Source organism: Cupriavidus sp. NPDC089707, assembly GCF_044748965.1.
In the GTDB taxonomy this organism is placed as follows: Bacteria; Pseudomonadota; Gammaproteobacteria; order Burkholderiales; family Burkholderiaceae; genus Cupriavidus.
On the sequence record NZ_JBIVHB010000003.1, the window covers coordinates 419,649 to 476,116 of the forward strand.

The following is a 56,468-nucleotide window of genomic DNA, read 5'->3' on the forward strand; positions in this document are numbered from 1 at the left end:
GGCAGCTGGCCAACCGTGGCGGCCAGGGGCTTCTGGAAATACTCGCCGAAGATCGGCGCGAACACGAGCAAGCCCCACATGCCGTACACGATCGACGGCACCGCGGCCAGCAGCTCGATCGCGGTGCCGAGCGGGCGGCGCAGCCAGGCGGGCGACAGCTCGGTCAGGAACAGGGCGATGCCGAAGCTCACCGGCACCGCGATGATCAGCGCGATCAGCGAGGTCACGATGGTGCCGTAGATGGGCACCAGCGCGCCGTAGACATCGGCGGGAGGATCCCACTCCGCGGACCACAGGAAGCGCGCGCCGAAGGCCTCGATCGAGGGCCAGGCGCTGATCGCCAGCGAGACGATAATGCCGCCCATCAGCAGCAGCGTCACGATGGCGGCGCCGCGCGTCAGGCCGCCGAACAAAATGTCGCCGAGCCGGCTCGGAGGCTGGACGCCGCGGGTGTCGGAAGGGATAGTCGCCATGTCGGAGAATTCAGGGTGGATCGCCACTCCCGCCCGGGCGGGCGGGGAGCACGATGTCCGGGCGAGAGTCAGGCTGCCTGGACATCGGCCCCGCGCGAGCGCGGGGCCGGCGATGCCGTCAGATCAGTACAGCGCCTTGCCCGAGGCGTCCTTGACGCTGGACTTCCAGGTCGAGCGGATCTGGTTCACCACGTTTTCCGGCAGCGGCACGTAGTCCAGGTCGGCGGCCATGCCGGCGCCGCTCTTGTAGGCCCAGTCGAAGAACTTCAGCACTTCGGCGCCCTGCGCCGGCTTTTCCTGGTTCTTGTGGACCAGGATAAAGGTGGCGCCGGCGATCGGCCAGGCGTCCTTGCCCGGCTGGTTGGTCAGGATCTGGTAGTAGGTCTTGGTCCAGTCCGCGCCGGCGGCGGCGGCCTTGAAGGCATCGTCGCCCGGCTTGACCACCGCACCCGACGCATTCTTCATGTTCACGTGGGTCATCTTGTTCTGCTTGGCGTAGGCGTACTCGACGTAGCCAATGGCGCCGTTCAGGCGCTGCACGAAGGCGGCCACGCCTTCGTTGCCCTTGCCACCGGTGCCGCCGCCCGGCCAGTTGACCGTGGTGCCCTCGCCCACCGCGCCCTTCCAGTCAGCGCTGACCTTGGACAGGTAGTTGGTGAAGATGAAAGTGGTGCCCGAACCGTCGGCGCGGCGCACCGGCAGGATGTCCTGGCTCGGCAGCTTGGCTTGCGGGTTCAGCGCCTTGATGGCGGGGTCGTCCCACTTCTTGATCTTGCCCAGGTAGATATTGGCCAGCACCTCGCCGGTGATGGTCAGTTCGCCCGGCTTCACGCCTTGCAGGTTGATCACCGGCACCACGCCGCCGATCACCGTCGGGAACTGGACCAGGCCCTGCTTGTTCAGTTCCTCGTCCTTCAGCGGCGCGTCCGAGGCGCCAAAATCGACCGTCTTGGCGCCAATCTGCTTGATGCCGCCCGACGAGCCGATGGATTGATAGTTGACCTTGTTGCCCGTTGCTTTGTTGTATGCGTCGGCCCACTTGGAATACACGGGCGCCGGGAAGGAAGCGCCTGCACCGGTAATTTCCGCCGCGAACGCAGTACCCGCTACGACCATCGAAACGATGCCTGCCACGGCAGTCTTGACCAGCTTCATATGTCCTCCAGAGAACATTGGTTGGGAATGACAAATTTTTGACAAGACGAACTGTATGCTCCCTGTATGACAATTCCGTGACATCTTTAAATCTTCTTGAAAGCCGCTGCCAGCTTGGGTTTCAAGACGCCATCGCGCTGTCATGTCGATGCAATATGACGGCGGTTAATTGCAAAATTACCTAAAAAAGCGCCGGGATCAGCCCCGGCGTTTACGTCACAGTGCGACGGATCAAGCGCTCAGCGCGTCGGCCAGCGTCTTTGCGGCATGTTCGGCCATTTCGGCCTGTTCGGCCTCCACCATCACCCGTACCACCGGCTCTGTACCGGAGGCGCGGATCAGCACCCGGCCACGACCTTCAAGTGCCGGCTCGACCGCGGCACGCGCGGCTTGCAGCCCGGCATGCGACTGCCAGTCGAAGCCCTTCTGCACGCGCACGTTGATCAGGGTCTGCGGGAACAGCGAGACACCCTCCAGCAACTGCGCCAGCATTTTGCCGCTACGGCGCAGTGCCGCCAGCACCTGCAGCGCCGAGACGATGCCATCGCCAGTGCTGTGGCGATCGAGGCACAGCAGGTGGCCGGAGCCCTCGCCACCCAGCGTCCACTTGCGCTTGTTCAGTTCTTCCAGCACATAGCGGTCGCCGACCTTGGCGCGCACGAATTCCACGCCCTGGCGCTGCAGCGCCAGTTCCACGGCCATATTGGTCATCAGCGTGCCCACCGCGCCCGGCACCAACTGTCCGGTGGCCTGGCGGTCGCGCACGATCAGGTACAGCAGTTCGTCGCCGTTATAGAGACGGCCATCGGCGTCCACCACCTGCAGCCGGTCAGCGTCGCCGTCGAAGGCCAGGCCCAGGTCGGCGCCGTTGGCCTTGACCGCTTCAATCAGCCTGGCAGGCGCGGTGGCGCCATAGCCTGCGTTGATATTGCGGCCGTCCGGCTGGTTGCCGATCGAGATCACGTCGGCGCCAAGTTCATGGAAGACGTGCGGCGCGATGTGGTAGGCGGCGCCATGCGCGCAGTCGACCACCAGCCTCAGGCCGTGCAGGTCCTGCTCATGCGGGAAGGTGCTCTTGCAGAACTCGATGTAGCGGCCCGGGGCGTCGTTAATGCGGCGGGCGCGGCCCAGGTCGTCGGAGGGCGCGCACAACATCGGCTCGTCGATGGCGGCCTCGATCTCGGCCTCGACCGCGTCGGGCAGCTTGTCGCCGTCGGCGGAGAAGAACTTGATGCCGTTGTCGTAGTACGGGTTGTGGCTGGCCGAGATCACCACGCCGGCAGACAGGCGCAAAGCGCGCGTCAGGTAGGCAATGCCCGGCGTCGGCAGCGGCCCGGTCAGCAGCACGTGCACGCCGGCCGAAGTGAAGCCAGCTTCCAGCGCCGCTTCGAGCATATAGCCCGAAATGCGGGTGTCCTTGCCGATCAGCACGGTCGGGCGCCCTTGCCCGGTCTTGGCGCCGTGCGCCAGCACCTTGCCGGCTGCATGGCCCAGGCGCATCACGAAGTCGGGGGTGATCGGCGCCTCGCCAACGCGCCCCCGGATGCCATCGGTCCCGAAATACTTGCGTGTCATTCGCTGTTCCCTTTCTGTTCTGTCTTGCGTTGCTCTGCCTGGCGCTCTGCGGCGCCTGCCTTGCGTGGACAGCGGCGGTTCAGGCTGCCGTGACGGACTCGTTGCGCACGGCCCACCAGGTCTTGACCGCGTCCACCGTCTGCTCCACATCATGCACGCGTACGATAAACGCACCGCGCTCTACCGCACACACTGCGGCAGCAATGCTGGCAGCAATTCGTTGCTGTGGCGGACGGCCACCCAGGATCGCGCCCAGCGTAGATTTGCGCGAGATCCCCGCCAGTACCGGCAGCCCTTCCAGCGCCACCCGCGGCAACTGGCCCAGCAGGCGCAGATTATGATCCGGCGTCTTGCCAAAGCCAAACCCCGGATCGAGGGATAGGCGAGCGTCGTCGATGCCGGCAGCGCGCAGCACGGCAATCCGTTCGGCCAGAAAATCCGCCACCTCACTGACCACATCCTCGTAGTGCGGGTCTTCCTGCATGGTTTGAGGGTCGCGCTGCATGTGCATCACGCACAGCCCGGCCTGTCCCGCCTCCGGCGCCGCCAGTGCCTCCACCGCGCCCGGCATGCGAAAGCCCCAGATATCGTTGATGAGATCCGCACCGGCCGCAAGCGCAGCGCGCATGACCTCGGGCTTGTAAGTGTCGATCGACAGCGGCTTACCGCAGCCGCGCAGGGCCTCGACCACAGGGATCACGCGTGCCAGTTCATCCTCGAGCGGCAGCGCGGCCGAGCCCGGCCGGCTGGATTCGCCGCCGATATCGATAATGTCCACGCCCTCCGCGATCATCTGCTCGGCATGGCGCACGGCGGCATCGCGGCTGGCGTGCTGGCCGCCGTCCGAGAAGGAATCGGGCGTCACGTTGAGGATGCCCATCACAAGCGGGCGCTGGTCTAGCGCAAAGCGGAAACGTCCGCACTGGAAATACCGGGTCTGTGGAGTCTGCTGCAAGGTCGGAATACTCAATCAGGCGGTGCGCGAACCCGGTCGCGCAAAAGGAAAAGCCGGTGCACCAGGCACCGGCTTCAGGGTCATGCATTACACAGCCAGCATGCAGGCGTTTTCAGGCCGACGAACGGATGCGATCAGGCCGTGGCAGGCGCGTTGGTCGGCGCCACCGGCGAACCGCCCGAAGGCGTGCTACCGCCACCGTTCGGACCCGACGCACTGCGCGGCGGGCGCGGCGGCTTGCCAGCCATGATGTCGTTGACCTGGTCGGCGTCGATGGTTTCCCACTCCATCAGCGCGTTGGTCATGGCCTCGACCTTGTCGCGGTTATCTTCGAGCAGGCGCTTGGCCAGCGCGTATTGCTCGTCGATGATGCGGCGGATCTCGGCGTCGACCTTCTGCTGCGTGGCTTCCGACACGGTCTTCGAAGACAGCTTGCCGAACATGCCGTCCTGCTCGGTATCCACGTAGACCATGGCGCCGAGCGAATCACTCATGCCGAAGCGGGTCACCATGTCGCGGGCGATCTTGGTAGCGCGCTCGAAGTCGTTGGATGCGCCGGTGCTCATGGCGTTGAGGAAGACCTCTTCCGCCGCCCGGCCGCCGAAGAGGATTGCGACCTCTTCCAGCATGCTGTCCTTGTACTTCGAATACTTGTCATGCTCGGGCAGCTGCCAGGTCACGCCCAGCGCCCAGCCACGCGGCATGATGGTGACCTTGTGCACCGGGTCGGCCTTGGGCAGCAGCTTAGCAACCACCGCATGGCCCGACTCGTGGTAAGCCGTGGCACGACGCTCTTCCTCGCGCATGACCGTCGACTTCCGCTCCGGACCCATGTAGATCTTGTCCTTGGCGTCCTCGAAGTCCTGCATGTCGACCACGCGCTTGTTGCGGCGGGCAGCAAACAGCGCAGCTTCGTTGACCAGGTTGGCCAGGTCGGCGCCCGAAAAGCCCGGGGTACCACGCGCGATCACGGAGGCATCGACGTCGTTGCCGATCGGCACCTTGCGCATATGGACCTTCAGGATCTGCTCGCGGCCGCGGATATCCGGCAGCCCCACGTAGACCTGGCGGTCGAAACGGCCCGGACGCAGCAGCGCCTTGTCCAGTACGTCGGCACGGTTAGTCGCGGCGATCACGATCACGCCCGAGTTCGCCTCGAAGCCGTCCATCTCGACCAGCATCTGGTTCAGCGTCTGCTCGCGCTCGTCGTTGCCGCCGCCCATGCCGGCACCACGATGGCGGCCGACCGCGTCGATTTCATCGATGAACACGATGCAGGGAGCCTGCTTCTTGGCGTTCTCGAACATGTCGCGAACACGCGCCGCGCCCACGCCGACGAACATTTCAACGAAGTCCGAACCCGAGATGCTGAAGAATGGCACCTTGGCCTCGCCGGCGATGGCACGCGCCAGCAGCGTCTTGCCGGTACCCGGAGGGCCGACCAGCAGCACGCCGCGCGGGATGCGCCCGCCCAGCTTCTGGAATTTCTGCGGATCCTTCAGGAAGTCGACCAGTTCGACCACTTCTTCCTTGGACTCGTCGCAGCCAGCCACGTCCTGGAATGTGACAGCGTTCTGGTTCTCGTCGATCAGGCGCGCACGCGACTTGCCGAATGAGAACGCGCCGCCTTTCCCGCCGCCTTGCATCTGGCGCATCATGTAGAACCAGAACACGATGATCAGCAGGGTCGGCCCGAGGTAATACAGCGCCTGGACCAGCACGTTGGGTTCGTCATCCGCCTTGCCGGTCACCTGGACGCCATACTTCATCAGGTCGCCGACCATCCAGATGTCGCCCGGCGAAATGATGGTGTACTTGGCGCCTTCCTTGGGCGAGACCACCAGGTTGCGGCCCTGCACGTCGACACGCGACACCTTGCCGTTCTTGGCGTCATCCATGAACTGCGAATAGGTGACGCTGTCCTGCGCACGGGGCTTGTCGAACTGCTTGAAGACGGTAAACAAAACCAGCGCGATCACGAGCCAGATTGCCGCCTTTTGAAACAGGTTGTTATTCAAGGCCGAACTCCTTTGCAATTGCCTTGCCAACGGATAGCTGCATTGTAATGCAGCGCCCGCCCTCGGGGGGAAACAGCGAAACTATGACGCCGATAGCTGCGGGTGGGGCACTTTCGCCCTCTTATTTCACCCTGTCCTTGATCGGGATCGGTCAATCCACCGCCTTCAGGTAGCGCCCAAGGATAAAGGTTTCGGAAGATTTGTCGCGTGACGCCTTGGGCTTGCGCTTCGCGACCACTTTGAACTGCCGTTTGAACTTCTCCACGATCTGGCTGTAGCCGCTCCCGTGGAAACACTTTACCAGCAATGCGCCTTCCGGCTTCAGGTGGGCCTGCGCAAACTCAAGGGCCAGATCGCACAAGTACTCGATCCGGGCCGAATCGGCAGAGGCCACACCAGACAAATTGGGGGCCATGTCTGAGATAACAAGGTCGATCTTGTCGCCGCCGGAGGCCTCCAGCACGACATCTTCGAGCTGGCGGAAGACTTCTTCCTCGCGGAAATCACCCTGGATAAAAGTGACGTCCGCGACAGCCTCCATCGGCAGGATATCGATGGCCACCACCGCTCCGTCGATCTTTCCGTCCTTGGCCCGCGGTGAAGCCGCCAGCTTGTTGCGGGCGTACTGGCTCCAGCTGCCTGGCGCCGCCCCCAGGTCGACGATCACCTGGCCCGGATGGATCAGCTTGTCCTGCTCGTCAATTTCCTTGAGCTTGTATGCCGCGCGGGCACGATAGCCCTCCCGCTGCGCCATCTTCACGTAGGGGTCGTTGATGTGGTCGTGCAGCCACGAATGGTTAAACTTGTTCTTTGCCATGCCAGTTCCAGCCTGTTGCCTGCCCCGGCACGCGGCCAATGCCACATGCGCAAGGTTTTTGTACTGTTTTGATGATTTTGCCGCCCGACAGTGCCGGATTGACGGATAATACGCGCCAATTCGCGCTCCGCCCGCCTGCCTTGCCGGCACCCGCCGGGCCTGCAGCGCACAAAACTCCAGCGCCAGTGGCGCCTACCTATGCCCGCACTACAACTGATTCCTGCCCAGCGCTCCGAACTGCGCTCCCGTGCCCATGCCCTGAACCCGGTCGTCATGGTTGGGGCCGAAGGCCTTACCGGTGCCGTGCTCGCCGAGATCGACCGCAGCCTGGCTGCGCACGACCTGATCAAGATCCGCGTATTCGGCGATGACCGCGACGCTCGCATTGCCATCTACGAAGAAATCTGTGACGCGCTGCACGCCGCGCCGATCCAGCATATCGGCAAGCTGCTGGTGGTCTGGCGCCCGGGCGAGGCGCGCCTGAAGGAAAACCAGCCGGATGGCCTGGGTCGCCTTGCCCCGGCCCGCCGCGGCGGCGCCGCGCCGCGCACGGTGACGGTCAAGAAACCCAGCGCCGCACCGAATCGGCGCCCGACCCGCAAGGAAGTGACCGTACTCGGCAACGAGCGCGTCACGGCGGGCGGCAACGTCAAGCGCGCGCGCGCGCGGCCGACCAGCCAGAAGAAGAAAGCCCTGGGCTGACCGGCCCGCTGCCCCACTGCTTTTATGCGCGGCCACCACCCGGTGGCCGCAGCACTCACTCCCCGGCCGAACGCGGCGCCGAAGCGCGCCACACCAGCACCAGTGCGAGCAGGCTTTGCAGCAGGTAGAAAGCACTCGACACGCCGTGCAGCATGCCGAACTGCGCCTGGTAAGGCGATTCCGAAACCCCCAGCCCCAGCGCCTGCGCCTTTTCCTTCAGGCTGCCCATGAACGGCTGGATGCCGAAGTAGCCAACCAGCACGCAGCACAGCATGCCGAGCACCAGCCAGCGCAGGCTGCGATAGCGGCTGGCGCCGCGGCGGATCATCACGTTGCACAGCACCAACTGCAACACGCCGATGGTCACGCCGACGATGGCTTCGATATGGAACAAGTGACCCGCGATCATACCGGCCATCTCGCGGCTGGGCAGTACCGAGAACAGCGTTGGCGCCACCATGTAGCCAACCGTCCACAAGCTGCCTGCCCACACCACCGTCAGCAGCAGGAATAGCCGGTGCGGCAGCGGCGGCAGGCTGTTATAGGAAGAAGAGAACACTTGCCGGTCTTTCCGGTGGCCGGATGGCGGGCAACTGCCCCACCCGGCCCGACCGGCCTCAGATATAGCGGACGGTAATGACTTCGTACTCGCGCTCGCCGCCAGGGGCCAGCACGGTGGCGACGTCGCCTTCGAACTTGCCGATCAGCGCACGCGCGATCGGCGAACTGACCGAGATCTTGCCGGTGTCGAGGTCGGCCTCGTCATCGCCCACGATCTGGTAGCTGACCGGCCTGCCGGACTCCAGGTCTTCCAGGTCGACGGTCGCGCCGAAGACGATGCGGCCGTCGGTATCCAGCTGGGTCGGATCGATGACCTGCGCAGTCGACAGCTTGGACTCCACTTCGAGGATGCGGCCTTCGATAAAGGCCTGCTTTTCCTTGGCGGCGTCGTACTCGGCGTTTTCAGAAAGGTCGCCTTGAGCGCGTGCTTCGGAGATGGCATTGATCACCGCCGGACGCTCGACAGCCTTGAGGCGCTGCAGCTCTTCCTTGAGCAGCTCGGCGCCACGCTTGGTAATCGGAATGGTGCTCATGTCTTCGTTCAACAAAAAAATGAGCCGCAGCGGAGCTGGAGCCATCCTGGCAATACCTGCCAGGGCACTTCCGCTCAACCGCGGCTTTCAGACAGGACCGAAGGGCCGCACACTGCTTATGCGGTGTGCCAGGCCGATTCGATCGACGAATTTGACGTAGTTTAGGCCAAGAAGCCCGCCGGCATCAACACCGGCGGGCTTCCGGGCGCTGCAACCCCTTGACCGGGCGCAAGCGCCCGGCGGGATGGCAATGTGCAGCTTGGCTTACGCCAGCGTGCCATGCAGGCCTTGCAGGTCATAGACCTCCAGGCTCTGCATGTGCTTCAGCCCTTCCACCGCGGCGCTGGCGCCGGCGATGGTGGTGTAGTAAGGCACGCGGTTAGCCAGCGCCGAGGTACGGATCGAACGCGAATCCGCGATCGCGCCGCGGGTCTCGTCGACGGTGGTGAACACCAGCGCCAGTTCGCCGTTCTTGATCATGTCGACGATGTGCGGACGCCCGTCCTTGACCTTGTTCACCACCTTGACCGGGATGCCGGCGGCTTCGATGGCCGAAGCGGTGCCGCGGGTGGCGACGATCGGGTAACCCAGGTCGTGCAGCATACGGGCGACGGCAACCGCGCGCGGCTTGTCGCTGTCCTTCACGGTGATCAGCACGGTGCCCTTTTCCGGCAGGCGCGAACCCGCGGCCAGCTGGCTCTTGAACAGTGCTTCGCCGAAAGTCTTGCCCACGCCCATCACTTCGCCGGTGGAGCGCATTTCAGGTCCGAGGACCGGATCGACGCCCGGGAACTTGTTGAACGGGAACACGGCTTCCTTGACGCTGTAGTACGGCGGCACCACCTCGTCGGTAACGCCCTGCTCGTCCAGCGACTGGCCAGCCATGCAGCGCGCGGCGATCTTGGCCAGCTGCATGCCGGTGGCCTTCGACACGTACGGCACGGTACGCGAGGCGCGCGGGTTCACTTCCAGCACGTACACGGTATCGACACCGTTGTTCTGCTGGATGGCGAACTGCACGTTCATCAGGCCGACCACGTTCAGCGCCTTGGCCATAGCGGCGGTCTGGCGCTTCAGCTCGGCCACGGTCTCGGCCGACAGCGAGTACGGCGGCAGCGAGCAGGCGGAGTCGCCCGAGTGCACGCCGGCCTGCTCGATGTGCTCCATCACGCCGCCGATGAACACGCGCTTGCCGTCGCTCAGGGCGTCGACATCGCACTCGATGGCGTCATTCAGGAAACGGTCCAGCAGCACCGGGGAATCGTTCGACACCTTGACGGCCTCGCGCATGTAGCGCTCGAGGTCGCGCGGCTCGTGCACGATTTCCATCGCGCGGCCGCCCAGCACATACGATGGGCGCACCACCAGCGGGTAGCCGATTTCCTCGGCCAGGCGCAGCGCTTCGTCCTCGGCACGCGCGGTGCGGTTGGGCGGCTGGCGCAGGCCCAGTTCCTGCAACAGCTTCTGGAAGCGCTCGCGGTCTTCCGCGGCGTCGATCATGTCGGGGCTGGTACCGATGATGGGCACGCCATTGCGCTCCAGGTCGAGCGCCAGCTTCAGCGGAGTCTGGCCGCCGTACTGCACGATCACGCCGACCGGCTTCTCGATCGCGACGATCTCCAGCACATCTTCCAGCGTCACCGGCTCGAAATACAGGCGGTCCGAAGTGTCATAGTCGGTCGACACGGTTTCCGGGTTGCAGTTGACCATGATGGTCTCGTACCCGTCTTCGCGCAGCGCCAGCGCGGCGTGCACGCAGCAGTAGTCGAACTCGATGCCCTGGCCGATCCGGTTCGGGCCGCCCCCCAGCACCATGATCTTCTTCTTGTCGGTCGGATTGGCTTCGCACTCGCCATGCTCGGCCTCATAGGTCGAGTACATGTAGGCGGTGTTGGTCGCGAATTCGGCCGCGCAGGTGTCCACGCGCTTGTAGACCGGGCGCACGTTCTGGGCGATGCGCGCCTCGCGCACGGCGCGGGCGTCGGTCTTCAGCAGCCGGGCCAGGCGGCGGTCGGAGAAGCCCTTCTGCTTCAGGAAGCGCAACTCGGCGGCCGACAGGCTGTCCAGCGTGCGCGTCTTGACCAGGTTTTCGGTCTTGACGATGTCTTCGATCTGGGCCAGGAACCAGGGATCGATGTCGGTCTCGGCATAGACTTCTTCCAGCGACATGCCCAGGCGGAACGCATCGCCCACATACCAGATGCGGTCCGGGCCGGCTTCGCCGATTTCCTCGACCACTTCATCACGGTTCGACGACTTCTCGTCCAGGCCGTCCACGCCGACTTCCAGGCCGCGCAGCGCCTTCTGGAACGATTCCTGGAAGGTGCGGCCCATGGCCATCACCTCGCCCACCGACTTCATCTGGGTGGTCAGGTGGCTGTCGGCCTGCGGGAATTTCTCGAAGGCGAAACGCGGCACCTTGGTGACCACGTAGTCGATCGACGGCTCGAACGAGGCCGGGGTCGCGCCGCCGGTGATTTCGTTCTTCAGCTCGTCCAGCGTGTAGCCCACGGCCAGCTTGGCCGCGACCTTGGCGATCGGGAAGCCGGTGGCCTTGGAGGCCAGCGCCGACGAACGCGACACACGCGGGTTCATCTCGATGACGATCATGCGACCGTCCTTCGGGTTGATCGAGAACTGCACGTTGGAGCCGCCGGTATCGACGCCGATCTCGCGCAGCACGGCCAGCGAGGCGTTGCGCAGGATCTGGTATTCCTTGTCGGTCAGGGTCTGGGCCGGGGCGACGGTGATCGAGTCGCCGGTGTGGATGCCCATCGGGTCCAGGTTCTCGATCGAGCAGATGATGATGCAGTTGTCCTGCTTGTCGCGGACCACTTCCATCTCATACTCTTTCCAGCCCAGCAGCGATTCTTCGATCAGCAGCTCGCGCGTCGGCGACAGGTCCAGGCCGCGCTTGCAGATCTCTTCGAATTCTTCGCGGTTGTAGGCAATGCCGCCGCCGGTGCCGCCCAGCGTGAACGACGGGCGGATCACGATCGGGTAGCCGCCGCTGCCGGTTTCCTGGGCGATGCGCGACTGCACGGCCATGGCTTCGTCCATCGAGTGGGCGATGCCCGACTTGGCCGAGCCCAGACCGATCTTGGTCATGGCATCCTTGAACTTCTGGCGGTCCTCGGCCTTGTCGATGGCTTCGGGCGACGCGCCGATCAGTTCGACCTTGTACTTGTCCAGCACGCCGTGGCGGTGCAGGTCCAGCGCGCAGTTCAGCGCAGTCTGGCCGCCCATGGTCGGCAGGATCGCGTCAGGACGCTCCTTCTCGATGATGCGCTCGACCACTTCCCAGGTAATCGGCTCGATGTAGGTCACATCGGCCGTGTTGGGGTCGGTCATGATGGTCGCCGGGTTCGAGTTGACCAGGATGACCTTGAAGCCTTCTTCGCGCAGGGCCTTGCAGGCCTGGGCGCCGGAGTAGTCGAACTCGCACGCCTGGCCAATGATGATGGGGCCCGCGCCGATGATCAGGATGCTCTTGATGTCTGTGCGTTTTGGCATTGCACGCTCTCTTTATGGGCCGGCCCGCTTGCATGCGGGCCGCGCCGGTAATCAGGGAATCCGTTCAGGATTCGAAAAATGTCGGCTGCAGTTGTCGCAACCGCGCCGCGTCAGTTCATGGTCGCCGTAGCCAGCTTGGCGCCGAAGCCGATAAACATCGCCCCGACCCCGCTCGCCATTCCGGCCGACAGCCGCCGCCGGCGCCGGAAGGCGTCCGCCAGCTTCGCGCCTACGAAGATGATGGTGGTCAGGTAGGCGAAGCTGCACAGCTGGCACACCACGCCCAGCACGGCGAAAGACAGCACCGGGTAGGCAAAGGCCGGATCCACGAACTGGATGAAGAACGAAATGAAGAACAGGATGGCCTTCGGGTTCAGCAGGCTGATCAGCAGCGCCTTGCGGAACGGGTCGGACTGGTCGGCCACGCTGGCCGGCACCGCCTTGTCCGCTGTATTGTCCAATGCGGCCGAGCCCCGCGAGGCCCAGCTGCGCATCGCGCCGCGCAGCATGTTGAAGCCGATCCACGCCAGATAGGCCGCACCGATGTACTTCACCACGTAGAACAGCGCCGGGCTCGCCTTCAGCAGCGAGGCCACGCCCGCCGCCGACAGCACCATCAGCACCTGGTCGCCCAGGAACACCCCGCACGCGCCCTTGTAGCCGGCGCGCACGCCGCGCTGCGCCGCCACCGACAGCACGTACATCGAGTTCGGCCCCGGCAGCAGCACGATAAAGATCGTGCCGAGCAGGTAGGTCCAGAAATCGGTGATGCCGAAAGCAGTTTGCATGAAGGCGTTCATGGGGTATCCCGTGGTCCAGCGCTGTCCGGGCGCGCTAATTTGCTCACTTACTTGCGCGCGTCGGTCATGTGCTGGATGAAGCGGTCGAACAGGTAAGCCACGTCGTTCGGGCCAGGCGAGGCTTCCGGGTGACCCTGGAAGCAGAACGCCGGCTTGTCGGTCAGCGCGAAGCCCTGCAGCGTGCCGTCGAACAGCGACACGTGTGTCACGCGGGCGTTGGCGGGCAGCGTGTCGGCATCGACTGCGAAACCGTGGTTCTGAGACGTGATCATCACACGGCCGTCCTCCAGGTCCTTGACCGGGTGGTTGGCGCCGTGGTGGCCGGCCTTCATCTTCAGCGTCTTCGCGCCGACGGCCAGGGCCATGATCTGGTGGCCCAGGCAGATGCCGAAGGTCGGGATGCCGCGCTCGATGAACTCGCGCGTGGCGGCGATGGCGTAGTCGCACGGCTCGGGGTCGCCGGGGCCGTTGGACAGGAAAACGCCGTCCGGATTCAGCGCCAGCGCGTCGGCGGCGGTCGCCTGAGCCGGCAGCACCGTCACCTTGCAACCGCGCTCGGCCAGCATGCGCAGGATGTTGAACTTGACGCCGTAGTCATAGGCGACCACGTGGAATTGCGGCTTGTCCTGCTTGCCATAGCCTTCGCCCAGCGCCCATTCGGACTGGGTCCACTCGTACGGTTCCTTGACCGAGACCACCTTGGCCAGGTCCATGCCGGCCAGGCCGGGGAACGAGCGGGCCAGGTCGATGGCCTTCTGCACGTTGTCCTCGCCAGCCAGGATGCAGCCGTTCTGGGCGCCCTTCTCGCGCAGGATGCGGGTCAGCTTGCGGGTATCGATGCCGGCGATCGCCACCACCTTTTCCTGCTTCAGGTAGTGCGCAAGGGTGTGTTCCTTGCGGAAATTGGAGGCCAGGATCGGCAGATCCTTGATGATCAGGCCGGCGGCATGGACTTTCGTGGCTTCGACATCCTCAGGATTGACACCGTAGTTGCCGATATGCGGATACGTCAGCGTGACGATCTGCCGCGAATAGCTCGGGTCGGTGAGGATTTCCTGGTAACCGGTGATGGCGGTGTTGAACACCACTTCACCGATGGTATGGCCGGAAGCGCCAATGGAATAGCCACGAAAGACCGTGCCGTCTGCTAGCGCGAGAATGGCGGACGGAAAAGACGGTAACACGGGTAGGCTCCTGCTGGACTCACCCCGGGACCGACCAATCGACGCCTCGTGCCTCCCAGGCTGGATCCGTGACGGCGGCAGCGGCATTGCGCCGATGCGGTCGGACCCGGTCGCAACATGCCCTTTGCATCACATCAAGTGTGAACGGCAAAGGCGGCGCGGATGGGGGCGGCGGAAGGTGGAAAGCGGTTGGCGCTAGGGTGAAGGGTTCTGAAAGCGAAACTTTCGAATTATATCTCGCGCCACCCAATTTCTCAAGTTTTCAAGGACTTGCATCACACGGGCGCCGCCGCGGGCACCCGGCCCGCCGGTGCCCTCGCCCTGGTCTGGCGGTGTGCAGATACCGTTATGCATCCGGCGGGACGACCGCCGTCACCTCGATTTCTACCTTGGCGCGCGGCTCGACAAGATCGGCCACTTCCACCGCCGTCATCGCCGGGAAGTGCCGGCCAATGATGGCGCGGTAGTGCAGGCCGATTGCCCCATAGGCACCGACATATTCCGCCTTGTCCTTCACATACCAGGTCATGCGCGCGATATGTTCCGGCTTTGCCCCGCCGGCGGCCAGTACGTCGACCACATTGCGCAGCGCCTGCGCCACCTGCAGGCCGAAATCGTCGGTCTCGAACTCGCACTTGCCGTTCCAGCCGATCTGGCCGCTGACAATGAGCAGGCGGCTGCCGGCCTGGATCTCGGCCATCATGCCGTTGGCGTAGCCACGCGGGAGCGCCCAGTCGGGCGGCTGCAGGATTTTCATGGTTGATGTCCTGTTACTTTCTGATCAGGGATTGGGAATTCGATTGGGAATTCAATTGGGCATTCAGTAGCCGCCGGTCAGGCCGTCGCCACCAGGTAGGCCGCCATGGCCTCGCGCACGGCTTCCGGCAATGGCTGCGGCGCGATCGAGCCGGTGTCGACGCAGACCAGCCGCTGCGTCACTTCCATGCGGGTATCGTCGTGCGGCCCGGCGAAGCGGATCGCCAGCGTGAAGCTGGACTGGCCGAGCTTGAGCACGCGCAGCTCGCGCGTCAGCACCTCGCCCAGCCGGCTCGGCGCCAGGAAGCGGCATTCCATCTCGGCGGTCGGCACACCGGCCCGGCCCTCGCCGTGCATGACGTCGAAGGGCCACCCCAGCGCTTCGCCGAACCAGTCTTCGATGAAGTCGTTGAGCATCTCGAAGTAGCGCGGGTAGAACACGATCCCCGCCGCGTCGCAGTGCTTGAAGCGCACCAGGACGGTGCTGCGGAAGACCGGGCTCATGATTTGCTCCCACCGTTGTCAGCGCCATTGCCCTGCTCGGCCATCTGGCGCAGCCGGAATCGCTGCAGCTTGCCGGTCTCGGTGCGCGGCAGAGCAGGCACGAACTCGATGCGGCGGGGATATTTGTACGGCGCGATCTGGCGCTTCACGTAATCCTGCAGCGCGGTGCGCGTGGCGTCGTCCGGGGGCACGCCTTCGCGCAGCACCACGTAGGCCATGACCACCTGCCCACGCCCGTCGTCGGGCGCGCCGACCACGCCGCACTCGGCCACCGCGTCATGCTGCATCAGCGTGCTCTCCACCTCGGGGCCCGCAATGTTGTAGCCGGCCGAGATGATCATGTCATCGGAGCGCGCCTGGTAGAAGTAATAGCCGTCGGCGTCGACCGTGAAGGTATCGCCTGGCAGGTTCCAGCCCGCCTTCACATAGTTGGCCTGGCGCGGATCGTCCAGGTAGCGGCAGCCGGTCGGGCCCTGCACCGCCAGCTTGCCCACCTGCCCCGGCGGCAGCGGCCGCATCTCGTCATCGACGATCTGCGCCACGTAGCCGGGCACCACCTTCCCGATCGCACCCGGCCTGACCTCGGCGCCGGCGCTGGAGATAAAGATATGCATCATCTCGGTGCCGCCGATGCCGTCGGTCATCTCGATGCCGGTGGCGGCCTTCCAGCTCTGGCGTGTGGCGTCGGGCAGCGCCTCGCCGGCCGACACGCTCTGTTTCAGGCTGGAGATATCGAAGCGCGGCGCCAGCGTCGCCATCTGCCGGTAGAACGTGGGCGCGGTGAAGACAATGGTGGCGCGGAAGTCGTGGATGAGTTCCAGCAGCGTCTCCGGCGTCAGCTTCTCCGCCAGCACCGTGCTGGCGCCGACACGCAACGGAAAGCACAGCATGCCGCCCAGTCCGAAGGTGAAGGCGATCGGCGGCGTGCCGCAGAAGATATCGTCCGGCCCCGAGCGCAGCACATGACGCGGGAACAGGTCGCACATGGCCAGCACGTCGCGGTGAAAATGCACCGTCCCCTTGGGCTGTCCGGTGGTTCCGCTGGTGAAGGCGATCAGGCAGATATCGTCGCTCGCGGTGTCGCAGGCGTCGAAGCTGTCGGGCTTGTTCGCCATCGCGGCTTCCAGCGAACCCTCGCCGGTGCCGTTGAAATACAGCGCGCGGGCCAGGGTCGGACAATGGAATTCCCCGCCGGCCCGCTGGTTGGCGTCGAGGTCCTCGCGCAGCCGCGCATCGCACAGCGCCGCGGTGACCTGCGCCTTGTCGACGATCTGCTTCAGTTCCCTGGCGCGCAGCAGCGGCATGGTCGGCACGGCAATCAGGCCGGCCTTGATGGTGGCGAGCCAGCTTGCCGCCATCATCAGGTTGTTGGGGCCGCGCAGCAGCACGCGGTTGCCAGGCACCAGCGCCATGTCCTCGACCAGCACATGGGCGATGCGGTTGACCAGCGCAGCCAGCTGCGCGTAGGTGACCGTCTCGATCTGGCCCGCCTGACCCGCTTTGACCGTGGGGCGATGGCGGACAGCGACGCGCTCGCCGCGCCCTTCGCGCACGTGGCGGTCGACCAGCTCTACCGCGCAGTTCATCCGCGCCGGGTAGTCGGTGTCGGCGTTGAAGCGGAACGCCGGCCACTGCTCGGGTGGCGGCAGCCGGTCGCGGGCGAAGGTATCGAGGTGGGCGGTGGTCGCCATGGCTTGTCTCCTGTCTGCTCTGTCGGTACGGCAGTTCCGGGTCGGATGGCTCAGCCTTTCCGGCCGGCCAGCGTCTCGCGGGCGATGATCAGCTTCTGCACTTCGGTGGCGCCTTCGTAGATGCGCAGCGAGCGGATCTCGCGATACAGGCTTTCCACCCGCGTGCCGACCTTGACGCCGAGGCCGCCGAACATCTGCACCGCGCGGTCGATCACCTGCTGCGCGTTCTCGGTCGCGACCATCTTCGCCATCGCCGCTTCGCGGGTGGTTCGCGCTCCCTGCGGTCCCTTTGCGTCCCGCAGCCAGGCCGCACGATAGGTCAGCAGCGCAGCCGCGTCGATGGCCGTGGCCATGTCGCCGATGGCGGCCTGCGTCAATTGCAGGTCGGCCAGCACGCCGCCGAACATCGGCCGCGCGCACGCGCGCGCCAGCGCATCATCCAGCGCGGCACGGCCAAAGCCCAGGGCCGCCGCCGCGACCGAGGCGCGGAAGATGTCGAGGGTCATCATCGCCACCTTGAAGCCCTGCCCCGCCTCGCCCAGCCGGTTGCCCACCGGCACGCGGCAGTTATCGAAGCGCAGCGTGGCGAGCGGGTGCGGCGCGATCACGTCGATACGCTCGGCGATGGTCAGGCCCGGCGTGTCGGCATCGACCACGAAGGCCGAGATGCCGCGCGCGCCCGGCGCCTCGCCGGTGCGCACGAACACGCAATAGAAGTCCGCGATGCCGCCGTTGGAAATCCAGGTCTTGGCGCCGTCGATCACATAGTGCTTGCCGTCTTCCGACAGCCGCGCGCTGCATTGCATCGCCGCGACATCGGAACCGGCCTCGGGCTCGGACAGCGCAAACGCGGCGATGGCCTCGCCGCGCGCCACGCGTGGCAGGTATTGCGCGCGCAGCGCTTCGCTGCCGGCAATCGAGATCGCACCCGAGCCCAGCCCCTGCATCGCGAAGGCAAAGTCGGCCAGGCCGTCGTGACGCGCCAGCGTCTCGCGCAGCAGGCACAGCGAGCGTGAATCTAGCGCCGGCAGCGCGCCACCGTGCGCCGCCGGCACGCAATAGCGCAGCCAGCCCGCTTCGCCGAGCTGGCGCACCAGAGCGCGGCAGGCGGCGTCGGTATCGCTGTGGTCGACATGCAGGTGTTGCGCGCACCAGGCATCGAGCTCGCGCTCCAGGGTGCGGTGCGCGTCGTCGAACAGCGGCAGGTCGAGATAGGTCTTGTCTGACATCGCGGCTCCCTGGCTCAGTCGCCTTCGAACACCGGCTTCGATCTGGCCACGAAGGCCTCGTAGGCGCGGCGGAAATCGCGCGTCTGCATGCAGATGGCCTGGGCCTCGGCTTCGGCTTCGATGGCCTCGTCCAGCCCCATGTTCCATTCCTGGTGCAGCAGCTTCTTGGTCACGCCGTGGGCGAAGGTCGGCCCGGCGGCGAGTTGCGTGGCCAGTGCCTGCGCCTGTGCCAGCACGGCCTCGGACGGATGCAGCGCATTGAAGAAGCCCCATTGCAGCCCTTCTTCGGCGCTCATGGCGCGGCCGGTATAGAGCAGCTCGCTGGCACGCCCTTGCCCGATCACGCGCGGCAGCAGCGAGCACGCGCCCATGTCGGCACCGGCCAGGCCCACGCGCACGAACAGGAACGCGGTCTTGGCCTGCGCCGTGCCCAGCCGCATGTCGGAGGCCAGCGCCATCATCGCGCCCGCGCCGGCGCAGATGCCGTCGACCGCGCTGATCACCGGCTGCGGGCACGCGCGCATCGCCTTGACCAGGTCGCCGGTCATGCGCGTGAAGTCGAGCAGTTCGGGCATGGTCATCTGCGTCAGCGGCCCGATGATCTCGTGCACGTCGCCGCCCGAGCAGAAGTTGCCGCCGGCGCCGGTGACCACCACCGCCTTGATGTCGCTGGCGTAGCACAGCGCGCGGAACAGGTCGCGCAGCTCGGCATAGGAGTCGAAGGTCAGCGGGTTCTTGCGCTCCGGCCGGTTCAGCGTGATGGTGCCGACCTTGCCGTCGTCGGACACCGACCACAGGAAGTGCCGCGGCTCGTAGCCGGCAAAGCTGCGCTTGTGGTGGCGCATGTCGAGTGCGATTTCAGTCATGGTTCTCTCTCAGGTCTTTGAGGTCTTTGTCTTGTCAGCCAGCCATCACTTCGCCGCCGGCCACCGGGATCGCCTGCCCGGTGATCGCGCCGGCGGACGGCTGGCACAGCCATGCCACGGCGTCGGCCACTTCCTCGGGCTGCACCAGGCGGCGCTGCGGATTGCGCGCGGCCAGTTCCGCGCGCGCCTGGTCTTCGGTGCGGCCGGTCTTGCCGACGATGTTGGCGACGGCGTCGCGCACGATATCGGTCTCGGTGTAGCCCGGGCAAACCGCGTTGACGGTCACGCCCTTGGCCGCGGTCTCCAGCGCCAGCGCGCGCGTCAGACCGATCACGCCATGCTTGGCCGCGCAATAGGCGCTGACGTAGCCGTAGCCGATCAGTCCGGCGGTGCTGGCCACGTTGACGATGCGGCCCCAGCCGGCTTCGAGCATCGCAGGCAACGCTGCCTGCGTGCACAGGAAGGTGCCGGTCAGGTTGACGTCGAGCATGCGGCGCCACAGCGCGGCATCGGTCTTCATGAAGGGGGCGCTATGCGCCTGCCCGGCGTTGTTGACCAGTATCGATACCGGACCGGCTTGCTCCGTGGCCGCGGCAAAGCCGCGCGCTACGCTGTCCACATCGGCGATATCGGCCGTGACGAACGAAACGATGGCGTCCGCCGGTGCCTGCCCGCGCAGCGCCTGCACCGTCGCTTGCAGCGTGCCGGCATCACGCCCCAGCAGCGTGACGCTGGCGCCGTCGGCCAGCAGCCGCCGCGCGATCGCCGCGCCGATGCCGCGCCCGCCGCCGGTGATCAGCACGTGGCGTCCGGCCAGTGTTGCCATGCTGCCCGTCATGCCTGTTTCTCCTGCGCCGCGGCGCGTTCGAGATTGGTTTCCAGTTGCCGCTTGCCCGCCTGGTATTGCTTGGGCCAGGCGATATCGCGGTAGCCGATGCGCGCGGCTTCCTGCAGCGTCCACGCCGGGTTGGCCAGGTGCGGCCGCGCGATCGCGCACAGGTCGGCGCGGCCGGCGGCGATGATCGAATCGACGTGGTCGGCCTCGAAGATCGCACCTACCGCGATGGTGGCAATGCCGGCCTCGTTGCGGATGCGATCGGCAAACGGGGTCTGGTACATGCGCCCATACACCGGCGCCTGGTCCGGGCTGACCTGCCCCGACGAGCAATCGATCATGTCGGCGCCGGCCGCCTTGAAGGCGCGGGCGATTTCGACGGCGTCGTCGGGCGTGATGCCGCCTTCGACCCAGTCGTGCGCCGAGATGCGCACCGACATCGGCTTGTCCTGCGGCCATGCCGCGCGGACGGCCTCGAACACTTCCAGCGGATAGCGCAGCCGCGCCGCCAGCGAGCCGCCGAACTCGTCTTCACGCGTATTGGTCAGCGGCGAGATAAAGCTCGACAGCAGATAGCCGTGGGCGCAGTGCAGTTCGAGCCAGTCGAAACCCGCTTCGGCCGCGCGCCGGGCACTGGCAACGAAATCGTCGCGCACGCGGTCCATGTCTGCGCGCGTCATCTCGCGCGGGGTCTGCGATTCGCCAGGCAGGTACGGCAACGGCGAGGCCGACATCACCGGCCAGTTGCCCTGCGGCAGCGGATGGTCCATCGCCTCCCAGCCGAGTTGCGTCGATCCCTTGCGGCCAGAGTGGCCGATCTGCATGGCGATGCGGGCATCGCTGTTGGCATGCACGAAATCGACGATGCGCTTCCATGCGTCGCGCTGTGCATCGTTCCACAAGCCCGGGCAGCCCGGCGTGATGCGCGCATCGGGCGACACGCAGGTCATTTCCGCCACCACCATGCCGGCCCCGCCCAGTGCGCGCGAACCGAGGTGCACCAGGTGGAAGTCGGCCGGCATGCCGTCGGTGCAGGAGTACATCGCCATCGGCGACACCACCACGCGGTTCTTCAGCGTGACGCCGCGCAGCCGGAACGGCGTGAACATCGGCGGCAACGGCTCGTGTTCATGCAACTTCAGGCTTGGTTGCGGCACGCCGGCCTGTTGCGCCAGCCAGTGCTCGAACTGAGCCACATAATCGGCGTCGCGCACCCGCAGGTTCTCGTGCGAGATGCGCTGCGAGCGCGTCAGCAGCGAATAGGCGAACTGCTCCGGCGGCAGGCTGCCGGCGTAGCGCTCGACGTTCTCGAACCACTCGGTGGAGTTGCGCGCCGCGTTCTGGATCTTCAGCACTTCCACGCCGCGAGTGGCTTCGTAGCGCGCCAGCGCGTCGGGCAGCCCATCGTGGCCGCTGCCACGGATCTCTTCGGCCAGGTCGATCGCATCTTCCAGCGCCAGCTTGGTACCGGAGCCGATCGAGAAATGCGCCGTGTGCGCGGCATCGCCCATCAGCACCACGGGCACGCGGCGGCCGTCGGGCAAGGTATTCCAATGCACCCACTGGCGGCAGATCACGCGCGGGAAGCGGATCCAGATCGCCGAGCCGCGCAGGTGCGACGCATTGGTAATCAGCTTGTTGCCGTCGAGGTAGCGCGCGAACAGCTTTTCGCAATACGCCACGCCCGCTTCCTGGCTCATCTCGTCAATGCCGGCGGCTTGCCAGACCGATTCGGGCGTTTCGACGATAAAGGTCGAGGTGTTGTCGTCGAAGCGGTAGGCATGCGCCTGGAACCAGCCGTGCTCGGTCTTCTCGAAGGCGAAAGTGAAGGCATCGAACAGCTTGTGCGTGCCCAGCCAGACAAAGCGGCACTGGCGCGTATCGATGTCGGGCCGGAAGGTGTCGGCGTAGCGGGTGCGGATGCGGCTGTTCAGGCCATCCGAGGCGATCACCAGGTCGGCCTGGTATTGCATCGCCAGCGCCTGGTCGTCGGTGACATCGGTCTCGAACACCAGCCTGACGCCGAGCGCTTCGCAGCGCGCCTGCAGGATATTGAGCAGGCGCTTGCGGCCGATGCCGATAAAGCCGTGGCCGCCCGAACGGATGGTGCGCCCGCCGATATGGATGTCGATATCGTCCCAGTGGTTGAAGGCGGCGTTGATCTCGGCGGCGCTGTCCGGATCGGCCTGCTTGAGGTTGTCCATGGTGGCGTCGGAGAACACCACGCCCCAGCCAAAGGTGTCGTAAGGCCGGTTGCGCTCGACCACGACGACCTCGTTGGCCGGGTCCTGCAGCTTCATCAGCAGGCCGAAGTACAGCCCGGCCGGCCCGCCACCAATACAAAGCACTCGCATCTGTTGCCTCCTGCTGGGGCCGCGCCCGACAATGCTGTCCGGCGGCATCACGATCTAGATCAGATCTAAATATTTTATGCTTCAAATATTAGACTGCATCACAAGCCATGGCAAGCCCGCGGTGCGAAGTGTCCGGTTCGACACCTCGCACCGCATGACGTGCCCGCGTCAGCCCTTCAGCGCGGCCTGAACCTGCTCCAGCGCCGCCGGATCCTCGATCGTGGTCAGGTCGCCGGGATCCCGCCCTTCCGCCACCGCCTGCATCGCGCGCCGCAGCAACTTGCCCGAACGCGTCTTCGGCAGCGCATTGACAAAGAATACGCGCGCCGGCCGCGCCACCGCGCCGAGCTGCTGTTCGACGGTCTTCATCAACTCGCCCTCCAGCGCCAGCCGGTCCGCCTGCGTGGCGGTGCGCGCCGGGTCGCGCGCGATGCAGAAGCCCATCGCCACCTGACCCTTGAGCGCGTCCTGCACGCCGACCACCGCCACTTCGGCCACGGCCGGATTGGACGACAGGCTTTCCTCGATCTCGCGCGTGCCCAGCCGGTGGCCGGCGACGTTGATCACATCGTCCGTGCGGCCGAGGATAAAGACATAGCCGTCTTCATCGCGAACACCCCAGTCAAAGGTGGAATAGCACAGCCGGTTCGGCACCGCCTGCCAGTAGGTGCGCACGAAGCGGTCATCATCGCGCCACACCGTGCTCATGCAGCCCGGCGGCAGCGGCCCGTCGATCGCGACCACGCCTTTCTGGTTAGGCGGGCATTCCTCGCCGGTGTTCTCGTCGACGATCTTCAGGTCATAGCCGTAAGCCGGCACGCCCGGCGAGCCGAGCTTGGGCGGCAGCGGCTCGATACCGCGCTGGATCGCGAGAATCGGCCAGCCCGACTCGGTCTGCCAGTAGTTGTCGACCACCGGCTTGCCCAGGCCATCCTGGATCCAGCGCGCGGTGGGTTCGTCCAGCGGCTCACCGGCCAGGAACAGCAGGCGCAGGCTGGACAGGTCGTAGCGAGTCAACCAGGCCGGATCCTGCTTCTTCAGCACGCGGATCGCGGTGGGCGCGCTGAACATCAGGTTGACCTGGTATTGCTCGACCAGCCGCCACAGGATGCCGCCGTCCGGGCGGATCGGCGTGCCCTCATACATCAGCGTCGCCATGCCGGCCAGCAGCGGGCCATAGACGATATAGCTATGGCCGACCACCCAGCCGATGTCAGAGGCCGTGAACATGGTGTCGCCCGGCTTGCCGCAGAAGATGTATTCCATCGACGTGGCCAGCGCCACCGCGTAGCCGCCGGTATCGCGCTGCACGCCCTTGGGCTTGCCGGTGGTGCCGGAGGTGTAGAGCACATACGACGGCTCGCTGGACTCCAGCCATGCGCACGGCACCTGCGCGCCGGCCACGCGATCGCGCCAGGTGGCGTAGTCTTCGTCGCGGCCTTCGGTGCGCGGCATGCCGGCCAGTTGGCGGTCGACCAGCAGCACCTTCTCCGGCTGGTGCGACGACAGCCGGATGGCCTCGTCCAGCAGCGGCTTGTACGGCACCACCTTGCCGGCGCGCGAGCCCGCGTCGGCGCTGATCACCACGCGCGGGCGGGCGTCGTCGATCCGTGCCGCCAGGCTCACCGAGGCAAAGCCGCCGAACACCACCGAATGGATCGCGCCGATGCGCGCGCAGGCCAGCATCGCAAACGCAGCCTGCGGGATCATCGGCATATAGATCAGCACGCGGTCGCCCTTCTGCACCCCCAGCCCCTGCAGGATCGCCGCCATGCGGTTGACCTCGTCGTGCAGCTCGGCATAGGTGTAGGTGCGGGACTGGTCGACTTCGGTCGAGACCCAGTGCAGCGCCGGCTGACCGGCGCGCGCCGCCAGGTGGCGGTCGACCGCGTTGTGGCACAGGTTGGTGCGTCCGCCCACGAACCAGCGGGTGAACGGCGCACGGCTGTTGTCGAGCACCTGGTCGAACGGGGTTTCCCAATCGATGCGCGCCGCCTGTTCGGCCCAGAACCCTTGCGGGTCGGCCAGCGAACGGGCATGCACGGCATGGCTTGCCGTCATGGCAGTCTCCTCCGCGTCTGCGGTCGTTGTGATGATGACGGTAGTTTGCCACCGGCGCGGGTGCGGGGGAAACGGGATTCGGAGGGGTGCCGCCGGCGGCAGGTGCCCACGGCAGATGCAAAAAAGGCGTGCCGCCGGCACGCCTTTTTTGCTCTCAAACGCTGCGCTCAGCGCGCCTTGCTGCCCTTGCTGCTGGCCTTGCTGCTGGCCTTGACGCTGGATTTGGCCGATGCCTTCACCACCGGGCCCGCCTTTGCACCGCGGCGCGAAGAGGCTTCTACCGCGATGCGCTTGCGCGGCTCGGCCTTGGCCTTGGCCTTGGCCCCCTGCGTCGATACGCGCACGATCCCGCCCTTGCTGCCACGTTCGGCGCGCTCTTCGCGTTCGGCCCGGTCGGCCCGTTCGGCACGCGCCGCGCGGACCGCGCCGGCGCCGCGCACCGGCACCATCAGCACCAGGCTCTGCCCTGCCACCAGCTTGGTGCCGGACAGCTTGTTCCACGACTGCACCTGGCCCTGCGACACGCCGTAGCGCCGCGCCACCGATGCCACCGTATCGCGCCGGCTCGCGCGCACCACCACGCGGCGCGCATCGGGGAGGTCAGGCTCCATCGCCAGCATGGCGGTATCGGCCAGGCTCGCGCTGATGTCCCGGTCGTGGCGGCCTGAGCGCGGGATCATCACGGTCGAACCGGCCTTCAGGCGCATGCCCTTGGGAATGCTGTTGATTTCGCGCAGCGTGTCGGCATCGACATTGAGCCGCGCCGCCAGCGACTCGACGCGTTCGCGCCCGTCCACGGTGACCGCGGTCCAGCTCGACAGTCCGCCGCGATAGGTGTTCAGGTTGTACTGGAAGCGCTCGGCATTGTCGAACGGCAGCAGGATCTGCGGGTTGGATGCCCCCAGGATCACCGGCCGGTTGAACGACGGGTTCAGCGCCTTGAACTCTTCCAGCGTCATGTCCGCCAGCTTGGCGGCGAGATTCACGTCGATATCGCGCGACGTGGTCACCGTGACGAAGTACGGGTGGTCCGGGATCTCCGGCAGCCTGACGCCATATACCGCCGGGTTGGCGATGATGTTCTTGACCGCCTGCAGCTTCGGCACGTAGTAGCGCGTCTCGTTGGGCATGGTCAGGCTGGCGTAGTCGGTCGGCAGCCCGCGCGCCTGGTTGCGCGCGATCGCACGCGACACCGCGCCCTCGCCCCAGTTGTAGGCGGCCAGCGCCAGGTGCCAGTCGCCGAACATGTCATAGAGCCGCTGCAGGTAGTCGAGCGCGGCATCGGTCGAGGCCAGCACATCGCGGCGCTCGTCGCGGAACATGTTCTGCTTCAGGTTGTATGACTTGCCCGTGCTGGGGATGAACTGCCACATGCCGGCGGCCTTGGCGCTGGACTGGGCCTGCGGGTTGAACGCGCTCTCGACGAACGGCAGCAGCGCCAGCTCGGTCGGCATCTTGCGGCGCTCCAGCTCCTCGACGATGTGGTACAGGTAGCGGCTCGACCGCCCGACCATGCGCTCCATGTATTCCGGGCGCTGCGCATACCACTGGGTCCGGTCATCGACCAGCGTGCCTTCCAGGTCCTGCATGGCAAAGCCGCGCCGGATCCGGTCCCAGATATCGTTGGACGGGCCGCGCAGCCAGTCCAGGCCGCCCTGGTCGACATTGATGGTTGAGGTGGGACCCAGCGCAGATTTGTCGCTGAGCGTATTGAGAGGATCCTGGCGCCTGGCGGTCTGGGCGGTCGCGCCGTTGGCATCGGCGTCAGGCGGCGTGGGGGTGCTGGCGCAGGCTGCAAGCAGCGCCGCACACGCAACTACCGCCAGTAATCGACCAATTTTCATTAAGTTCTCAAATCGTGACGCTAAAAGGTTGCGTGATGCTAAAAAAAACAGCCTATCGCGTCAATCAGATTTTTATAGGTAGCAGCCCGAAAGCCTTGACTCGTAACGGTTTTCGGCCGGGCCTGCCTTCAATTTAGCGGAAATTGTCCTTCCACCCGCGCAGCGCGCCAAACGCTTTGGCGTCGCTATCGGTGGCACCGCCGTGCGCCGACACCGCGGCGCGCACCGACGCTTCGCGCGAGCGCAGGAACGGGTTGACCTCGCGCTCGTGGGCGATGGTGGTCGGCAACGTCGGCGTGTCCGCGGCACGCAGTGCATCGACACGCCGCTCCCACGCCGCCAGCGCGGCATTGTCCGGCTCGACCGCCCGAGCAAAGCGCACGTTGCTGCGCGTGTATTCGTGGGCGCAATAGACGCGCGTGTCGCCGGGCAGGCCCGCCAGCTTGTCCAGCGACGCCAGCATCTGCGCCGGCGATCCCTCAAAGAGGCGCCCGCAGCCGCTGGCGAACAGGGTGTCGCCGCAGAACACGGCGCGCCCCGCTTCGGCCAGGTCCCCCACGTAAGCGATATGGCCGGCGGTATGCCCGGGCACGTCCAGCACCCGCAACGTCACCGCGGGCTCGGCCAGCGTCACCTCGTCGCCTTCGCGCAGCGCCCGCGTGCGCCCGCCGATACGTTCACTGGCGGGCCCGAGCACCGGCATCGGCGCGCCCGAGGGTGTGCGCGGGTGTGCCGCCAGCAGGTCGGCAACGCCGCCCTGGTGATCGCCGTGGTGATGGGTGATTACAATAGCGCCCAGAGCCAGCCCCCGCTGCGCCAGAAATTGCTCCACCGGCGCCGACTCGCCGGGATCGACCACGGCGGCGTGATGCCCGTCGTGAATGGCCCAGATATAGTTATCCTGGAACGCCGGGATCGGCTCAACCTTCAACATGCGCATGCTCCTATGTCCAATCGTCCCAATCGCCAGCGCGGCGAGTACGGCCAGCGCGGCCTGAATGGCCCGAATGGTCCCAATGGCCCGATTGTAAGCTGGGAAGACTGGCTCGCCTCGCCGCCCGGCAAGTACATGCTGCGCTGGGAAGCGCAGCAATACGACCGCACCGTGGCGGACATCTTCGGCTACCACGCCGTACAGCTGGGCATGCCATACGTCGATACCCTGCGCGAGAACCGGATGCCGTTCTCGGCGCTGGCGCTTGACCCGGCCAGCGGGCCGCACGGGCCGCGCGCGGCACATCCGGACGCGCGACAGCTGCTGTGCCGCTTCGACGAGCTGCCGTTCGACACGCAGAGCGTCGACCTGGTAACCCTGCCCCATATCCTGGAGTTTGCCGAAGACCCGCACGAAGTGCTGCGCGAAGTCTCGCGCGTGCTGATGCCCGAAGGGCGCGTGGTGGTCACCTGCTTCAACCCGATGAGCCTGTGGGGCGCGCGCCAGGGCATGAACCGGCTCGGCGCCACGCCGTTCCTGCCGACCGATGCACAGCAGATCGGCTTCGTGCGCATCAAGGACTGGCTCAAGCTGCTCGGCTTCGATATCATCCGCGGCCGTTTCGGCTGCTACTGCCCGCCCTATCGCACCGAGCGCTGGCTGCAGCGCACCGCCTTCATGGAAAAAGCCGGCGACCGCTGGTGGCCGATCTTCGGCGCGGTCTATATGATCTCGGCGATCAAGCGCGTGCGCAACATACGGCTGGTCGGCCCGGCGTGGAAAGCCAAGCCGGCGCTGGCACCGGTGGCATCGCCCGTAGCTACGCCAACCGGCACCCACGGCAAGACGCCCGGCGATGATCACTGAGCCGGAACCACGGCGGAACAACCCATGCGCCGGCCGCGCTACGCGGCCGGCCCCCAACGGAATTCCATGCAAGAAGTCACGATCTACTCCGACGGCGCCTGCAAGGGCAACCCCGGCCGCGGCGGCTGGGGTGCGGTGCTCATCGCCGGCACGAATGAAAAGGAACTGTTCGGCGGCGAGCCCAACACCACCAACAACCGCATGGAGATGACCGCGGTGATCGAAGCGCTGCGCGCGCTCAAGCGGCCCTGCACCGTGCGCGTCTACACCGACTCGCAATATGTCCAGAAAGGCATCAGCGAATGGCTGCCCGGCTGGAAAGCCCGCGGCTGGAAGACCGCTGACAAGAAGCCAGTGAAGAACGCCGACCTGTGGCAGGAACTCGATGCGCTGACCCAGGGACACCAGATCTCCTGGCACTGGGTGCGCGGCCACAATGGCCACCCCGGCAACGAACGCGCCGATGCGCTGGCCAACCGCGGCGTCGAATCGATCGGCCGCTGAAACGCCGGAAGCGCCGCAACAACGCCACAACAAGAACCGCGGGGCAATGCCGCTCCGCTAGAATGCCCGCCATGCGACAAATCGTTCTCGATACCGAAACCACCGGCCTGAATGCCGCCACCGGCGACCGCCTGATCGAAATCGGCTGCGTCGAGCTGCTCAACCGCCGCCTGACGGGGCGCCACCTGCACTTCTACGTCAACCCGGAGCGCGACATCGACGAAGGCGCGATCGCCGTCCACGGCATCACGGTGGAGTTCCTGGCTGACAAGCCGCGCTTTGCAGAGGTCGTGCACGAGATCCGCGAATTCGTCGCAGATGCCGAACTGATCATCCACAACGCGCAGTTCGACCTTGGCTTCCTTGACATGGAATTCCAGTTGCTGGGCATGCCGCCGTTCCGCGAGCATGTCGGTAACGTGATCGATACTTTGCGCGAAGCGCGGCAGATGTTCCCCGGCAAGCGCAACTCCCTTGATGCCCTTTGCGATCGGCTGGGGATCAGCAACGCGCATCGCACGCTGCACGGCGCATTGCTCGATGCTGAATTGCTGGCCGAGGTCTACCTGGCGATGACCCGCGGCCAGGATTCGCTGGTGATCGACACAATGGACAGCGGAGCAGGCGCAGGCGGCGCCACCGCCACGGCCGACCTGTCTCGCCTGGTACTGCCCGTGCTGCGCGCCACCGAGGCAGAACTGGAAGCGCATTTCGACGTGCTCAAAGGCCTGGACAAGGCCAGCGGCGGCAAGACGGTATGGCAGGACGCCACGGCTCAGGAACCCGGCACGATGGCCGCCTGAACAAAAAGTTTGGAAAAGGGCTTTACAAGATACAGGGGGCTCTGCATAATCTCATCTCTCTGCTGCACGCCGGCAACGACGATGCAGAAAGGGGTGGTTAGCTCAGCGGTAGAGCACTGCCTTCACACGGCAGGGGTCACAGGTTCAATCCCTGTACCACCCACCAGCATTCAGGAAAAGCCAGCTTCGCGCTGGCTTTTTTCTTTTCCGCACTCCGCGCCTCACATCTCCCAGGGGCGCAATCTGCACCTCCCCCGCCTTCCACGTCCCCTGCTACACAGCCCTGGCTCTTGTTGCAAACAGTTTCGAATTCACCCTTGACATCTGCTAATCTTGAACGGATGGCTCGGCAATGGGCGAGGTAGGCAAGACAAAGCCCAGGGACCGGCACACGGGTCAGTGCGCAAAAGAAAGACGTCAATCATGCAGCACTCTTTGAAGTACCGGATGGCGTTCGCCACGGCGGGTGTGGTGACGCTGATCATCGTGCTGCGCGCCCTGTACGCCCAGTACTACGCCTACGATGGCCTCAAGCACCTGCGGCAACAGCAACAGGACACGCTGGTTGAACTGGTGGCGGAGCAACTGGACGAGAAGGTGCAAAGCCGGGCCGCGGTGTTGCGCCGTGTGGCCCGGCAGCTGTCGCCGATGCTTGCAGCCAGGCCGGCGGAACTGCGACGTGCCGCCGAAGGCATGGTCGACATGCCGGACCAGTTCAACGCCATCTTCCTTGCCGCTCCCGACGGCCAGCTGGTGTTCAGCACCGCCGTGCCGGACGGCGTGCGCCTGCGGGTGGACGATCGCGGCTACTTCCGTGATGTCCTGCGCGGCCAGTCGCTCGCGGTCTCAGACCTGATACAGGGCAAGCTGACCAACGCACCAGGCATGGTGCTGGCCGTGCCGCTGCATGGGCCCAACGGCGAATTGCGTGGCGTGGTCGGCGGCGTGCTGAACCTGTCCGTCAGCAATTTCCTGCGCGAGCTGGCGCACAGCCGGGTCGGTGTCACCGGCAGCTTCTGCCTGGTTTCGGCCGGCGCCAGTCCGCGCTACGCCATGCATCCCGATCCTACGCGCGTGCTGACGCCGGCGCGCGCGGTCGACGAGGCCTGCGGTGCCGAACGTCCCGCCTCGATGCTGGAAGTGGTCAGGCCGACGCAGCCCATCGTGGCGCGCTACCTGCTGCAGTCCAACGGCTGGGAAGTGGTGGCCGTGCTGCCGGCGGCCGAGGCCTACGCCGCGTTGATCGATGTGCGTCAGCGCACGATGGTCGTTGCCGGGGTATCGCTGCTGTTCGCCGCCGCGCTGATGTGGCTGGTGATGCGCCGTCTGCTGGCGCCGCTGCAGCGGCTGCGCCGCGCCGTGCGCCAGATTGCCGCCAACCCGTCGGCACTGGCGGACCTGCCCACCGGCCGGGCCGACGAAATCGGCGAGCTTGCCGCCAGTTTTGCCGAGGTGGTGGCGCAGCTGTCCGAGCGCGAGGCGGCACTGCAGGCCGCCAAGGACCGCGCCGCCGAGAGCGAAAAGCGCATCGAGGCCATCGCCAACCACGTGCCGGACTTCGTCTCGTTCATCGACCGGCAACAACGCTACGCCTTCGTCAACCAGGCGTACGCGCAGCACTACGGGGTGCCGGCGCAACAGATCGTCGGGCTGTCCTTGCGCGAGCTGTGGGGCACCCAGGAATACATGGCGTGCCAGCCTTACCTCGAACAGGCCTTCGCCGGCCGCGCGGTGACGTTCACGCGCGAAAGCCCGGATGGCAACGAGTGCGTGGAAGTCACCTACCAGCCGGCCTGGAACGATGCCCAGGACACGGTGGTCGGGCTGCACATGTTCGCGCGCAATGTGACGCACGAGCGCCAGAAGCTGCGCAACCTGGAGGCACAAACCGTCTCCGACCATCTCACCGGCCTGCTCAACCGCAAGGGTTTCGACCGGCGCCTGGCGGAATGCATGGCGCGCACGAGTGCCGGCGGCCGCGCCCTGGCCCTGCTGCTGGTTGACCTGGACGACTTCAAGGCGGTCAACGACAGCTATGGCCATCCGGTCGGCGACCGCTTGCTGGTTGCCTTTGCGCAGCGCTTGCGTGCCTGCGTGCGCAAGGGCGACGCGGTCGCGCGCATCGGCGGCGACGAGTTCGCGGTGATCCTCGACGGGGTATCCGACCGCAGTGCGATGGAATCGGTCGCCAACGCCATCGTGCAGACCGCGCGCACGCCGCTGGTGATCGACGGGCATTCGTTGTCTGCCACCGCCAGCGTCGGTTCGGCGCTGCATGAGGGGCGCCAGGTCATGACCGTCAGCGAGCTGTTTATGCACGCGGACATGGCGCTGTACGAGGCCAAGCGGCACGGCAAGGCGCGCTATGCTGCCCAGCCCGCTTGCCCCCCTGCGGACAATGCCGAAGCCGGAGCGGTATCGGCGCCTTCCCAGGAGCATGCCGGCTTGCCTGCCTAGCGGATGAAAAAACGGGCGCACCAGGCGCCCGTTGCAGGTGACATCGCGCCCGGAGCCAGGCCTCTCGGCCTGCAGGCGCCGTGGTCAGCGCACCTTGCCCTCCTTCCATGCCTGCAGCAGCTTGTCATAAGGGATGGTCTCGCCCTTCGGCTTCTCGTTGGCCAGCTTCTTCCACGGCGCGTGGTCGCTCGACAGCCATTTGGCCGGGTCGCCCTTCGGGTTGAGCCTGGGCGCGCAGTTGCTCATGCCGGCGCGCTGCAGCCGTGCCATCACCTGGTCCATCTCGTCGGCGAGGGTGTCCATCGCAGCCTGCGGGGTTTTCTCGCCGGTCACCGCGGTGGCCACGTTCTTCCACCACAGCTGCGCCAGCTTCGGGTAGTCGGGCACATTGGTGCCGGTCGGCGTCCAGGCCACGCGCGCGGGACTGCGGTAGAACTCGATCAGGCCGCCATACCTGGACGCGTTCTTGGTGAGGTAGTCGTGGTTGATGTCGCTGTCGCGGATAAAGGTCAGCCCGGTCAGCGACTTCTTGAGCGATACCGTCTTCGAGGTGACGAACTGCGCATACAGCCACGCGCCGGCGAGCTTGTTGGGGTCGGTGTTCTTGAAGAAGGTCCACGAACCCACGTCCTGGTAGCCGTTCTGCATGCCCTGCTTCCAGTAGGGGCCGTAAGGCGACGGTGCCATGCGCCACTTGGGCGAGCCGTCGGCATTGACCACCGGCAGGCCCTTTTTGGTCATGTCGGCGGTAAAGGCGGTGTACCAGAAGATCTGCTGCGCCACCTGCCCTTGCGCCGGCACCGGCCCGGCCTCGGAGAAGGTCATGCCCATCGCCTGCGGCGGCGCGTATTTCTTCATCCAGTCGATGTATTTGGTCAGCGCATAGACTGCGGCCGGGCTGTTGGTGGCGCCGCCGCGCGCGACCGAAGCGCCGACCGGCGTGCACTTGTCCTCGGCCACGCGGATGCCCCACTCGTCGACCGGCATGCCGTTGGGCAGGCCCTTGTCGGCGGTGCCCGCCATCGACAGCCAGGCATCGGTAAAGCGCCAGCCAAGCGAGGGGTCCTTCTTGCCGTAGTCCATGTGGCCGTAGACCTTCTTGCCGTCGATCTCCTTCACGTCGTTGGTAAAGAAGTTGGCGATGTCTTCATAGGCGGACCAGTTGGTCGGCACACCCAGGTCGTAGCCGTACTTGGCCTTGAACTTGTCCTGCAGGTCCTTGCGCGCGAACCAGTCGGCGCGGAACCAGTAGAGGTTGGCAAACTGCTGGTCGGGCAGCTGGTAGAGCTTGCCGTCCGGCGCGGTGGTGAACTTGGTGCCGATGAAGTCCTTCACGTCCAGGCCCGGGTTGGTCCATTCCTTGCCGGCGCCGTTCATATAGTCGGTCAGCGGCAGGATCGAGCCATAACGGTAGTGCGTGCCGATCAGGTCCGAATCGGAAATCCAGCCGTCGTAGATCGACTTGCCGGACTGCATCGAGGTCTGCAGCTTCTCGACCACGTCGCCCTCCTGAATCAGGTCATGGTTGACCTTGATCCCGGTGATTTCCTCGAAGGCCTTGGCCAGCGTCTTGGACTCGTACTCATGCGTGGTGATGGTCTCGGACACCACGTTGATCTGGGTGACACCCTTGGCCTTGAGCTTGGCGGCGGCGTCGATAAACCACTTCATCTCCGCCTGCTGCCTGTCCTTGGACAGCGACGAGGGCTGGAACTCATTGTCGATCCACTTCTTCGCTTCCGCCTCGCCCGCCAGGGCGGAGGTGCCGCAAGCCAGCGCAGCCGCGCAGGCAAGGGCTGTCATCCCCAACTTCACGTGCACTTTCATTGGTGTCTCCTCATGAATTCCCCTCCCCGGCTATGGTCTGGGTGGCGGCCCGGGGCAGGGATAAGCCGCTGTACCGCTATCTCCCATCGAAGCGGAAACTGCTGGTTAGGGATGCGCCGGTCAGCCCTTGCGCAGGATCAGCGCCAATACCAGCATCGATACGCCGAAGCTGATCCAGACGGACGGTTCCTCGGCCAGGGACAGCCATGCGGCGACCTTCTCGCCCAGCCCGGCCCACGCCAGGTTGACCCACGCCGCGCACATCAGGCCGATGAACAGCCGGTCACCCCGTGTGGTGGCGATCGGCAGAAAGCCCTTGCGCAGCACCGAAGGCGAACGGATTTCCCAGATGGTCATGCCGATCAGCATGACTACGATGCAGGCGAAGAACACCGCGACCGGCGTCGTCCACACCATCCAGCTCAGCATTGCCATGTCTCCTTGTCTTGAGTGTGGGTGATTTACACACGCCCCATCGCAAAGCCCTTCGCGATGTAATGCCGCACGAACCAGATCACGATGCCGCCTGGCACGATGGTCAGCACGCCGGCCGCGGCCAGCACACCCCAGTCCATGCCCGATGCCGACACCGTGCGCGTCATGGTGGCCACGATCGGCTTGGCGTTGACCGAGGTCAGCGTGCGCGCCAGCAGCAGTTCCACCCAGCTGAACATGAAGCAGAAGAACGCCGCGACACCCACGCCAGCCTTGATCAGCGGCAGGAAGATGGTCAGGAAAAAGCGCGGGAAGGAATAGCCGTCGACGTAGGCGGTCTCGTCGATCTCGCGCGGCACGCCCGACATGAATCCCTCCAGGATCCACACCGCCAGCGGCACGTTGAAGACCAGGTGCGCGAGCGCCACGCCCAGGTGCGTGTCCATCAGGCCGATGGTGCTGTACAGCTGGAAGAACGGCAGCAGGAACACCGCGGGCGGCGTCATGCGGTTGGTCAGCAGCCAGAAGAACACATGCTTGTCGCCGATAAACTGGTAGCGCGAAAACGCATAGGCCGCCGGCAGCGCAACCACGATCGAGATCACCGTGTTCATCGCCACGTAGATTATCGAGTTGAGGTAGCCGGAGTACCACGACGGGTCGGTGAAGATGGTCCTGTAGTGCTCCAGCGTGAATTCGGCCGGCCACAGCGACAGCGTGGACACGATCTCCTCGTTGGTCTTGAACGACATGTTCACCATCCAGTAGATCGGCACGATGGCGAACAACAGGTAGACCAGCAGGAAGCCGGCGCGCCACCATGTCGTGGTGGTTGCCTGGGTGCGGATTTCAGCCATGGGGCATGTCCTCGCTGCCGGCGGTGCCCGCGCGCTGCATCCAGTTGTAGAGGATGAAGCACAGGAGCAGGATGATCAGGAAGTAGACGATGGAGAACGCCGCCGCCGGACCGAGGTCGAACTGGCCCACGGCCTTCTGCGTCAGGTATTGCGACAGGAAGGTAGTGGCGTTGCCGGGGCCGCCGCCGGTCAGCACGAAGGGCTCGGTATAGATCATGAAGCTGTCCATGAAGCGCAACAGCACCGCGATCATCAGCACCCCGCGCAGCTTGGGCAGCTGGATGTGTCGAAACACCGCCAGCCGCGAGGCGCCATCGATCTGCGCGGCCTGGTAGTAGGCGTCGGGAATCGCGCGCAGGCCGGCATAGCAGAGCAGCGCCACCAGCGGGGTCCAGTGCCAGACATCCATTACCAGCACTGTCACCCAGGCATCGAAGGCGCTGCCGGTGTAGTTGTAGTCGAAGCCCATGGCTTCCAGCGCGGCGCCAAGCAGGCCGATATCGGTGCGCCCGAAGATCTGCCAGATGGTGCCGACCACGTTCCACGGGATCAGCAGCGACAGCGCGATGATCACCAGCACCGCCGATGCCTTCCAGCCTTTGGCGGGCATCGACAGCGCCAGCAGGATGCCGAGCGGGATCTCCACCAGCAGCACCGCCAGCGAGAAGCCCAGCTGGCGCAGCAGCGCGTCGTGCAGCTCGCCGTCGCGCAGTACCGTGCGGAACCATTCCGTGCCGACAAATACGCGCCGCTCGGGCGAAATGATGTCCTGCACGGAGTAGTTGACGATGGTCATCAGCGGCAGGATCGCCGAGAACGCCACGCATGCCACCACCGGCAACACCAGCAGCCAGGCCTTCTGATTGACAGGCTTCATGACACCAGTTCCTCGTTGACGTAGTAGCAGGTATGGCGGTTGAACACCGACAGCCAGGCCATGTCGCCGGCGCGCAAAGCGGCCGCCTCGGCGCCCAGGCGGGCACGCAGTGTTCCGGCCTGCGCACCCGCTTCCTGCACGCTGCCAGTCACGAGCCAGTAGGTGCCGATGTCCTGCGCGCGCTGCACCTGTACCGGTACCGCCTGCATATCGTGCGCCTGGCGCTCCGGTGCCAGTTGCAGATACTCGGGCCGCACGCCGATGCGGAAGCTGCCCGCCGCGCGCAAGGCCGCGGCCACCGATGGCGCCAGCGCTGGCGTGTAGCGCCGGCCTGCCACCTCGATGGCGCTGTCGCGCCACCGGCCCGGCAGGAAGTTCATGCCGGGCGAGCCGATGAAATGCCCGACGAAGGTATGCGCCGGCCGCTCGAACAGCGCATCGGCCGGCCCCACCTGCACCGCCTTGCCGCGCGACATCACCACCACCTGGTCGGCAAAGGTCAGCGCCTCGGTCTGGTCGTGGGTGACGTAGATCAGCGTCAGGCGGAATTCGTGGTGGATTTCCTTGAGCTTGCGCCGCAGCTGCCACTTGAGCTGCGGGTCGATCACCGTCAGCGGCTCGTCGAACAGGATTGCCGACACGTCGTGCCGCACCAGGCCGCGGCCTAGCGAGATCTTCTGCTTGGCGTCGGCGGCGAGACCGCTGGCGCGTCGCTCCAGCGTGCCAGACAAGTCCAGCATCTCGGCCACGCGGCCGACGCGCTCGCGCACCTGCGCCTCGGGCACGCCGCGGTTGCGCAGCGGGAAGGCCAGGTTCTCGCCGACGGTCATGGTGTCGTAGATCACTGGGAACTGGAACACCTGGGCGATATTGCGAGCCTGCGGCGTGGCGGCGGTGACGTCGCGTCCGTCGAAGGCAATGGTGCCGTGCGAAGGCCGCAGCAGCCCGGAAATGCAGTTCAGCAGCGTGGTCTTGCCGCAGCCCGACGGGCCCAGCAGCGCATAGGCGCCGCCGTCCTCGAAGGTGAACTTCAGCGGCAGCAACGCGTAGTCGTCATCGTTGCGCGGATGCGGCAGGTAGGAATGCGCCAGGTCGAGGTCGATGCGTGCCATCGTCAGCCCCCGGCAGCCGCCGCGGCGCCGGCTGCCGCCCCGCCCGGCACGTCCGCAGCCAGCCCGCCGGGCCGCCGGGGCGCATGGATGCGCCGACCGGCCGCGTCGAACAGGTAGATCTGGTCAGGCAACAAGTGCAAGGACACCGGTTCGCCGAGCCGCAGGTCGAGCACGCCGGCAAACTGCGCCACCAGGTTGCCCACCGGCGTATCGGCATGGATGAAGGTGTCCGAGCCCGACAGCTCGGCCAGCGCCACGCGCCCCGCTATCGCGACCGCGCCCGCGACCGCGACCGCGCCCGGTTCGCCCGCCAGGCGCAGCGCCGACGCGCGCACGCCCACGGTGACCGGTCCGTCGCCGCCGCCAGCGCCGGATACCGGCACCGAGATGTCGCCCGCGAGCGTGACCCAGCCGCCGTTGAGCGTGCCCGCGACCAGGTTCATCGGCGGATCGTTGAACGCGCGCGCCACGCGCAGCGAATCGGGATAGTGGAAGACGTCGGCGGTCGGTCCGTACTGCAACAGCTCGCCGGCATCGAGCACGGCCGTATGGCCGCCCAGCAGCAACGCCTCGCCGGGTTCGGTGGTGGCGTAGACCACGGTCGCATCGCCATGCGCGAACAGCTGCGACAGCTCTTCGCGCAGTTCTTCGCGCAGCTTGTAGTCCAGGTTGACCAGCGGCTCGTCCAGCAGCATCAGCGGCGCTTCCTTGGCCAGCGCGCGCGCCAGCGCCACGCGCTGCTGCTGGCCGCCCGAAAGCTCCGCCGGGTAGCGGTCGAGCAGGTGGTCGATATGCAGCCGCGCCGCCAGATCGCGCACACGAGCGGCAATGTCGGCGCCGGCGGCGCCCTTGCGCCGCAGGCGCAACGGCGAGGCGATGTTGTCGAAGACCCTGAGCGACGGGTAGTTGATGAACTGCTGGTAGACCATCGACACATTGCGCTCGCGCACCGGCACGCCGGTGACATCATGGCCGTCGACCAGCACACGGCCGGCGCTGGGCCGGTCGAGCCCCGCCATCACGCGCATCAGCGAAGTCTTGCCCGCCTGGGTGGCGCCCAGCAGGATGGTCACCGCGCCGGGAACCGGCGCCAGCGTCATCGGATAGAGATAAGCCTGCGAACCTGCATGCTGCGCCACGGCCTCCAAACTCAGCTGCATCCGGTCTCCATGTTCGATATGCTTTCCGCATCACCGCATTCCGCGCGACACAGGCGCACAATCCTTGGCTTCCGATCGTTTTAGTAATAAAACGAACATAAAACAAGTGTGCGCCGCATCATTTGTTTTCGTTTCTGTTTGAACTAGAATCCCGGCATGACGCTCAATCCCCGCCAGACCGCCCTGCTCGAAGAAGTCCGCAGCCAGGGCTTTGCCTCCATCGATGAACTTGCGCGCAAGTTCGGCGTCACCCTCCAGACGGTGCGGCGAGACGTCAACCTGCTGGCCGAGAACGGTATGCTGGCGCGCTTCCATGGCGGCGTGCGGGTGGAGGGCTCCACCACCGAGAACATCGCCTACCGGCAGCGGCAGGTGCTGAATGCAGAGGGCAAGGCGCGCATTGCGCGCGCGGTGGCGGCGGCGGTGCCGGAGGGCTGCTCGCTGATCCTGAACATCGGCACCACGGTGGAAGAGATCGCGCGCGAACTGATGCAGCACCGCGGGCTGCGCGTGATCACCAATAACCTGAACGTGGCCAATATCCTGGCGGACAACCCCGACTGCGAGGTCATTGTCGCCGGCGGCGTGCTGCGCTCGCGCGACCGCGGCATCGTCGGCGAGGCCACGGTCGAGTTTATCCGGCAGTTCAAGGTGGATATTGGCCTGATCGGCATCTCGGGTATCGAGACGGATGGCACGCTGCGCGACTACGACTTCCGCGAGGTCAAGGTGGCGCGGACCATCATCGAGCATTCACGCGAGGTCTGGCTGGCGGCGGATACCAGCAAGTTCAACCGCCAGGCCATGGTTGAGCTGGCGCATGTGTCGCAGGTCGACCGGCTGTTCACCGATGAGCCGCTGGCGGCACCGTTCGACCGGATCCTGGCCGACAGTGGGGTGAAGTGTGTGGTGGCGGAGCGGGAATGATCTTGCCGGCCATCCGGCCGCTGCGTCTGCACTGGCGGGAGCGGGGCTGGTGTTGATGGCGGGTGGTGGGGCGGTGCATGCCGCGTCGGCTGCGCGACAGGCCTGCCCTCTCCCCCGTCCCCTCTCCCGCGCGCGGGAGAGGGGAGCAAACCTTCGGGAAATCGACGGCTTACTTGAAGACGACGGTCTTGTGGCCGTTCAGCAGGATGCGGCGTTCGGCATGCCACTTGACCGCGCGGGCCAGCGCCACGCATTCCACGTCGCGGCCCACCGCGGTGAGCTGGTCCGGGTCCATGCTGTGGTCGACGCGCTCGATTTCCTGCTCGATGATCGGGCCTTCGTCCAGGTCGGCGGTGACGTAGTGCGCGGTCGCGCCGATCAGCTTCACGCCGCGGTCGTGCGCCTGGTAGTAAGGTTTGGCGCCCTTGAAGCTGGGCAGGAACGAGTGGTGGATATTGATGGCGCGGCCGGCCAGCTTGCGGCACAGGTCGTCGGACAGTACCTGCATGTAGCGCGCCAGCACCACCAGGTCGATCTTCTGCTCCTGCGCCACGTCGAACACGCGCGCCTCCTGGGCGGCCTTCTGCTCGGCCGAGGCGTTCATCAGCGGCAGGTGGAAGAACGGCACGTCGTACGACGCGGCCAGCTGGTAGAAGTCGCGGTGATTGGACACGATCGCCGCGATCTCAACCGGCAGGCCGCCCACCTTGGCGCGGAACAGCAGGTCGTTCAGGCAGTGGCCGATCTTGGACACCATGATCATCACGCGCGGCTTGACCGAGGCGTCGTTCAGCTCCCACTGCATGCCGAACTGGTCGCCCACCGGCGCGAACGCGGCCTTCAGCGTGCCCAGGTCCGGGCCGCCGACAGCCGGGCTGAAGTGCACCCGCATGAAGAAGCGGCCGGTGTACGCGTCACCATACTGGTCCGAGTCGACGATATTGCAGCCGTGCTGGAACAGCAGGCCCGAGACGGCGTGGACGATGCCCGGCTGGTCGGGGCACGAAAGGGTCAGGATGAATCCGGTGGTGCTCATGGTGTGTGGTTCTGTCGGAGGGGCGCGGTGTACAAGCGCAAAGGCCATGAAGGCCGCGAAGGCAGTGAAAGCCGTGAAAGCGCGGGCCAGGCCCGCTGCGCAAGCTCAAGCGCGACGGTCTTCGGTGCCCGGCCAGCCGCGCCGGCGAAGGGCATCCAGCGTCACCAGCGTGGCGTCGACCGTCATGGCGCCGCTCGACATGATATCAAGCAATGCGGCCAGCCCCACGCGCTTGTGTTCGCTGACCTCCCCGTCATGGTTGCGCGGGGTGAAGCCTGGCGGCAGCATCAGGTCATAGACATAGACCTGTTCCCACTGCACGCCTTCGGGCAGGTCGCGCAGCACCTCGATCATGCCATGCGGCTGCACACGCCCGGCCAGCGCCGGCGGGATGCCCGACTCTTCCTCGCACTCGCGCACCAGCGTGGCCAGCGGATCGCTGCCGTGCGGCATGCCGCCGGCGACCAGGTTGTCCCACATGCCGGGGTCGACCGACTTGGCGGGGCTGCGCCGCGAGATCCACAGCATGGGGCCGCCGCCAGTATCGGCCATGTCGACGATTCCGTTCATGTGCGAGGCAAAGGTCAGCAATCCCAGGAAGCGCGCCGCCGCCCGCTCGACCGCCGCCAGCGCGGGCGCGTCCAGCGCCGCGGTGACCGCGAACAGCTCGTGGCGCCAGCCACGCACGTGCCCGGCATCGGCCAGCTGGTGCGCCAGCGCGGCCAGCGCGGCGCTCAGCACATCGAAGCCGGAGCGTCCCGGCAGCAATTCCACTGCGGCAGTGCCATCCGCGGCGCCCTCCTCCGGACCGAGGATGCAGCCCATGCCGCGCAGGATCGCGGCATGCGACCGGGGCAGCCAGCCGACCTGCTGGCCGTCCGCCATCAGGCGCAACTTGCCGGCGGGATCGAAGCCGGTGCGCGCCGCCAGCGAGGCAGCGATGCGCGCCATGTGGCCGGCATCGGCACCAGGGCCAGTTGGGATGCCGGACTGGACGCCGGACGGAACGCCCGAGGGCACAGCGGGCGGCTGGGAAGAAATTTCGGCCATGTCAGATCGGGGCGCCGGCCGGGCCGGCGCATCTTGTCATTTTCAGGATTGAACGCATGAACCAGGCAGCAACGCAAGCCCAGGCGCAGCAGGCCGGCCCAGGCCGGCATGGCTCCGAACCGCAGTATGTGCTGGCGCTAGACCAGGGCACCAGCAGCTCGCGCGCGATCCTGTTCGACCACGCCGGCAGCGTGGTGCGGCTGGCGCAGCGCGAGTTCCGCCAATACTACCCACATCCGGGCCACGTCGAGCACGATCCGTACGAAATCTGGCAGTCGCAGCTGGCGGTCGCGCATGAAGTGCTGGCCGACGCCGGCATCTCCGCCACGCAGGTGCGCGCCATCGGCATCACCAACCAGCGCGAGACCACGGTGCTGTGGGACCGCAAGACCGGCGAGCCGGTCGGCCGCGCGCTGGTCTGGCAGGACCGCCGCACCGCGCCGATGTGCGAGGCGCTGCAGGCCGCCGGCCATGGCGAGCTGTTCCGCGAGAAGACCGGCCTGATCGTCGACGCATACTTCTCTGGCACCAAGCTGCGCTGGATGCTCGACAACATCGAAGGCGCCCGCGAACGCGCGCAGCGCGGCGAGCTGGCGTTCGGCACGGTCGACAGCTGGCTGATCTGGCAGCTGACGGACGGCGCGCGGCACGTCACGGACGTGTCCAACGCCTCGCGCACCATGCTGTTCAATATCCACCGTTTCGAGTGGGACGACGCGCTACTGGCGCTGCTCGACATCCCGCACGCGCTGCTGCCCAAGGTGGTGCCGTCCAGCGGCGAGGTGGCGCGCACCGCGGCGCGGCTGTTCGGCGTAGAGATCCCGATCGCGGGCATCGCGGGCGACCAGCAGGCGGCCACCTTCGGCCAGGCCTGCCTGTCGCCCGGCATGGCCAAGAACACCTACGGCACGGGCTGCTTCCTGCTGATGAATACCGGCACCGAACCGGTGACATCGCGCAACCGGCTGCTGACCACCATCGGCTGGCAGTTCGGCGGGCAAACCCAGTATTGCCTGGAGGGCGGCGTCTTCATGGGCGGCGCCACCATCCAGTGGCTGCGCGACGGGCTGCAGATCATCAACAGCGCGCCCGAGGTCGAGCCGCTCGCGCGCCAGTGCGACGACACCGGCGGCGTGGTGCTGGTGCCTGCCTTTGCCGGCCTCGGCGCCCCGCACTGGGACGCCTTCGCGCGCGGCACGCTGGTCGGCATGACGCGCGGCACCGGCCGGCCGCAGCTGGCGCGCGCAGCGCTGGAATCGATCGCATTCCAGAGCGTCGACGTGCTGGAAGCCATGCAGAAGGACGCCGGCATCGCGCTGGCCGAACTGCGCGTGGATGGCGGCGCCTCGCGCAGCGATCTGCTGATGCAGATGCAGGCCGACCTGCTCGGCACGCCGGTGGTCCGCCCGCGTGTGACCGAGACCACCGCGCTGGGCGCGGCCTACCTGGCTGGCCTGGCCACCGGCTACTGGAGCGACCCCGCGCAGATTGCGCGGCAATGGCAGGTGGAGCGGCGCTTCGAGCCCAACCTGTCCGCCGACGAACGCGGCCACCGGCTGGCGCGCTGGCACCGCGCCGTCGAGCGCGCCCGCGACTGGGCACGCGAAGACGAAGCCGGCGGCCACGGCTGAACACCGGCCGCCCCGTCCTGCCAAGACCGCATATTTCCCGAAAACAATAGCCATGCAGAAAGTCTCCACCCCGATCCAGCCGCCCGCCCGTGCTGCCCTGCTTGCCACCCTGGAGCGCGAGCCGCGCTGGGACGTGATCGTCATTGGCGGCGGCGCCACCGGCCTGGGCACCGCGGTCGATGCCGCCTCGCGCGGCTACCGCACCCTGCTGGTTGAAGCCGCCGACTTTGCCAAGGGCACCTCGAGCAAGGCCACCAAGCTCGTGCACGGCGGCGTGCGCTACCTGGCCCAGGGCAATATCGGCCTGGTGCGCGAAGCCCTGCACGAGCGCGGCTTGCTCGCGCGCAACGCGCCGCACCTGGTGTGGCCGCTGGGCTTCGTGGTGCCGGCGTACCAGATGTTCGACCAGCCCTTCTACGGCATCGGCCTGAAGGTCTATGACATGCTGGCCGGCAACCTCAACCTGGCCGGCAGCCGCTGGCTGAACCACCGTGAGGTGCTGGACGCCGCCCCCAACCTGGCCGAGCACGTCAGCGGACGCCCGCTGCGCGGCGGCAACCTGTACTTCGACGGCCAGTTCGACGATGCGCGGCTGGCGGTGGCGCTGATGCGCACGCTGTTCGACGTGGGCGGCACCGCGGTCAACTACATGCGCGTGACCGGACTGAGCCAGCAAGGCGGCGTGATCAGCGGCGTCACTGTCCAGGACGCACTGGGCGAAGCCACGTTCCGCCTGCGCGCGGATTGCGTGATCAATGCCACCGGCGTCTGGGTCGACGCGGTGCGGCAGATGGAGGACGGCCATGCCCGCACCCTGGTGGCGCCCAGCCAGGGCGTGCACCTGACGCTGCCGCGCCGCTTCCTGCCCGGCGAGCACGCCATCCTGATTCCCAAGACCGACGACGGCCGGGTGCTGTTCGTGGTGCCGTGGAACGGCCATACCATTGTCGGCACCACCGATACGCCGCGGCGCGACCTGCCGCTCGAGCCCGACGCCGGGGCCGACGATGTCGATTTCATCCTTGAGACCGCGTCGCGCTACCTGGCCAAGGATCCCACCCGCGCCGACGTCACCAGCGTCTGGGCCGGGCTGCGGCCACTGGTCAAGGCTACCGGCGAAGCGTCCACCGCATCGCTCTCGCGCGAGCATACGATCCTGGTCTCGAAGGCCGGGCTGATTACGGTCACCGGCGGCAAATGGACCACCTATCGCAGGATGGCGGAAGACGTGATCGACACCGCGATCCAGCGGCAGATGGTGCGCGCCGCGCCATGCGTGACCGCCGAACTGCCGCTGCACGGCGCCGCCGGACTGCCGGCGGAACTGCCGCTGGCGGATGCGGCCGCGCCGGACCGCTATTACGGCAACGAGCTGGCCACGCTGCGCGCCCTGTCGGGCCATGACCGCGTGCTGGCGGCCGCATCGGGCCTGACCGAAGCCCATGTCCGTTTCGCGGCCCGGCACGAGCTGGCGCGGCGCGTCGAAGACGTGCTGGCTCGCCGCAACCGCGTCCTGTTCCTCGATGCTCGCGCCGCGCTGCAGGCCGCGCCGGCGGTGGCCGCGGTCCTGGCCGAAGAGCTCGGGGAAAGCGAGGCCTGGCAGGCACACGAACTCGACAGTTTCCGCACGCTCGCCGCCGGCTACCTGCTGGACGGCGCGTCGCAGCCCGAGGAACCGGCCGCCGCCGCCCGCGTCTGAACTGGCTGACACGAACCACCGAGAAAGGCCCGTCGACCATGAACCGCCCGACCTTGAATGCAACCCGCGCCGCGTTGCTGCTCGCATTGCTTGCCGCCGGCACAAGCGCCAGCGCGGCGCGTGCCCCAGGCATCGACGGCGTGCGCTTTACCGACGTGCGTACCGTGCGCTATCAGTGCGACGGCGGCAAGACCCTGACCGTGCGCTACTTCAACAGTGCGGACAACCAGGCCGCCGTGCTCCGCGTCGAAGGCAAGCCGGTGCTGGCCGTGACCACGGTCTCGGCGTCCGGCGCGCGCTATGTCGGAGGGCGTTACGAGTGGTGGAGCAAGGGCGATACCGGCACGCTGCGCGACCTGATGCAGCAGGAAAACGCCGCACCGGCGCTGTCGAACTGCCAGGCAAAGCCCTAGCCGGCGGGCATGCAATCGCTGCTGAACCGTCGCCAACGTTTGAGGCAACGGCGTTCCGGGCGATAATGCGGGGATTGAATCAGGGAGAACACCATGGACGAGATTGAAGATCTGTCCGATCTGCCGATGCCCCGCTTTATCTGGGGCTTCGCCGTTATCGCCGGCAAAAGCGGCGAGGTCATGCACGACGAGTTCGAGTATCTGACCCACACCCGCAGCCCGCGCTTTACCTGCCGCGTGGTCGAGCTGGAAGACATGCCCGCCGAAAGCGAGGAAGACGCCATCGACGGCCGCATCGTCCACCATGACGATCCGCGCCGGATGTTCTATATCACCGACGCCGGCATGGCGCTGGTCAACTTCCAGCTGTCCGACAAGATGCCGGACAAGCAGAAGTTCAAGCGCATTTGCGACGAAGCCATCGCCAACTGGATGCTGCGCCGCGAATTCCTCGACGAGGAGGAAGAGGACTGACCCAACCGCTTCCGGCCCTGCCGGATCGTTGCGGCCGCCTGCGCGGCCGCGCCTTGATCAGGCCTGGTCTTGCTCCGGCGGCAGCGCGCCCGTCAGCAGTTCATTGAGCAGGCCGCTCATGCCACCGGGATGATTGACGGCCAGCGCCTGCAGGCGCCGGGCCAGCGTGGCGTCCAGCTTGCACGCGAACGGCACCAGGCCCTGTTCCTGGTCCAGCCGGCGCTGTTCGCGGCGATCCAGGCGCCCCGCGGCGCCGCCAGGAATTCCGCCCCGGGCCGCCGAAGCCTGTTTTAGGCTGTTGGCAATCTTCAGGCCCTTGTTCTTCTCCAGGTCCGTTTTCTTCACGGCAATATCCGAAAGTCTGTCGAGGCCGGCATTGTACGCGCAGGCTGCGGCCGGGCATTGCAACGCCTACGCACTGCAGCGCGCTACGAGTCGCTGACCTCGATCAACTCAGCCGCCACACGCTGGATTTCCGCGTAGACCGGGATGGCATCCATCGGGCCGGTGCAGCCTACCGCCGTCGCCTGGCTGGCATCCGCACCCGGCGGCAGGAAGACGAAGGCCATGCCGGGCTGCCAGCCGGGATGCTTGCGCAGGCTGTCATTGAGGATGTCGAGATACTGCGCGCGCGTGAAGACGTGCCTTGCCATCGCTACCTCCGGATCCACTGCCGATGCTGCGCCCTGCGGGCGCGGAGTCATGGCGGGGATCGTAGCATGGCAACTGTGGCCAGCGTCACCTTGGGCGCCGGCCCGTGCACGCCTCAGCGCACCGCCTCAGCATTCGCCTTTCTTGGCGTGGCCCGGCGGGCAGTGGTAATCCTTGCCCTTGTTGCCCTTGCCGTTGCCCTTGGAGCCGCCCTGGTCCCAGCGACCCGGCACCAGCACCCAGCCATCGCGCGACTGGATCCAGCGCGGCGACTCATAGACATAACCAGGCCGCTCGCGATCCCAGCGGCCCTTCTTCCACGCATGCTTGTGGTGGTGGTCGTCCCAATCCCAATAGCCCGGCATCCAGACATAGCCGGGGCGCGGGGCAGGAACGGCCTCATACATCGGAGCCGGCGGCGGCACGCCGATGGCAATGTTGACCGACACCTGGGCCATCGACGCCGCACTGAAGGTGAGGCCGGAACCCAGCACGGCCGCCAGCAAGACGGTCCGGACCGGCCGGAGCGCGAGATGTGTCATGGAAGCCCTTTTTCGTGGAGGAACACGCGCACAGTCTAGCGCGCGCCCGCCGCGGCGCCATGCAAGAAAGGGTGTCGGTTAATCCATAGATGCCGGCGCGCAACACTCCCTTGCACGCCGGCGGGATCAGTGATCCTCGGCCATCGCCTTGAGCTGGGCCTCGCCGGCAACGCGCGCGGCGTCAGCGGTGGTGAAGGTGTCGTCCGAGACGATGGCGCGCCGGACCTGCCGCGCGTCAAAGTCGACTAGCGCGACCACCCAGACATAGCGTCCAGCCTGGGGGGCGGTCTGCACGAAGGCTTTCAGGTTCGGCCGGGATTCACTCGCCATGATCCATCTCCTTGAGAAACGTTCGGGAAACGTCGTTGAGGGATGTACCCCAACACAATGGTGTCTGAAAACTCTAGCACACGGTCCGTGCCCTTACCCGGCCTTACCCGGCCTTACCCGACCTTACCCGGCAACGGCCTCACCGGTGTAAGCTCCGCTGGCGCCGAGCTGGCGACCCCGGTCCCATTGCAAGTGTTGCGTGCGGCACCGCGAAGGCCTGGCTGCGGGCGACCCTTCAGTCGGCGCCGCAACAACCGATAAACAGGCCACGGGCCGCCGCCGGCCGGCATCTTCCCTCCGTCCGAACGCTTGACCGCCCGGAACCGGCGCCCGGACAATAGCCGCGGCTGCGGTAACCGACCAACCACAATCGCAGCGCACACGCTCCCGCTCTCCAGACCATGGCCCCTGTCCCGGCCAGTGCCACGCTCATCTCTCCCGCAGGCCGACGACCGCTGCTGCGCCGGTGGGCGCCCACCCTGCTGGGCGCCACGCTCGCGTTGCTGCCCGCGGTACTGCCGCCGGCGGTCACGGCGCAGCCTGCGCCGCAGCGCACCGAGCTGGTGGCCCGCGTGGTCTTCAGCCTGCTCGGATATGCGCGCTGGCCCGTCGAGGGCGACACGGTACGCCTGTGCGTCGACAATGCCAGCCGTTATTCCGCCCGCCTGATGGAAGGCGGCACGCTTGCCACGGGGCGGCCGGTGCAGCCGCGCCAGGTCGACGTGCTGGCCGATGCGCTCCAGCCCGGTTGCGATGCGCTCTACGTCGGTGTCATGAACGAAGCCCGGCGCAAGCGGCTGTCGACCGCTCTGACGGGCCGCCCGGTGCTGGTGATCGCCGAAGAAGACTTCGAGTGCGAGGCCGGCAGCATGTTCTGCCTGAACATCCGCGAGAACCAGGTTTCGTTCCGTGTCAACCTCGACACGCTCGCCCGCAGCGGCGTGCACGTCCACCCCGGGGTGCTGCAGCTGGGCCGACGCAAGGGGTCGCCATCATGAGCCCGCGCCAGCCCGAGCCGGCCGCCGCGCCGCGCCCCACGCTTTACAGCGTGCTGCGCCGCATCCACCTGGGCGTGGCACTGATCGCTGTGTTCACCGCCGGCCTGCTGCTGACGACGATCGGCGTCACCGCATTGCGCGTCTATGCGGATCACAACCTGCGGCTGGTGGCTCGCTCGATCGCGTACACGCTGGAAGCGCCGGTGGTGTTCCGCGACCAGGTGGCCACCGGTGAGACGCTGGCCGTCATCGCCGCGTCGGAAGACATCGCGCGCGCGACGGTCTACGACGCCGACAACCGCGTCCTGGCCGAGTGGCAGCGTCCCGGCCAGCCCCAGTTGACCGGCCTGCGCCAAACGCTGGCCGAATGGCTGAGCATGAACGCTTTGGATCAGCCGATCCTGCACCAGGCGCAGCAGGTCGGCCTGCTGCGGGTCAGCGGCGATCCCCGCAACCTGCTGCAGTTTCTGCTGCGAGGGGCGCTGGGCCTGCTCGGCTGCCTGTTGCTGACCGCGGTTGGCGCGCACTACCTGGCCAGCCGCATGCTGGTGCAGATTGTCGAGCCGCTGCGCAGCCTGATGCGGGTGGCGCACGCGGTGCGCTCCGAACGCGACTTCGCGCAACGCACGCCGCCGGCGCGCATCGCCGAGCTTAACGCGCTCAGCGACGACTTCAACGGGCTGCTCGATGAGCTGCAGACGTGGCAGAAGCAGATGCAGCACGAAAACCGCTCCCTCGCCCACCGTGCCAACCATGATGCGCTGACGGGGCTGCTGAACCGCGCCGCCTTTGTCGAAGCGCTGGAGCATGCGGTGCGCCATGCCGCGGCCAACCATGAATATGCGGCGGTGCTGTATCTCGACAGCGACGACTTCAAGGACATCAACGACCGGCACGGGCATGCCTCGGGCGACGCGGTGCTGGTGGCCGTGGCGCAGCGCATCCGTGCCAGCCTGCGTAACGGCGACACCGTGGCACGCATCGGCGGCGACGAATTCGCGGTGCTGGCCACGGCGCTGCGCTCACCGGCCGACGCCGTCCATATCGCCGAACATATCCTGCAAGCCATGACCGAACCGATCGCGCTGCCCAAGGGCGTCTCGGTGCAGGCGTCCGTCAGCATCGGCCTGGCCGTGTTCCCGGTCCACGCGCAGGACAGCCAGGCGCTGCTGCACGCGGCCGATGCCGCCATGTACGGCGCCAAGCGGCGCTCGGGCGGCATCTGGCAAAGCGCCGAGCCGCGCCTGGATGTTACGCTGTGAGCCTCCGCTTGATTGCTCCCACACCTTCGGCTGTGTTGAAACCTGTCTGGAAAACCTGGGCCTGCGCCATTGCCGCCAGCCTGCTGCTGGCAGCTTGCCAGACCGCGCCGGTCGCAACCGGGCTGTCGCCGGCGCAGATCACCGTGCTGCAACGCGAAGGCTTTGCGCTGACCAGCGAGGGCTGGGAACTCGGCCTGTCCGACAAAGTGCTGTTCGGCTTCAACGAGGACCTGATCGAGGGGGAACGCGCCGCCAACGTGCAGCGGATCGGCCGGGCACTCAGCGGCGCGGGGATAGAACGCCTGCGTGTCGATGGCCATACCGACGATGCCGGGTCGGCAGAGTACAACCAGTCGCTGTCGGTGCGGCGCGCCGAAGCGGTGGCCAGGCTGCTGGCCGGCGCCGGATTTGCCCCGGAAAACATCGAAGTGCGCGGCCTGGGCAAGAGCCGCCCGGTGGCGGACAACCGCAACGCGGCCGGCCGCGCCGAGAACCGGCGCGTGGCCATCATCGTTTCGGTCGACTGACGCCTCAGTTGCCGAACGCTTGGCCGCCGAATGCTCAGTCGCCGAACGGATTAGGCACGCGGTTCTCGAGCGACTCGTTCAGGTCGAATTCGTCGCGTACCTCGTCGACCACCGTACGGATGCTGGCCTCATAACCGGTTGCGTTGCCGAAGCCGCTCATGTCCCAGTTGCGGCCGCGGGCATCGCGCGCATGCGGCACCGGTGCGGGCACGCGGACGGTGGTGCCATCCTCGCCGATTTCATAGATATGCTGGATGCGCCGGCTGACCTCGTCCTGCAGGGCACGCCGGCCACGCTCGCGCTTGGCCATGGCTGACTCCTCGATGCATGCGCTGGCATCCTAGCACGGTGCGACGGCGTGGTTCAAAGCGCCGCGATGGCGGCCTGGTAGGCCGCGTAGAGCCGCGCGAAGACGGGTCCGGGCACGCCTGCGCCGATGGTGCGGCCGTCGATGGTGACCACCGGCAGCAACTCCTTGCTTGCCGACGACAGCAGCACTTCGTCCGCCGCAAACAAGTCTTCCCTGGCGATCCGGCGCGCTTCCAGCGGAATCTCCAGTGCCGCGCAGACCTCTTCCATAAAGCCGTAGCGGATGCCTTCCAGAATCAGGTTGTCCTTGGGCGGCGCCAGCACGCGGCCATCGCGCACCACCCAGACGTTGGACGACGAGGCTTCGGTCAGCCAGCCGTCGCGGAACTGGATCGCCTCGGTCACGCCATGCTCCGCGGCATGCTGCGCGGCCAGCACGTTGCCCAGCAGCGAGGTCGACTTGATCTGGCAGTTCAGCCAGCGCCGGTCCTCCATCGTCACGCAGGCCACGCCCTGGTCGCGCATGTGCGCGGGCGGCAGCGCCATCGGATTGGTCATGATCAGCACCGTCGGCACGATTTCCTTCGGGAAGGCGTGCGCACGCCGGGCTACGCCGCGTGTCACCTGGATATAGATCATCTGGTCCGACATTCCGTTGGCACGGACCACTTCGTCGATCAGCGCCTGCCACTGCGCGGCGCTGTGCGGGTCGGGAATCCCGATCGCCTCCAGGCTGCGGTGCAGGCGTGCAAGGTGATGCGCACCGCGGAACGGCTTGCCGCCGTAGTACGGGATGACCTCATAGATGCCATCGCCAAAGATAAAGCCGCGGTCGAGGACCGGGATGCGGGCTTCAGACAGCGGGGTCAGGGAACCATTGAGGTGGACGACGGGGTCAGTCATGGGGCTTCAGGCGCTGGAGAGAATGAAGCAATTTTTCCACAGCCGCCAAGGCCAGGTTATGCGCAATTTGCATCGCGTTGGCTTCGCTGGCGCTGGCGCTGTAGTAATGCATTGATTCCAATCACCCATGTGGGGGTGTTCGCTACGGCACTTCACGCCCAGAATCAAGGAGTCGTGAGTTGACCCCTCTCGGCATTTCCCGCAGCCCGCCTTCGTGCGGGCTTTTTTTTGCATCACCAGAATTGGGGATGCGCGCCGAACCGGCAACGACGACGATATGGCCGGGCGGAACCGCTGAGAATAAAAAAACCGTCGACGCCGAGATAGCCATGGTCAAAGAACGTGCTGGTGAAGCCAAGGTCGAAGTACGCGCCGTCGGCGCCATAGCGATGGAACCAGTGCCTGCACAGCACCCACAAGGCCAGCAGCAATCGCAGACTTGTCAAAGGTTTGAACTGACGCATATGCCCTTCTTCGTAGCCAGTGTTTACAGGCGTCACTGTGCGGCGACGACAATGCGCGTTCGGTGCGGTTGGCGACGAGTGGATGTTTCACGGCCGCATCGAGCCCGCCCGGTGCATGTCGTCCAGGCACAACACCTCTATTTAGAGGGATGCGCGATCCCATCGTCTGTACGACCATCGTCACGGGCGGTTCCGCGACTCGCCCACCACTACTTCAAGCCCTCGACTACCCTGGCCGAGGGCTTTTTCTTTGGTTGGCGCAAGGAGGCAGTCGCGCATCCGCACTGCAATAAATCTTTACAACTGAGCCCGTGAATTCCTGCAGAGTTGCCCTAGCCTTTCCCCATGCTTTCCGAAGGAGACGGCCATGCCTTCGTCACGGAACACATTCACATTGCGCCGCCCTGGGCGCCGGACGATGAACTGGCATGACGTTGCCTTGATTTCGGCGGCGTGGATCGGGTTGTGTCTGGGGCTTGGGTGGACGCTTTCCAAGGCGGCCGGGACCTTTGAGTAAGGCAAGGCCACTCTCTTCGAAGCAGCCGCAGGAAGTAAAAAGGCCGCCCCGGTTGTGGGCGGCCTTGGATCGCGCTGCATATCGCGCTGCATATCGCGCTGCGAAAACGAAGATGCCCGCTTGCGCGGGCATCAGAATCCTGGCGGAGAGAGGGGGATTCGAACCCCCGATAGGCTATTAACCTATACACGCTTTCCAGGCGTGCGACTTAAACCACTCATCCATCTCTCCGGGAAGTCCGCGATTATAGCAGAGTTGCCCGACGAATCCACAAGTTCGTGCCGCACCGCCCTATCCCCTGCGCAAATACGTCACCAGCCTGTCGATCACCGGCGCGTTGCGCGGCGTGAGCAGGCTGACGATGATCGCCACCGCAAACCCCGCGGGCACGCCAAAAGCGCCCGAAGCGATCGGGTCGACGCCAAACCAGCGATTGCCGAAGATGCCGGTCATGCGGGTGAAGAACGGGTAGTTGACGAAGATGTAGTACACCGCCACGCCAAGCCCGGCAGCCATGCCGGCGACAGCGCCGGCCGCGGTCGTCCGGCGCCAGAAGATGCCAAGCACCAGCACAGGAAAAAAACTCGATGCCGCCAGCGAGAAGGCAGCGCCGACCAGGAACAGGATGTTGCCGGGACGAAGCGATGTGACGTATGAAGCGAACAAGGCAACACCGAGCAGCACGATCTTGGCCGTGGTGACGCGGCGCTGGTGGCTCGCCTGGCGGTCGACCATGTGATAGAAAACGTCGTGCGAAAGCGCGTTGGCAATGGTCAGCAGCAGGCCGTCGGCAGTCGACAGCGCCGCGGCCAGCGCGCCGGCGGCGATCAGGCCGGAGATGACATACGGCAGACCGGCGATCTCCGGGGCGGCCAGCACGATCATGTCCGGCTGTAGCAGTATCTCGGCCCATTGCACGATGCCATCGCCGTTGACGTCACGAATGCCGAATACCGGCGGATCGACCTTGCGCCATTGCACTACCCATTGCGGCAGTTCCGCATACGAGGTGCCGACCAGGTGCTCGAAGAACTCGTACTTGACCAGCGCGGCCAGCGTCGGCGCCGACACGTACAGCAAGGCGATGCAGAACACGGCCCAGGCCACCGAGTTGCGGGTCTCCTTGACGGAGGGCGTGGTATAGAGGCGCGTCAGGATGTGCGGCAGGCTGGCGGTGCCGACCATCAGGCAGAACACCAGCAGCACAAAGTTGAGCCGCTTGGTCTTGCGCTCCTGCTCGGACGCCGCGGGATACGGCTCGGTGGACGACATCGAATGCCGGCTGCGCGCAAGCGCGTCTTCGCGCTGCACCGTCCACTGCTGCTGCGCGGCCGCGGGATCGCGCGGGAACTCCAGTCGCTCGCGTTCCAGCGCCTTGATTTCGCGCAGCGGCGCATTGCGCGCTCGAAGATCCTGCAGCCGCGCGTCCAACGTATCGCGCTCCTGCCGGAAAGAGTCCGGCAGGCGCGCGATGCGCTCCTGCAGCAGGACGGCCTGCTGCTTGTAATACTCCCGCACGGCCTGCTCGGCGGGCTCGCGCTCCAGCTCCCGCTCGCGCGCATCGAGCTGCGCCAGCAGCGTGCCGTAGCTGAGCTGCGGCGCCGCTTCCTGGTGATGCTTCCACGCGATCATCGAGACCGTGACCAGGAAGGCGACGATCATCATGATGTACTGCGCCACCTGCGTCCACGTGACCGCGCGCATGCCGCCCAGGAACGAGCACACCAGGATGCCGGCCAGCCCGAAGAAAATGCCGACGGCGAACTCCACGCCGATGAAGCGCGTCACCACCAGCCCTACCCCCTGGATCTGCGCGACCAGGTAGACGAAGGAACACAGCGAGGCCGCCAGCACCGCGATCGCGCGCACAGGCAGGTTGCCGCCGGGCTTGCCGTTGCCATAGCGCGCGGCGAGGAAATCGGGGATGGTGTAGCCGCCATACTTGCGCAGGTATGGCGCCAGCAGGAAGGCGACCAAGCAATAGCCGCCGGTCCAGCCCATCACGTAGGCGAGGCCCTCGTACCCGGATGCGAACAGGATGCCGGCCAGCCCGATGAAGGACGCGGCGCTCATCCAGTCGGCGGCAATCGCCATGCCGTTGAACAGCGCCGGCACGCGCCGCGAGGCGACGTAATACTCGTTGAGGTCGGAGGTGCGGCAGATCAGCCCGATGCAGGCATAGATCGCGATGGTGATAAAGAGGAAGACATAGCCGAGCCACAGCGCATCGGCGTTGGAGCGCTCCAGCAGCCCCATCATGCCGACGAAGCCGAACAACCCTAGCGTGAACAGGCCGTAGTACAGCAGCAGCCGGCGGCGGAAGCGCGACTGGGCATCGGGCATGGGCGGCGGTCCGTGGTCGGTGGGGCGCTATCGTAACAAACCCGCCGGCGCGCGGGAACGCGGCGGCGGGTTGATCGGGTGCACGGCTGGGGGATTATTGGGCTTGCTTGAGCTGCTCCAGGATCGCCGGGTTCTCCAGCGTCGAGGTGTCCTGCGTGATCTCTTCACCCTTGGCCAGCGACCGCAGCAGGCGCCGCATGATCTTGCCCGAGCGTGTCTTGGGCAGGTTGTCGCCGAAGCGCAGGTCCTTGGGCTTGGCGATCGGGCCGATTTCCTTGCCGACCCAGTTGCGCAGCTCGGCGGCGATCTTGACGGCCTCTTCGCCCGTCGGCCGCGAGCGCTTGAGCACGACGAAGGCACAGATGGCCTCACCGGTCATGTCGTCAGGGCGCCCCACCACGGCGGCCTCGGCCACCAGCGGGTTGGACACCAGCGCCGACTCGATCTCCATCGTGCCCATGCGGTGGCCCGACACGTTCAGCACGTCGTCGATGCGGCCCATGATAGTGAAGTAGCCGGTGTCCTTGTCGCGGATCGAACCGTCGCCCGCCAGGTAGAGCTTGCCGCCCAGCTCCTCGGGGAAGTAGCTCTTCTTGAAACGCTCCGGATCGCCCCAGATGGTGCGGATCATCGACGGCCAGGGGCGCTTGACCACCAGGATGCCACCGCTGCCATCGGGCACGTCGTGGCCGGTCTCGTCGACGATGGCGGCCATGATGCCCGGCAGCGGCAGCGTGCACGAACCCGGCACCAGCGGCGTCGCGCCGGGCAGCGGCGTGATCATGTGGCCGCCGGTCTCGGTCTGCCAGAAGGTGTCGACGATCGGGCAATTCTCGTTGCCGATGTGCTTGTAGTACCACATCCAGGCTTCAGGGTTGATCGGCTCGCCCACGGTGCCGAGCAGGCGCAGGCTGGACAGGTCGTATTGCCTGGGGTGGATCTTCTCGTCGGCCTCGGCGGACTTGATCAGCGAGCGGATCGCGGTCGGCGCGGTGTAGAAGATGCTGACCTTGTGGCGCGCGATCATGTCCCAGAAGCGGCCGGCGTTCGGGTACGTCGGCACGCCTTCGAACACCACCTGCGTGGCGCCGGCCGCCAGCGGGCCGTAGGCGATATAGGTATGGCCGGTGACCCAGCCGATGTCGGCGGTACACCAGAACAGGTCGTCGGGCTTGAGGTCGAAGGTCCACTGCATCGTCATCAACGCCCACAGCAGGTAGCCGCCGGTGCTGTGCTGCACGCCCTTGGGCTTGCCGGTGGAGCCGGAGGTATAGAGCACGAACAGCGGGTGCTCGGCGCCGACGGGCTCGGCTTCGCAGGTGTCGGGCTGGTTGGCGCAGACGTCGTCGAGCCAGCGGTCGCGGCCCTCGGTCCAGCCGACATTGCCGCCGGTGCGGCGGTAGACGATCACACTCTTGACAGCCTCGCAGCCGCCCAGCGCCAGCGCTTCATCGGCGATGGCCTTCAGCGGCAGCGCCTTGCCGCCGCGCATCTGCTCGTCGGCGGTGATCAGCGCCACCGCGCCCACGTCGACCAGCCGCTCCTGCAGCGACTTGGCCGAGAAGCCGCCGAATACCACCGAGTGCGTCGCACCCAGGCGCGCGCAGGCCTGCATCGCGGCCACGCCTTCGACTGACATCGGCATGTAGATCACGACGCGGTCGCCCTTCTTGATGCCGAGCGTCTTCAGGCCGTTGGCCAGCCGGCATACTTTGGCATGCAGCTCGCGGTAGGTGACACGCGTCACGGTGCCATCGTCGGCCTCGAACACGATCGCAACCTTGTCGGCATTGCCGTTCTCCAGGTTGCGATCCAGGCAGTTGTAGGAGGCATTGAGCTGGCCATCCTCGAACCACTTGTAGAACGGCGCGTTGCTCTCGTCCAGCACCTTGGTGAAGGGCTTGTTCCAGTGCAGCAGTTCGCGGGCGTGGCGTGCCCAGAAACCCTCATAGTCGCGTTCGGCTTCCTCGCACAGCGCGCGGTAGGCGTCCATGCTGGGAATCGCGGCCTGGCTGGCGAACGACTCGGGCGGGTTGAACACGCGGTGCTCGTGCATCACCGATTCGATGGCGGACATAGACTTGTCTCCTGATTTTGGACTGGCTTTGGCTGCCAAGTTACGCCCGACGGCTT

51 protein-coding genes and 2 tRNA genes (1 of these 53 only partly in view) are annotated in these 56,468 nt (G+C 66.3%); 14 read left to right on the forward strand and 39 right to left on the reverse strand.

The window, feature by feature from the left end:
- From pstC to ACIP1U_RS08280, 6 genes are all read right to left on the reverse strand, one after another.
- Window positions 1-473: the beginning of a phosphate ABC transporter permease PstC gene (gene pstC, locus ACIP1U_RS08255; protein WP_400313699.1), read on the reverse strand. Its footprint begins 496 nt before the window's first position; the window shows 473 of its 969 coding nt (coding positions 1-473); the start codon lies at window positions 471-473; its stop codon lies beyond the left edge, outside the window.
- 123 nt (window positions 474-596) lie between these two features.
- On the reverse strand, window positions 597-1,628 hold the full coding sequence (gene pstS / locus ACIP1U_RS08260; protein WP_400313702.1) for a phosphate ABC transporter substrate-binding protein PstS: 1,032 nt from the start codon (window positions 1,626-1,628) through the stop codon (window positions 597-599).
- A gap of 231 nt (window positions 1,629-1,859) precedes the next feature.
- Window positions 1,860-3,203, reverse strand: coding sequence for a phosphoglucosamine mutase (glmM, locus tag ACIP1U_RS08265; RefSeq protein WP_400313705.1), 1,344 nt, complete (start codon window positions 3,201-3,203; stop codon window positions 1,860-1,862).
- Between the two features lie 79 nt (window positions 3,204-3,282).
- Complete coding sequence (folP, locus tag ACIP1U_RS08270; protein ID WP_400313708.1) at window positions 3,283-4,158, reverse strand: dihydropteroate synthase; 876 nt, start codon at window positions 4,156-4,158, stop codon at window positions 3,283-3,285.
- Between the two features lie 134 nt (window positions 4,159-4,292).
- Window positions 4,293-6,176 carry an ATP-dependent zinc metalloprotease FtsH gene (gene ftsH / locus ACIP1U_RS08275; RefSeq protein WP_029046380.1) on the reverse strand — a complete coding sequence of 628 codons (1,884 nt, stop codon included), beginning with the start codon at window positions 6,174-6,176 and terminating at the stop codon, window positions 4,293-4,295.
- Window positions 6,177-6,327: 151 nt separating this feature from the next.
- Window positions 6,328-6,993, reverse strand: coding sequence for an RlmE family RNA methyltransferase (locus ACIP1U_RS08280; RefSeq protein ID WP_400313712.1), 666 nt, complete (start codon window positions 6,991-6,993; stop codon window positions 6,328-6,330).
- Between the two features lie 198 nt (window positions 6,994-7,191).
- On the opposite strand from ACIP1U_RS08280, the gene ACIP1U_RS08285 reads away from it, so the two are divergent.
- A complete protein-coding gene (locus tag ACIP1U_RS08285) occupies window positions 7,192-7,695 on the forward strand; it encodes a YhbY family RNA-binding protein (protein WP_400313715.1) in 504 nt (167 codons plus the stop codon).
- A gap of 55 nt (window positions 7,696-7,750) precedes the next feature.
- Here the strand turns inward: ACIP1U_RS08285 and ACIP1U_RS08290 are convergent, their stop codons facing one another.
- From ACIP1U_RS08290 to gloB, 15 genes are all read right to left on the reverse strand, one after another.
- Complete coding sequence (locus ACIP1U_RS08290; protein WP_400313717.1) at window positions 7,751-8,254, reverse strand: DUF4149 domain-containing protein; 504 nt, start codon at window positions 8,252-8,254, stop codon at window positions 7,751-7,753.
- 58 nt (window positions 8,255-8,312) lie between these two features.
- Window positions 8,313-8,789, reverse strand: coding sequence for a transcription elongation factor GreA (greA, locus tag ACIP1U_RS08295; RefSeq protein ID WP_063238187.1), 477 nt, complete (start codon window positions 8,787-8,789; stop codon window positions 8,313-8,315).
- Window positions 8,790-9,053: 264 nt separating this feature from the next.
- Window positions 9,054-12,302 carry a carbamoyl-phosphate synthase large subunit gene (gene carB / locus ACIP1U_RS08300; RefSeq protein WP_400313719.1) on the reverse strand — a complete coding sequence of 1,083 codons (3,249 nt, stop codon included), beginning with the start codon at window positions 12,300-12,302 and terminating at the stop codon, window positions 9,054-9,056.
- A gap of 110 nt (window positions 12,303-12,412) precedes the next feature.
- On the reverse strand, window positions 12,413-13,102 hold the full coding sequence (gene leuE, locus ACIP1U_RS08305; protein ID WP_400313722.1) for a leucine efflux protein LeuE: 690 nt from the start codon (window positions 13,100-13,102) through the stop codon (window positions 12,413-12,415).
- Between the two features lie 47 nt (window positions 13,103-13,149).
- A complete protein-coding gene (carA, locus tag ACIP1U_RS08310; protein WP_133096089.1) occupies window positions 13,150-14,286 on the reverse strand; it encodes a glutamine-hydrolyzing carbamoyl-phosphate synthase small subunit in 1,137 nt (378 codons plus the stop codon).
- A gap of 346 nt (window positions 14,287-14,632) precedes the next feature.
- Window positions 14,633-15,043, reverse strand: a complete 411-nt coding sequence (locus ACIP1U_RS08315; RefSeq protein ID WP_400313725.1) for a RidA family protein — start codon at window positions 15,041-15,043, stop codon at window positions 14,633-14,635.
- 77 nt (window positions 15,044-15,120) lie between these two features.
- A complete protein-coding gene (locus tag ACIP1U_RS08320) occupies window positions 15,121-15,546 on the reverse strand; it encodes an acyl-CoA thioesterase (RefSeq protein WP_400313727.1) in 426 nt (141 codons plus the stop codon).
- On the reverse strand, window positions 15,543-17,237 hold the full coding sequence (locus ACIP1U_RS08325; protein ID WP_400313728.1) for an AMP-binding protein: 1,695 nt from the start codon (window positions 17,235-17,237) through the stop codon (window positions 15,543-15,545). The genes ACIP1U_RS08320 and ACIP1U_RS08325 overlap by 4 nt, the downstream gene beginning before the upstream one ends.
- Before the next feature lie 50 nt (window positions 17,238-17,287).
- Window positions 17,288-18,466: an acyl-CoA dehydrogenase family protein gene (locus ACIP1U_RS08330; protein ID WP_400313731.1), complete on the reverse strand. Its 1,179-nt coding sequence runs from the start codon at window positions 18,464-18,466 to the stop codon at window positions 17,288-17,290.
- A gap of 14 nt (window positions 18,467-18,480) precedes the next feature.
- Window positions 18,481-19,332, reverse strand: coding sequence for an enoyl-CoA hydratase family protein (locus tag ACIP1U_RS08335; protein ID WP_400313732.1), 852 nt, complete (start codon window positions 19,330-19,332; stop codon window positions 18,481-18,483).
- A gap of 34 nt (window positions 19,333-19,366) precedes the next feature.
- Window positions 19,367-20,170 carry an SDR family NAD(P)-dependent oxidoreductase gene (locus ACIP1U_RS08340; protein ID WP_400313734.1) on the reverse strand — a complete coding sequence of 268 codons (804 nt, stop codon included), beginning with the start codon at window positions 20,168-20,170 and terminating at the stop codon, window positions 19,367-19,369.
- Window positions 20,167-22,521, reverse strand: a complete 2,355-nt coding sequence (locus tag ACIP1U_RS08345) for a bifunctional salicylyl-CoA 5-hydroxylase/oxidoreductase (RefSeq protein WP_400313736.1) — start codon at window positions 22,519-22,521, stop codon at window positions 20,167-20,169. The genes ACIP1U_RS08340 and ACIP1U_RS08345 overlap by 4 nt, the downstream gene beginning before the upstream one ends.
- A gap of 168 nt (window positions 22,522-22,689) precedes the next feature.
- On the reverse strand, window positions 22,690-24,582 hold the full coding sequence (locus ACIP1U_RS08350) for a propionate--CoA ligase (RefSeq protein ID WP_400313739.1): 1,893 nt from the start codon (window positions 24,580-24,582) through the stop codon (window positions 22,690-22,692).
- A 167-nt stretch (window positions 24,583-24,749) separates the two neighbouring features.
- A complete protein-coding gene (locus tag ACIP1U_RS08355) occupies window positions 24,750-26,426 on the reverse strand; it encodes a transglycosylase SLT domain-containing protein (protein ID WP_400313742.1) in 1,677 nt (558 codons plus the stop codon).
- A 133-nt stretch (window positions 26,427-26,559) separates the two neighbouring features.
- On the reverse strand, window positions 26,560-27,360 hold the full coding sequence (gloB, locus tag ACIP1U_RS08360; RefSeq protein ID WP_400313745.1) for a hydroxyacylglutathione hydrolase: 801 nt from the start codon (window positions 27,358-27,360) through the stop codon (window positions 26,560-26,562).
- 135 nt (window positions 27,361-27,495) lie between these two features.
- Here gloB and ACIP1U_RS08365 point away from each other — a divergent pair, with 135 nt between their 5' ends.
- From ACIP1U_RS08365 to ACIP1U_RS08385, 5 genes are all read left to right on the forward strand, one after another.
- Window positions 27,496-28,227, forward strand: coding sequence for a class I SAM-dependent methyltransferase (locus ACIP1U_RS08365; protein ID WP_400313853.1), 732 nt, complete (start codon window positions 27,496-27,498; stop codon window positions 28,225-28,227).
- 66 nt (window positions 28,228-28,293) lie between these two features.
- The gene (rnhA, locus tag ACIP1U_RS08370; protein ID WP_400313747.1) at window positions 28,294-28,731 is read left to right on the forward strand and encodes a ribonuclease HI; all 438 of its coding nucleotides are present in this window, start codon (window positions 28,294-28,296) and stop codon (window positions 28,729-28,731) included.
- A 71-nt stretch (window positions 28,732-28,802) separates the two neighbouring features.
- Window positions 28,803-29,534, forward strand: a complete 732-nt coding sequence (gene dnaQ / locus ACIP1U_RS08375; protein ID WP_400313750.1) for a DNA polymerase III subunit epsilon — start codon at window positions 28,803-28,805, stop codon at window positions 29,532-29,534.
- A 91-nt stretch (window positions 29,535-29,625) separates the two neighbouring features.
- A tRNA-Val gene (locus ACIP1U_RS08380) sits at window positions 29,626-29,700 on the forward strand.
- 257 nt (window positions 29,701-29,957) lie between these two features.
- Window positions 29,958-31,991, forward strand: coding sequence for a diguanylate cyclase domain-containing protein (locus ACIP1U_RS08385; RefSeq protein ID WP_400313753.1), 2,034 nt, complete (start codon window positions 29,958-29,960; stop codon window positions 31,989-31,991).
- An 84-nt stretch (window positions 31,992-32,075) separates the two neighbouring features.
- On the opposite strand, the gene ACIP1U_RS08390 is transcribed toward ACIP1U_RS08385, so the two are convergent.
- The 6 genes from ACIP1U_RS08390 to ACIP1U_RS08415 form a co-directional block, all read right to left on the reverse strand.
- Window positions 32,076-33,806: an ABC transporter substrate-binding protein gene (locus ACIP1U_RS08390; RefSeq protein ID WP_400313856.1), complete on the reverse strand. Its 1,731-nt coding sequence runs from the start codon at window positions 33,804-33,806 to the stop codon at window positions 32,076-32,078.
- 132 nt (window positions 33,807-33,938) lie between these two features.
- Window positions 33,939-34,247 (reverse strand): DUF2160 domain-containing protein, encoded by a 309-nt coding sequence (locus ACIP1U_RS08395; protein WP_400313859.1) that lies wholly within the window; start codon window positions 34,245-34,247, stop codon window positions 33,939-33,941.
- Window positions 34,248-34,279: 32 nt separating this feature from the next.
- The gene (locus ACIP1U_RS08400) at window positions 34,280-35,110 is read right to left on the reverse strand and encodes a carbohydrate ABC transporter permease (RefSeq protein ID WP_400313756.1); all 831 of its coding nucleotides are present in this window, start codon (window positions 35,108-35,110) and stop codon (window positions 34,280-34,282) included.
- Window positions 35,103-35,987 (reverse strand): carbohydrate ABC transporter permease, encoded by an 885-nt coding sequence (locus tag ACIP1U_RS08405; RefSeq protein WP_400313759.1) that lies wholly within the window; start codon window positions 35,985-35,987, stop codon window positions 35,103-35,105. The genes ACIP1U_RS08400 and ACIP1U_RS08405 overlap by 8 nt, the downstream gene beginning before the upstream one ends.
- Window positions 35,984-37,099 (reverse strand): ABC transporter ATP-binding protein, encoded by a 1,116-nt coding sequence (locus tag ACIP1U_RS08410; protein WP_400313761.1) that lies wholly within the window; start codon window positions 37,097-37,099, stop codon window positions 35,984-35,986. The genes ACIP1U_RS08405 and ACIP1U_RS08410 overlap by 4 nt, the downstream gene beginning before the upstream one ends.
- Window positions 37,100-37,101: 2 nt before the next feature.
- Window positions 37,102-38,259, reverse strand: coding sequence for an ABC transporter ATP-binding protein (locus tag ACIP1U_RS08415; RefSeq protein WP_400313762.1), 1,158 nt, complete (start codon window positions 38,257-38,259; stop codon window positions 37,102-37,104).
- 156 nt (window positions 38,260-38,415) lie between these two features.
- On the opposite strand from ACIP1U_RS08415, the gene ACIP1U_RS08420 reads away from it, so the two are divergent.
- A complete protein-coding gene (locus tag ACIP1U_RS08420; protein ID WP_342912099.1) occupies window positions 38,416-39,186 on the forward strand; it encodes a DeoR/GlpR family DNA-binding transcription regulator in 771 nt (256 codons plus the stop codon).
- Window positions 39,187-39,355: 169 nt separating this feature from the next.
- On the opposite strand, the gene purU is transcribed toward ACIP1U_RS08420, so the two are convergent.
- Together purU and ACIP1U_RS08430 are read right to left on the reverse strand one after the other, a co-directional pair.
- The gene (gene purU / locus ACIP1U_RS08425) at window positions 39,356-40,222 is read right to left on the reverse strand and encodes a formyltetrahydrofolate deformylase (protein WP_400313765.1); all 867 of its coding nucleotides are present in this window, start codon (window positions 40,220-40,222) and stop codon (window positions 39,356-39,358) included.
- 105 nt (window positions 40,223-40,327) lie between these two features.
- Window positions 40,328-41,272, reverse strand: a complete 945-nt coding sequence (locus ACIP1U_RS08430) for a DUF4743 domain-containing protein (protein ID WP_400313767.1) — start codon at window positions 41,270-41,272, stop codon at window positions 40,328-40,330.
- Window positions 41,273-41,328: 56 nt separating this feature from the next.
- Between ACIP1U_RS08430 and glpK the strand changes: the two genes are divergently transcribed.
- The 4 genes from glpK to ACIP1U_RS08450 all read left to right on the forward strand — a co-directional run bounded on the left by glpK (window position 41,329) and on the right by ACIP1U_RS08450 (window position 45,489).
- Entirely contained in the window at window positions 41,329-42,903 is a 1,575-nt protein-coding gene (gene glpK / locus ACIP1U_RS08435; protein WP_400313769.1) for a glycerol kinase GlpK, read from the forward strand.
- Window positions 42,904-42,955: 52 nt separating this feature from the next.
- Window positions 42,956-44,602, forward strand: coding sequence for a glycerol-3-phosphate dehydrogenase/oxidase (locus ACIP1U_RS08440; RefSeq protein WP_400313772.1), 1,647 nt, complete (start codon window positions 42,956-42,958; stop codon window positions 44,600-44,602).
- Window positions 44,603-44,640: 38 nt separating this feature from the next.
- The gene (locus ACIP1U_RS08445; RefSeq protein WP_400313774.1) at window positions 44,641-45,015 is read left to right on the forward strand and encodes an MliC family protein; all 375 of its coding nucleotides are present in this window, start codon (window positions 44,641-44,643) and stop codon (window positions 45,013-45,015) included.
- 93 nt (window positions 45,016-45,108) lie between these two features.
- Window positions 45,109-45,489: a hypothetical protein gene (locus tag ACIP1U_RS08450; protein WP_400313776.1), complete on the forward strand. Its 381-nt coding sequence runs from the start codon at window positions 45,109-45,111 to the stop codon at window positions 45,487-45,489.
- A 57-nt stretch (window positions 45,490-45,546) separates the two neighbouring features.
- Here ACIP1U_RS08450 and ACIP1U_RS08455 read toward each other — a convergent pair whose 3' ends face one another.
- The 4 genes from ACIP1U_RS08455 to ACIP1U_RS08470 all read right to left on the reverse strand — a co-directional run bounded on the left by ACIP1U_RS08455 (window position 45,547) and on the right by ACIP1U_RS08470 (window position 47,012).
- Window positions 45,547-45,840: a hypothetical protein gene (locus ACIP1U_RS08455; RefSeq protein WP_400313862.1), complete on the reverse strand. Its 294-nt coding sequence runs from the start codon at window positions 45,838-45,840 to the stop codon at window positions 45,547-45,549.
- Between the two features lie 77 nt (window positions 45,841-45,917).
- Window positions 45,918-46,142 (reverse strand): hypothetical protein, encoded by a 225-nt coding sequence (locus ACIP1U_RS08460; protein WP_116321956.1) that lies wholly within the window; start codon window positions 46,140-46,142, stop codon window positions 45,918-45,920.
- Between the two features lie 126 nt (window positions 46,143-46,268).
- Window positions 46,269-46,682, reverse strand: coding sequence for a YXWGXW repeat-containing protein (locus ACIP1U_RS08465; protein WP_400313778.1), 414 nt, complete (start codon window positions 46,680-46,682; stop codon window positions 46,269-46,271).
- A 126-nt stretch (window positions 46,683-46,808) separates the two neighbouring features.
- Window positions 46,809-47,012: a hypothetical protein gene (locus ACIP1U_RS08470; protein WP_400313781.1), complete on the reverse strand. Its 204-nt coding sequence runs from the start codon at window positions 47,010-47,012 to the stop codon at window positions 46,809-46,811.
- A gap of 401 nt (window positions 47,013-47,413) precedes the next feature.
- Between ACIP1U_RS08470 and ACIP1U_RS08475 the strand changes: the two genes are divergently transcribed.
- From ACIP1U_RS08475 to ACIP1U_RS08485, 3 genes are read left to right on the forward strand one after another with little or no spacing between them, the layout of a single operon-like run.
- Window positions 47,414-48,010: a YfiR family protein gene (locus ACIP1U_RS08475; RefSeq protein WP_400313784.1), complete on the forward strand. Its 597-nt coding sequence runs from the start codon at window positions 47,414-47,416 to the stop codon at window positions 48,008-48,010.
- Window positions 48,007-49,272: a diguanylate cyclase domain-containing protein gene (locus tag ACIP1U_RS08480; protein ID WP_400313787.1), complete on the forward strand. Its 1,266-nt coding sequence runs from the start codon at window positions 48,007-48,009 to the stop codon at window positions 49,270-49,272. Before ACIP1U_RS08475 ends, ACIP1U_RS08480 begins: the two co-directional genes overlap by 4 nt.
- 32 nt (window positions 49,273-49,304) lie before the next feature.
- Window positions 49,305-49,799, forward strand: a complete 495-nt coding sequence (locus ACIP1U_RS08485) for an OmpA family protein (RefSeq protein WP_400313789.1) — start codon at window positions 49,305-49,307, stop codon at window positions 49,797-49,799.
- A gap of 34 nt (window positions 49,800-49,833) precedes the next feature.
- Here ACIP1U_RS08485 and ACIP1U_RS08490 read toward each other — a convergent pair whose 3' ends face one another.
- The 6 genes from ACIP1U_RS08490 to acs form a co-directional block, all read right to left on the reverse strand.
- The gene (locus ACIP1U_RS08490) at window positions 49,834-50,109 is read right to left on the reverse strand and encodes a hypothetical protein (protein ID WP_400313792.1); all 276 of its coding nucleotides are present in this window, start codon (window positions 50,107-50,109) and stop codon (window positions 49,834-49,836) included.
- A 53-nt stretch (window positions 50,110-50,162) separates the two neighbouring features.
- Window positions 50,163-51,011 (reverse strand): D-amino acid aminotransferase, encoded by an 849-nt coding sequence (locus tag ACIP1U_RS08495; protein WP_400313795.1) that lies wholly within the window; start codon window positions 51,009-51,011, stop codon window positions 50,163-50,165.
- Between the two features lie 233 nt (window positions 51,012-51,244).
- Entirely contained in the window at window positions 51,245-51,475 is a 231-nt protein-coding gene (locus tag ACIP1U_RS08500) for a hypothetical protein (protein ID WP_400313798.1), read from the reverse strand.
- 657 nt (window positions 51,476-52,132) lie between these two features.
- A tRNA-Ser gene (locus ACIP1U_RS08505) sits at window positions 52,133-52,223 on the reverse strand.
- Window positions 52,224-52,283: 60 nt separating this feature from the next.
- The gene (locus tag ACIP1U_RS08510) at window positions 52,284-54,335 is read right to left on the reverse strand and encodes a sodium:solute symporter family protein (RefSeq protein ID WP_400313801.1); all 2,052 of its coding nucleotides are present in this window, start codon (window positions 54,333-54,335) and stop codon (window positions 52,284-52,286) included.
- A 94-nt stretch (window positions 54,336-54,429) separates the two neighbouring features.
- The gene (acs, locus tag ACIP1U_RS08515; RefSeq protein WP_400313804.1) at window positions 54,430-56,412 is read right to left on the reverse strand and encodes an acetate--CoA ligase; all 1,983 of its coding nucleotides are present in this window, start codon (window positions 56,410-56,412) and stop codon (window positions 54,430-54,432) included.
- Window positions 56,413-56,468: the final 56 nt, after the last annotated feature.

Coding starts and splice junctions, on each gene's coding strand:
- pstS (WP_400313702.1), bottom strand. CDS start 1,628: ATGAAGCTGGTCAAGACTGCCGTGGCAGGCATCGTTTCGATGGTCGTA.
- glmM (WP_400313705.1), bottom strand. CDS start 3,203: ATGACACGCAAGTATTTCGGGACCGATGGCATCCGGGGGCGCGTTGGC.
- ACIP1U_RS08280 (WP_400313712.1), bottom strand. CDS start 6,993: ATGGCAAAGAACAAGTTTAACCATTCGTGGCTGCACGACCACATCAAC.
- ACIP1U_RS08285 (WP_400313715.1), top strand. CDS start 7,192: ATGCCCGCACTACAACTGATTCCTGCCCAGCGCTCCGAACTGCGCTCC.
- greA (WP_063238187.1), bottom strand. CDS start 8,789: ATGAGCACCATTCCGATTACCAAGCGTGGCGCCGAGCTGCTCAAGGAA.
- carB (WP_400313719.1), bottom strand. CDS start 12,302: ATGCCAAAACGCACAGACATCAAGAGCATCCTGATCATCGGCGCGGGC.
- leuE (WP_400313722.1), bottom strand. CDS start 13,102: ATGAACGCCTTCATGCAAACTGCTTTCGGCATCACCGATTTCTGGACC.
- ACIP1U_RS08315 (WP_400313725.1), bottom strand. CDS start 15,043: ATGAAAATCCTGCAGCCGCCCGACTGGGCGCTCCCGCGTGGCTACGCC.
- ACIP1U_RS08320 (WP_400313727.1), bottom strand. CDS start 15,546: ATGAGCCCGGTCTTCCGCAGCACCGTCCTGGTGCGCTTCAAGCACTGC.
- ACIP1U_RS08325 (WP_400313728.1), bottom strand. CDS start 17,237: ATGGCGACCACCGCCCACCTCGATACCTTCGCCCGCGACCGGCTGCCG.
- ACIP1U_RS08330 (WP_400313731.1), bottom strand. CDS start 18,466: ATGTCAGACAAGACCTATCTCGACCTGCCGCTGTTCGACGACGCGCAC.
- ACIP1U_RS08335 (WP_400313732.1), bottom strand. CDS start 19,332: ATGACTGAAATCGCACTCGACATGCGCCACCACAAGCGCAGCTTTGCC.
- ACIP1U_RS08340 (WP_400313734.1), bottom strand. CDS start 20,170: ATGACGGGCAGCATGGCAACACTGGCCGGACGCCACGTGCTGATCACC.
- ACIP1U_RS08345 (WP_400313736.1), bottom strand. CDS start 22,521: ATGCGAGTGCTTTGTATTGGTGGCGGGCCGGCCGGGCTGTACTTCGGC.
- ACIP1U_RS08350 (WP_400313739.1), bottom strand. CDS start 24,582: ATGACGGCAAGCCATGCCGTGCATGCCCGTTCGCTGGCCGACCCGCAA.
- ACIP1U_RS08355 (WP_400313742.1), bottom strand. CDS start 26,426: ATGAAAATTGGTCGATTACTGGCGGTAGTTGCGTGTGCGGCGCTGCTT.
- gloB (WP_400313745.1), bottom strand. CDS start 27,360: ATGTTGAAGGTTGAGCCGATCCCGGCGTTCCAGGATAACTATATCTGG.
- ACIP1U_RS08365 (WP_400313853.1), top strand. CDS start 27,496: ATGCTGCGCTGGGAAGCGCAGCAATACGACCGCACCGTGGCGGACATC.
- rnhA (WP_400313747.1), top strand. CDS start 28,294: ATGCAAGAAGTCACGATCTACTCCGACGGCGCCTGCAAGGGCAACCCC.
- dnaQ (WP_400313750.1), top strand. CDS start 28,803: ATGCGACAAATCGTTCTCGATACCGAAACCACCGGCCTGAATGCCGCC.
- ACIP1U_RS08385 (WP_400313753.1), top strand. CDS start 29,958: ATGCAGCACTCTTTGAAGTACCGGATGGCGTTCGCCACGGCGGGTGTG.
- ACIP1U_RS08395 (WP_400313859.1), bottom strand. CDS start 34,247: ATGCTGAGCTGGATGGTGTGGACGACGCCGGTCGCGGTGTTCTTCGCC.
- ACIP1U_RS08400 (WP_400313756.1), bottom strand. CDS start 35,110: ATGGCTGAAATCCGCACCCAGGCAACCACCACGACATGGTGGCGCGCC.
- ACIP1U_RS08405 (WP_400313759.1), bottom strand. CDS start 35,987: ATGAAGCCTGTCAATCAGAAGGCCTGGCTGCTGGTGTTGCCGGTGGTG.
- ACIP1U_RS08410 (WP_400313761.1), bottom strand. CDS start 37,099: ATGGCACGCATCGACCTCGACCTGGCGCATTCCTACCTGCCGCATCCG.
- ACIP1U_RS08415 (WP_400313762.1), bottom strand. CDS start 38,259: ATGCAGCTGAGTTTGGAGGCCGTGGCGCAGCATGCAGGTTCGCAGGCT.
- ACIP1U_RS08420 (WP_342912099.1), top strand. CDS start 38,416: ATGACGCTCAATCCCCGCCAGACCGCCCTGCTCGAAGAAGTCCGCAGC.
- purU (WP_400313765.1), bottom strand. CDS start 40,222: ATGAGCACCACCGGATTCATCCTGACCCTTTCGTGCCCCGACCAGCCG.
- ACIP1U_RS08430 (WP_400313767.1), bottom strand. CDS start 41,272: ATGGCCGAAATTTCTTCCCAGCCGCCCGCTGTGCCCTCGGGCGTTCCG.
- glpK (WP_400313769.1), top strand. CDS start 41,329: ATGAACCAGGCAGCAACGCAAGCCCAGGCGCAGCAGGCCGGCCCAGGC.
- ACIP1U_RS08440 (WP_400313772.1), top strand. CDS start 42,956: ATGCAGAAAGTCTCCACCCCGATCCAGCCGCCCGCCCGTGCTGCCCTG.
- ACIP1U_RS08445 (WP_400313774.1), top strand. CDS start 44,641: ATGAACCGCCCGACCTTGAATGCAACCCGCGCCGCGTTGCTGCTCGCA.
- ACIP1U_RS08450 (WP_400313776.1), top strand. CDS start 45,109: ATGGACGAGATTGAAGATCTGTCCGATCTGCCGATGCCCCGCTTTATC.
- ACIP1U_RS08460 (WP_116321956.1), bottom strand. CDS start 46,142: ATGGCAAGGCACGTCTTCACGCGCGCGCAGTATCTCGACATCCTCAAT.
- ACIP1U_RS08465 (WP_400313778.1), bottom strand. CDS start 46,682: ATGACACATCTCGCGCTCCGGCCGGTCCGGACCGTCTTGCTGGCGGCC.
- ACIP1U_RS08470 (WP_400313781.1), bottom strand. CDS start 47,012: ATGGCGAGTGAATCCCGGCCGAACCTGAAAGCCTTCGTGCAGACCGCC.
- ACIP1U_RS08475 (WP_400313784.1), top strand. CDS start 47,414: ATGGCCCCTGTCCCGGCCAGTGCCACGCTCATCTCTCCCGCAGGCCGA.
- ACIP1U_RS08480 (WP_400313787.1), top strand. CDS start 48,007: ATGAGCCCGCGCCAGCCCGAGCCGGCCGCCGCGCCGCGCCCCACGCTT.
- ACIP1U_RS08490 (WP_400313792.1), bottom strand. CDS start 50,109: ATGGCCAAGCGCGAGCGTGGCCGGCGTGCCCTGCAGGACGAGGTCAGC.
- ACIP1U_RS08495 (WP_400313795.1), bottom strand. CDS start 51,011: ATGACTGACCCCGTCGTCCACCTCAATGGTTCCCTGACCCCGCTGTCT.
- ACIP1U_RS08500 (WP_400313798.1), bottom strand. CDS start 51,475: ATGCGTCAGTTCAAACCTTTGACAAGTCTGCGATTGCTGCTGGCCTTG.
- ACIP1U_RS08510 (WP_400313801.1), bottom strand. CDS start 54,335: ATGCCCGATGCCCAGTCGCGCTTCCGCCGCCGGCTGCTGCTGTACTAC.
- acs (WP_400313804.1), bottom strand. CDS start 56,412: ATGTCCGCCATCGAATCGGTGATGCACGAGCACCGCGTGTTCAACCCG.